This is a genomic window from Bifidobacterium pluvialisilvae (assembly GCF_019331695.1).
In the GTDB taxonomy this organism is placed as follows: Bacteria; Actinomycetota; Actinomycetes; order Actinomycetales; family Bifidobacteriaceae; genus Galliscardovia; species Galliscardovia pluvialisilvae.
On record NZ_JAHBBI010000005.1, the window covers coordinates 1 to 57,303 of the forward strand.

The 57,303-nt window shown below is 60.9% G+C and carries 51 protein-coding genes and 7 tRNA genes (1 of these 58 only partly in view); 38 read left to right on the top strand and 20 right to left on the bottom strand.

Features of this window, described 5'->3' with window-relative positions; all coding sequences use genetic code 11:
* Positions 1–219: 219 nt before the first annotated feature.
* Positions 220–310, bottom strand: a tRNA-Leu gene (locus tag KIH77_RS05025).
* Positions 311–406: 96 nt separating this feature from the next.
* On the opposite strand from KIH77_RS05025, the gene KIH77_RS05030 reads away from it, so the two are divergent.
* From KIH77_RS05030 to KIH77_RS05060, 7 genes are all read left to right on the top strand, one after another.
* Positions 407–1,216 carry a 16S rRNA (uracil(1498)-N(3))-methyltransferase gene (locus KIH77_RS05030; RefSeq protein WP_219100016.1) on the top strand — a complete coding sequence of 270 codons (810 nt, stop codon included), beginning with the start codon at positions 407–409 and terminating at the stop codon, positions 1,214–1,216.
* 115 nt (positions 1,217–1,331) lie between these two features.
* On the top strand, positions 1,332–1,670 hold the full coding sequence (locus KIH77_RS05035) for a histidine triad nucleotide-binding protein (protein ID WP_219100017.1): 339 nt from the start codon (positions 1,332–1,334) through the stop codon (positions 1,668–1,670).
* A gap of 83 nt (positions 1,671–1,753) precedes the next feature.
* Complete coding sequence (locus tag KIH77_RS05040; RefSeq protein ID WP_219100018.1) at positions 1,754–2,884, top strand: PhoH family protein; 1,131 nt, start codon at positions 1,754–1,756, stop codon at positions 2,882–2,884.
* Entirely contained in the window at positions 2,881–3,423 is a 543-nt protein-coding gene (gene ybeY / locus KIH77_RS05045; RefSeq protein WP_219100019.1) for an rRNA maturation RNase YbeY, read from the top strand. The genes KIH77_RS05040 and ybeY overlap by 4 nt, the downstream gene beginning before the upstream one ends.
* Positions 3,420–4,790 carry a hemolysin family protein gene (locus KIH77_RS05050; protein ID WP_219100020.1) on the top strand — a complete coding sequence of 457 codons (1,371 nt, stop codon included), beginning with the start codon at positions 3,420–3,422 and terminating at the stop codon, positions 4,788–4,790. The genes ybeY and KIH77_RS05050 overlap by 4 nt, the downstream gene beginning before the upstream one ends.
* Before the next feature lie 40 nt (positions 4,791–4,830).
* Positions 4,831–5,796, top strand: coding sequence for a GTPase Era (gene era, locus KIH77_RS05055; RefSeq protein ID WP_219100021.1), 966 nt, complete (start codon positions 4,831–4,833; stop codon positions 5,794–5,796).
* 59 nt (positions 5,797–5,855) lie between these two features.
* Entirely contained in the window at positions 5,856–6,887 is a 1,032-nt protein-coding gene (locus tag KIH77_RS05060; RefSeq protein WP_219100022.1) for a Gfo/Idh/MocA family protein, read from the top strand.
* 117 nt (positions 6,888–7,004) lie between these two features.
* Here KIH77_RS05060 and KIH77_RS05065 read toward each other — a convergent pair whose 3' ends face one another.
* On the bottom strand, positions 7,005–8,942 hold the full coding sequence (locus KIH77_RS05065; RefSeq protein WP_372445366.1) for an AMP-dependent synthetase/ligase: 1,938 nt from the start codon (positions 8,940–8,942) through the stop codon (positions 7,005–7,007).
* Positions 8,943–9,254: 312 nt separating this feature from the next.
* Between KIH77_RS05065 and KIH77_RS05070 the strand changes: the two genes are divergently transcribed.
* The 6 genes from KIH77_RS05070 (at position 9,255) to KIH77_RS05095 (ending at position 15,698) form a co-directional block, all read left to right on the top strand.
* Positions 9,255–10,415: an NAD(P) transhydrogenase subunit alpha gene (locus KIH77_RS05070; protein ID WP_219100024.1), complete on the top strand. Its 1,161-nt coding sequence runs from the start codon at positions 9,255–9,257 to the stop codon at positions 10,413–10,415.
* A gap of 2 nt (positions 10,416–10,417) precedes the next feature.
* Positions 10,418–10,732, top strand: a complete 315-nt coding sequence (locus KIH77_RS05075) for an NAD(P) transhydrogenase subunit alpha part 2 (RefSeq protein ID WP_100511285.1) — start codon at positions 10,418–10,420, stop codon at positions 10,730–10,732.
* Positions 10,732–12,144 (top strand): NAD(P)(+) transhydrogenase (Re/Si-specific) subunit beta, encoded by a 1,413-nt coding sequence (locus KIH77_RS05080; protein ID WP_219100025.1) that lies wholly within the window; start codon positions 10,732–10,734, stop codon positions 12,142–12,144. Before KIH77_RS05075 ends, KIH77_RS05080 begins: the two co-directional genes overlap by 1 nt.
* A gap of 375 nt (positions 12,145–12,519) precedes the next feature.
* Positions 12,520–13,503 carry an EamA family transporter gene (locus tag KIH77_RS05085; protein ID WP_219100026.1) on the top strand — a complete coding sequence of 328 codons (984 nt, stop codon included), beginning with the start codon at positions 12,520–12,522 and terminating at the stop codon, positions 13,501–13,503.
* Positions 13,504–13,683: 180 nt separating this feature from the next.
* Positions 13,684–14,313 carry a 50S ribosomal protein L25/general stress protein Ctc gene (locus KIH77_RS05090; RefSeq protein ID WP_236024487.1) on the top strand — a complete coding sequence of 210 codons (630 nt, stop codon included), beginning with the start codon at positions 13,684–13,686 and terminating at the stop codon, positions 14,311–14,313.
* 257 nt (positions 14,314–14,570) lie between these two features.
* The gene (locus KIH77_RS05095) at positions 14,571–15,698 is read left to right on the top strand and encodes a branched-chain amino acid aminotransferase (RefSeq protein WP_219100027.1); all 1,128 of its coding nucleotides are present in this window, start codon (positions 14,571–14,573) and stop codon (positions 15,696–15,698) included.
* 138 nt (positions 15,699–15,836) lie between these two features.
* Here the strand turns inward: KIH77_RS05095 and KIH77_RS05100 are convergent, their stop codons facing one another.
* Positions 15,837–16,628: a fructosamine kinase family protein gene (locus KIH77_RS05100; RefSeq protein WP_219100028.1), complete on the bottom strand. Its 792-nt coding sequence runs from the start codon at positions 16,626–16,628 to the stop codon at positions 15,837–15,839.
* Between the two features lie 175 nt (positions 16,629–16,803).
* Between KIH77_RS05100 and KIH77_RS05105 the strand changes: the two genes are divergently transcribed.
* On the top strand, positions 16,804–17,730 hold the full coding sequence (locus KIH77_RS05105) for an undecaprenyl-diphosphate phosphatase (RefSeq protein WP_219100029.1): 927 nt from the start codon (positions 16,804–16,806) through the stop codon (positions 17,728–17,730).
* A 157-nt stretch (positions 17,731–17,887) separates the two neighbouring features.
* Here KIH77_RS05105 and KIH77_RS05110 read toward each other — a convergent pair whose 3' ends face one another.
* The gene (locus KIH77_RS05110; protein ID WP_236024488.1) at positions 17,888–18,721 is read right to left on the bottom strand and encodes a PAC2 family protein; all 834 of its coding nucleotides are present in this window, start codon (positions 18,719–18,721) and stop codon (positions 17,888–17,890) included.
* A 158-nt stretch (positions 18,722–18,879) separates the two neighbouring features.
* Here KIH77_RS05110 and KIH77_RS05115 point away from each other — a divergent pair.
* The 17 genes from KIH77_RS05115 to KIH77_RS05195 all read left to right on the top strand — a co-directional run bounded on the left by KIH77_RS05115 (position 18,880) and on the right by KIH77_RS05195 (position 31,657).
* Positions 18,880–18,952 (top strand) — tRNA-Gly (locus tag KIH77_RS05115).
* A gap of 22 nt (positions 18,953–18,974) precedes the next feature.
* A tRNA-Cys gene (locus KIH77_RS05120) sits at positions 18,975–19,045 on the top strand.
* Positions 19,046–19,051: 6 nt separating this feature from the next.
* Positions 19,052–19,123: transfer RNA gene (locus KIH77_RS05125), tRNA-Val, on the top strand.
* Positions 19,124–19,161: 38 nt separating this feature from the next.
* Positions 19,162–19,237 (top strand) — tRNA-Val (locus KIH77_RS05130).
* Between the two features lie 25 nt (positions 19,238–19,262).
* Positions 19,263–19,335, top strand: a tRNA-Gly gene (locus KIH77_RS05135).
* A 225-nt stretch (positions 19,336–19,560) separates the two neighbouring features.
* Complete coding sequence (thrS, locus tag KIH77_RS05140) at positions 19,561–21,594, top strand: threonine--tRNA ligase (RefSeq protein ID WP_219100030.1); 2,034 nt, start codon at positions 19,561–19,563, stop codon at positions 21,592–21,594.
* Between the two features lie 114 nt (positions 21,595–21,708).
* Complete coding sequence (locus tag KIH77_RS05145) at positions 21,709–22,467, top strand: YebC/PmpR family DNA-binding transcriptional regulator (protein WP_219100031.1); 759 nt, start codon at positions 21,709–21,711, stop codon at positions 22,465–22,467.
* Between the two features lie 9 nt (positions 22,468–22,476).
* Positions 22,477–23,055 (top strand): crossover junction endodeoxyribonuclease RuvC, encoded by a 579-nt coding sequence (gene ruvC, locus KIH77_RS05150; protein WP_219100032.1) that lies wholly within the window; start codon positions 22,477–22,479, stop codon positions 23,053–23,055.
* A gap of 69 nt (positions 23,056–23,124) precedes the next feature.
* Positions 23,125–23,739, top strand: coding sequence for a Holliday junction branch migration protein RuvA (gene ruvA / locus KIH77_RS05155; protein WP_219100033.1), 615 nt, complete (start codon positions 23,125–23,127; stop codon positions 23,737–23,739).
* 2 nt (positions 23,740–23,741) lie between these two features.
* On the top strand, positions 23,742–24,818 hold the full coding sequence (gene ruvB / locus KIH77_RS05160) for a Holliday junction branch migration DNA helicase RuvB (RefSeq protein ID WP_219100034.1): 1,077 nt from the start codon (positions 23,742–23,744) through the stop codon (positions 24,816–24,818).
* Positions 24,819–24,893: 75 nt separating this feature from the next.
* Positions 24,894–25,394 (top strand): preprotein translocase subunit YajC, encoded by a 501-nt coding sequence (locus tag KIH77_RS05165; RefSeq protein ID WP_219100035.1) that lies wholly within the window; start codon positions 24,894–24,896, stop codon positions 25,392–25,394.
* A gap of 98 nt (positions 25,395–25,492) precedes the next feature.
* Complete coding sequence (locus KIH77_RS05170) at positions 25,493–26,071, top strand: adenine phosphoribosyltransferase (RefSeq protein ID WP_219100036.1); 579 nt, start codon at positions 25,493–25,495, stop codon at positions 26,069–26,071.
* A gap of 81 nt (positions 26,072–26,152) precedes the next feature.
* The gene (sucC, locus tag KIH77_RS05175; RefSeq protein ID WP_219100037.1) at positions 26,153–27,352 is read left to right on the top strand and encodes an ADP-forming succinate--CoA ligase subunit beta; all 1,200 of its coding nucleotides are present in this window, start codon (positions 26,153–26,155) and stop codon (positions 27,350–27,352) included.
* Entirely contained in the window at positions 27,349–28,272 is a 924-nt protein-coding gene (sucD, locus tag KIH77_RS05180; RefSeq protein ID WP_219100038.1) for a succinate--CoA ligase subunit alpha, read from the top strand. The genes sucC and sucD overlap by 4 nt, the downstream gene beginning before the upstream one ends.
* On the top strand, positions 28,269–29,690 hold the full coding sequence (locus KIH77_RS05185) for a cell division protein PerM (RefSeq protein ID WP_219100039.1): 1,422 nt from the start codon (positions 28,269–28,271) through the stop codon (positions 29,688–29,690). Before sucD ends, KIH77_RS05185 begins: the two co-directional genes overlap by 4 nt.
* A complete protein-coding gene (purH, locus tag KIH77_RS05190; protein WP_219100040.1) occupies positions 29,690–31,330 on the top strand; it encodes a bifunctional phosphoribosylaminoimidazolecarboxamide formyltransferase/IMP cyclohydrolase in 1,641 nt (546 codons plus the stop codon). Before KIH77_RS05185 ends, purH begins: the two co-directional genes overlap by 1 nt.
* 15 nt (positions 31,331–31,345) lie before the next feature.
* Positions 31,346–31,657 carry a DUF3017 domain-containing protein gene (locus KIH77_RS05195; RefSeq protein ID WP_219100041.1) on the top strand — a complete coding sequence of 104 codons (312 nt, stop codon included), beginning with the start codon at positions 31,346–31,348 and terminating at the stop codon, positions 31,655–31,657.
* A gap of 97 nt (positions 31,658–31,754) precedes the next feature.
* Here the strand turns inward: KIH77_RS05195 and KIH77_RS05200 are convergent, their stop codons facing one another.
* Positions 31,755–32,840 carry an aquaporin gene (locus KIH77_RS05200; RefSeq protein ID WP_219100042.1) on the bottom strand — a complete coding sequence of 362 codons (1,086 nt, stop codon included), beginning with the start codon at positions 32,838–32,840 and terminating at the stop codon, positions 31,755–31,757.
* Positions 32,841–33,051: 211 nt separating this feature from the next.
* On the opposite strand from KIH77_RS05200, the gene KIH77_RS05205 reads away from it, so the two are divergent.
* The 3 genes from KIH77_RS05205 (at position 33,052) to ybiA (ending at position 37,668) form a co-directional block, all read left to right on the top strand.
* Positions 33,052–33,807 carry a pseudouridine synthase gene (locus KIH77_RS05205; protein ID WP_308283261.1) on the top strand — a complete coding sequence of 252 codons (756 nt, stop codon included), beginning with the start codon at positions 33,052–33,054 and terminating at the stop codon, positions 33,805–33,807.
* On the top strand, positions 33,804–35,933 hold the full coding sequence (gene der / locus KIH77_RS05210) for a bifunctional cytidylate kinase/GTPase Der (protein WP_219100044.1): 2,130 nt from the start codon (positions 33,804–33,806) through the stop codon (positions 35,931–35,933). Before KIH77_RS05205 ends, der begins: the two co-directional genes overlap by 4 nt.
* Before the next feature lie 376 nt (positions 35,934–36,309).
* Positions 36,310–37,668, top strand: a complete 1,359-nt coding sequence (gene ybiA, locus KIH77_RS05215; protein ID WP_219100045.1) for a riboflavin biosynthesis intermediates N-glycosidase — start codon at positions 36,310–36,312, stop codon at positions 37,666–37,668.
* A 540-nt stretch (positions 37,669–38,208) separates the two neighbouring features.
* Here the strand turns inward: ybiA and KIH77_RS05220 are convergent.
* Together KIH77_RS05220 and KIH77_RS05225 are read right to left on the bottom strand one after the other, a co-directional pair.
* On the bottom strand, positions 38,209–38,853 hold the full coding sequence (locus KIH77_RS05220; RefSeq protein WP_219100046.1) for a hypothetical protein: 645 nt from the start codon (positions 38,851–38,853) through the stop codon (positions 38,209–38,211).
* 1,436 nt (positions 38,854–40,289) lie between these two features.
* Positions 40,290–40,904 carry a hypothetical protein gene (locus KIH77_RS05225; protein ID WP_219100047.1) on the bottom strand — a complete coding sequence of 205 codons (615 nt, stop codon included), beginning with the start codon at positions 40,902–40,904 and terminating at the stop codon, positions 40,290–40,292.
* Between the two features lie 1,157 nt (positions 40,905–42,061).
* Between KIH77_RS05225 and KIH77_RS05230 the strand changes: the two genes are divergently transcribed.
* Positions 42,062–42,532 carry a hypothetical protein gene (locus KIH77_RS05230; RefSeq protein ID WP_219100048.1) on the top strand — a complete coding sequence of 157 codons (471 nt, stop codon included), beginning with the start codon at positions 42,062–42,064 and terminating at the stop codon, positions 42,530–42,532.
* Between the two features lie 452 nt (positions 42,533–42,984).
* Here KIH77_RS05230 and KIH77_RS05235 read toward each other — a convergent pair whose 3' ends face one another.
* Together KIH77_RS05235 and KIH77_RS05240 are read right to left on the bottom strand one after the other, a co-directional pair.
* Complete coding sequence (locus KIH77_RS05235; RefSeq protein WP_219100049.1) at positions 42,985–44,103, bottom strand: AbiH family protein; 1,119 nt, start codon at positions 44,101–44,103, stop codon at positions 42,985–42,987.
* Between the two features lie 31 nt (positions 44,104–44,134).
* Positions 44,135–44,602 (bottom strand): hypothetical protein, encoded by a 468-nt coding sequence (locus tag KIH77_RS05240; protein ID WP_219100050.1) that lies wholly within the window; start codon positions 44,600–44,602, stop codon positions 44,135–44,137.
* Positions 44,603–45,002: 400 nt separating this feature from the next.
* Here KIH77_RS05240 and KIH77_RS05245 point away from each other — a divergent pair, with 400 nt between their 5' ends.
* Both KIH77_RS05245 and KIH77_RS05250 read left to right on the top strand, forming a co-directional pair.
* Positions 45,003–47,342, top strand: a complete 2,340-nt coding sequence (locus KIH77_RS05245; RefSeq protein WP_219100051.1) for a Dam family site-specific DNA-(adenine-N6)-methyltransferase — start codon at positions 45,003–45,005, stop codon at positions 47,340–47,342.
* Between the two features lie 71 nt (positions 47,343–47,413).
* Positions 47,414–49,117 (top strand): AlwI family type II restriction endonuclease, encoded by a 1,704-nt coding sequence (locus KIH77_RS05250; protein ID WP_219100052.1) that lies wholly within the window; start codon positions 47,414–47,416, stop codon positions 49,115–49,117.
* Positions 49,118–49,174: 57 nt separating this feature from the next.
* On the opposite strand, the gene KIH77_RS05255 is transcribed toward KIH77_RS05250, so the two are convergent.
* The 5 genes from KIH77_RS05255 to KIH77_RS05275 form a co-directional block, all read right to left on the bottom strand.
* Positions 49,175–49,456: a hypothetical protein gene (locus KIH77_RS05255; protein ID WP_219100053.1), complete on the bottom strand. Its 282-nt coding sequence runs from the start codon at positions 49,454–49,456 to the stop codon at positions 49,175–49,177.
* A gap of 89 nt (positions 49,457–49,545) precedes the next feature.
* The gene (locus tag KIH77_RS05260) at positions 49,546–50,622 is read right to left on the bottom strand and encodes a GH25 family lysozyme (protein WP_219100054.1); all 1,077 of its coding nucleotides are present in this window, start codon (positions 50,620–50,622) and stop codon (positions 49,546–49,548) included.
* Positions 50,623–50,714: 92 nt separating this feature from the next.
* Complete coding sequence (locus KIH77_RS05265) at positions 50,715–51,077, bottom strand: hypothetical protein (protein ID WP_219100055.1); 363 nt, start codon at positions 51,075–51,077, stop codon at positions 50,715–50,717.
* Positions 51,074–52,318 (bottom strand): hypothetical protein, encoded by a 1,245-nt coding sequence (locus tag KIH77_RS05270; RefSeq protein WP_219100056.1) that lies wholly within the window; start codon positions 52,316–52,318, stop codon positions 51,074–51,076. The genes KIH77_RS05265 and KIH77_RS05270 overlap by 4 nt, the downstream gene beginning before the upstream one ends.
* A 9-nt stretch (positions 52,319–52,327) precedes the next feature.
* Complete coding sequence (locus tag KIH77_RS05275) at positions 52,328–53,866, bottom strand: phage tail spike protein (protein WP_236024489.1); 1,539 nt, start codon at positions 53,864–53,866, stop codon at positions 52,328–52,330.
* A 159-nt stretch (positions 53,867–54,025) separates the two neighbouring features.
* On the opposite strand from KIH77_RS05275, the gene KIH77_RS10630 reads away from it, so the two are divergent.
* Positions 54,026–54,226, top strand: a complete 201-nt coding sequence (locus KIH77_RS10630; RefSeq protein ID WP_372445367.1) for a helix-turn-helix domain-containing protein — start codon at positions 54,026–54,028, stop codon at positions 54,224–54,226.
* A gap of 92 nt (positions 54,227–54,318) precedes the next feature.
* Here KIH77_RS10630 and KIH77_RS05285 read toward each other — a convergent pair.
* From KIH77_RS05285 to KIH77_RS05310, 6 genes are all read right to left on the bottom strand, one after another.
* Positions 54,319–54,395: transfer RNA gene (locus tag KIH77_RS05285), tRNA-Pro, on the bottom strand.
* 101 nt (positions 54,396–54,496) lie between these two features.
* Positions 54,497–54,709, bottom strand: coding sequence for a glycine zipper domain-containing protein (locus KIH77_RS05290; RefSeq protein WP_219100059.1), 213 nt, complete (start codon positions 54,707–54,709; stop codon positions 54,497–54,499).
* A 118-nt stretch (positions 54,710–54,827) separates the two neighbouring features.
* Complete coding sequence (locus KIH77_RS10430; RefSeq protein WP_236024490.1) at positions 54,828–55,490, bottom strand: PDDEXK family nuclease; 663 nt, start codon at positions 55,488–55,490, stop codon at positions 54,828–54,830.
* A 393-nt stretch (positions 55,491–55,883) separates the two neighbouring features.
* A complete protein-coding gene (locus KIH77_RS05300) occupies positions 55,884–56,198 on the bottom strand; it encodes a hypothetical protein (RefSeq protein ID WP_219100060.1) in 315 nt (104 codons plus the stop codon).
* A gap of 445 nt (positions 56,199–56,643) precedes the next feature.
* Positions 56,644–56,886 (bottom strand): hypothetical protein, encoded by a 243-nt coding sequence (locus tag KIH77_RS05305; RefSeq protein WP_219100061.1) that lies wholly within the window; start codon positions 56,884–56,886, stop codon positions 56,644–56,646.
* Positions 56,887–57,136: 250 nt separating this feature from the next.
* Positions 57,137–57,303, bottom strand: the 3' portion of a protein-coding gene (locus KIH77_RS05310) for a hypothetical protein (protein ID WP_219100062.1). It continues 97 nt past the right edge of the window; only the last 167 of its 264 coding nucleotides appear in the window; its start codon lies off the right edge, out of view; the stop codon is at positions 57,137–57,139.

The following is a 57,303-nucleotide window of genomic DNA, read 5'->3' on the forward strand; positions in this document are numbered from 1 at the left end:
CGCACGGTTGTATAAAATAACCACTAGCACCTCAAGCTAGCGCGTCTACCATTCCGCCACCCGGACAGGTGCCGTGTTTGGCAACGAGATGGAACTATAGCATCATGGCAGGGGTATATGTCAAATCGGAATGTCATACGGCGTGTCGTCTTTGGTGCCGTGGGATTCGAAAAGATGGTGAGAATACAAGAAAACCCCTTGGAATCCAAGGGGTTTCGTTGGTGTCCGGAGCGGGACTTGAACCCGCACGGTTGTATAAAATAACCACTAGCACCTCAAGCTAGCGCGTCTACCATTCCGCCACCCGGACAGGTGCCGTGTTTGGCAACGAGATGGAACTATAGCATCATGGCAGGGGTATATGTCAAATCAGCACGTTATCCGGCGTGTCGTGTACGTTTGAGCCATGACTTTTCCGCTTTTCCTTATCGACCCCAGCAAGGACGAGACCCCGGTGAACAGCGACGAACGGCTGCATGACGGGTGGGTGATCACCGTGCCGGAGTATGTAGCACGGCATGCATTCAAATCGATGAGACTTGGCAAGGGCGAGAGGCTCTACCTCTCCGACGGCCGGGGTCTGCGCGTTCTCGCCACGGTGAGCGATCCGGGCAACCGTCAGGTCACCGTCGAGGAGGTCGGTCGTGATCCGGCGCCGGTGACGAGGCTCCAGCTGGTGCAGGCGCTTGCCAAGTCCGGTCGCGACGAACAGGCCATCGAGACCGCAACCGAAGTGGGCGTGGACTCAGTGGTCCCGTGGCAGGCCAACCGGTCCATCGTGCAATGGAAGGGCGGCAAAGAGGCCAAGGCCGCGGCCAAATGGAGGCAGATCCTCAACGCCGCCACCGAGCAGTCCCGTCGTACGTGGGCGCCCGAGCTGCAGCCGAAAACGAGCAGCAAGGGCATCGTCGAGATGTGCCTGCGTGCCGGCGTGCATGGCGACCTGGTCATCGTGCTGCATCAGGACGCGACCGATACGTGGGACTCCATCGAGGACAAGGTACGTGAGGTCTCGGAACGCTGCCTTGACGACGGGAAGCCGAGAACGATCAGCGTGGTGGTTGGGCCCGAGGGCGGCATCAGCGAGGAGGAGGTCTCCTCGTTCGTCGGGGCGGGGGCCTGCGCCGTGGTGCTCGGCGGCAACATCATGAGGGCGTCGAGCGCGGGGCCGGTCGCGCTGGCGCTGCTGTCACGGGTTCTCGGACGGTTCGCGTGAGCGCCCATCATGAACGTTGGGTGAACCGTGTTCCCCATGCGCGTGGTGCTCTTCGGATTATCCCAAGCGCGCAATAGCATGAACACCGTAAGCTACGTCATAAAGGAGCGACTTCATGAGCAAGGACAACGACTGCCTGTTCTGCAAGATCATCGCGGGGGACATCCCCAGTGAGAAGGTGTACGAGGACGACACCACCTATGCGTTCAAGGACATCAATCCCAAGGCGAAGGTGCATGTGCTCATCGTGCCGAAGAGCCATTACCCGAACGTCGCCGCCCTCGCCTCGCAGGACGCGGGGCAGCTCGCGCACATGGTCGGGGTGGCCCAGTCCATCGCCGACCGGGAGTTCCACGGTGAATACCGCCTGGTGTTCAACACCGGCAAGGACGCCGGCCAGACCGTCTTCCACGTGCACGCCCATGTGCTCACCGGCGAGGTGCTTGACGAATAGGTGCCGCCCCGGCCGGCGGATTGCCGGCCCCGGCCATTCCGACGTGTCCCAGACAATCGAACGGAAAGAGAAAACGACCTAACGTGGCCACAACAACACGTACCATCACCATCCCCTCGGAACTCAACCCCGTGGCGGTCCTCGGACCGGCCGACCAGGTGATTCGCGAGGTGGAGAGGGCCTTCCCCGAACTGACGATCATCGTCCGAGGCAACCGGGTCGCGATCATGTCGCGCTCAAAGCAGACGGAGTCCCAGGCCAACGACGCCGAGGAGATCATCGACACGATCATCCAGGCCGCGTACACGGCCCCGATGGATGCGGACACCGTGCGCAGGCTGCTGAGCACATCCCACTCCAGGGAGGGGCTGCAGAAGCGGATGCGCGAGCATGCATCCGTCCAGCGTCCGGGCGCCCGTCCGTCCGCCTCCCCGCGGAGGGACCCAGGTCCAGTCAAGGACGAACGCAAGCGCGTGCATATCCCCGGCGTGATCACCTTCGCGCTCGGCGTTCCGGTCCGACCGAAGACCCCGGGCCAGATAGCCTACGTCAACGCCATCGAGAAGCATACGATCACGTTCGCCATCGGCCCCGCCGGCACGGGAAAGACCTATCTGGCCGTGGCGAAGGCGGTACGGGCCTTCGAGGACGGCCGGGTGCGCAAGATCATCCTCACCAGGCCGGCCGTGGAGGCGGGGGAGAACCTCGGGTTCCTTCCCGGAACGCTGAGCGAGAAGGTGGATCCGTACCTGAGGCCGCTGTACGATGCGCTGTCCGACATGCTGGGCGCCGACCAGCTGCACCGTTATCTCGGCGACGGCACCATCGAGGTGGCGCCGCTCGCCTACATGCGAGGCCGTACGCTCAATGACGCCTACGTGATCCTCGACGAGGCCCAGAACACCACCGAGCAGCAGATGAAGATGTTCCTCACACGTCTTGGCTTCAACACCCGCATGATCATCACCGGCGACATCACCCAGGTCGACCTGACCGTGCCGAAGTCGGGCCTCGCCACCATCGAACGCGTGCTCGGGGACATCGACGACATCGCGTTCGTGCATCTCAAATCCGCCGACGTGGTGCGGCACGAGCTCGTCGGCCGCATCGTCGAGGCGTACGGCCGCTATGATGAACTGCGCAAGGAGCACGAGGAACGCCGGCGCCGCAGGCCGGCGGACGGACGTCGCCGTCAGGAGGATGAACACGCATGAGCGTCGAAGTGACCAACGAAACCCCATGGACCATCGAGCCGAAGACCTTCTCCGACCTCGGGGTGTGGGTCCTCGACCAGATGCGGGTCAGCACGCAGTCCGACTTGACAATACTGTTCAACGACCCGGCCTCCATGGCCCGTCTGCATGAGCGTTGGATGAACCTCGAGGGTCCCACGGACGTGATGAGCTTCCCCATGGACGAACTGCGCCCCGGCAACGGCAAGACGGTGCCGGAAGGGGTTCTGGGCGACATTGTCATCTGCCCGTATGTGGCCGCCGAGCAGGCCCGTGCCGCCGGACATTCCACCATCCAGGAGATGATGCTGCTCACCATCCACGGCATCCTGCATCTGTTGGGCTACGATCACACCACGCCCGCGGAGGAGCGTCAGATGTTCGGACTGCAGCGTCAGCTCCTGTTGACCTTCCTTGCGTTGCGTCCAGGCATCCTCGACGACGTGCGGCTGCCGGAGGGCTCGCCGGACCTGCTGGCCCGATATGAGGCCGAGCACCGCGGGGATGGCGACGAGTCATGATCGAGACGCTCATCCCGATGGTCGTTGCATTGGCCGTCGTCGCCCTGCTGCTGGTGTGGTTCTCGCTGGTGATGGCCTCCACCGAGGGCGCGGTCTCCCGCGTCACGCGCTCCAGCCTCAACAACCTGATTCTCGAAGTGCAGACGAACGGCGAAAGCCAGTTCAACAAGATGAAGCAGCTCGACCGCATCCATCGCGTGCAGCGGCTTGTTTCCGACCGCTTCGCCACATCGGGGTCGTGCGCGTTCTTCCGCATCGTGTGCAACATCCTCGACGGCGTTCTTGTCGCATGCATCTCGGATGCGCTCGGCGCCCCCATCTGGGTGACGTTGCTGTGCGGCATCGCGTTCGCGCTCGTCGTCGGCGTGGTGTCGATCCTGGTGCGGCCCCGCAGCGCCGGCGCCTCCATGCCCATACAGATCATGCTCAAGCATTCCCGCGCGGTCTCCATCGTCGTGGCGCTGACCCCGTTCGCACGGGTCAACGGCATCAACGCCTCCCGGCCGGGCAGGACCGAACTCTCCGACGACGAGGAGCTCGAGAAGATCCATCTCGAACAGGGCCGCGCCATGATCGACCGTCTCGTGGAGACCGACGACTTCGATCCGGAGATTTCCGAGATGCTGCGCAACGTGCTGACGTTGTCCGAGACGTTGACGCGCGAAATCATGGTGCCGCGCACCGACATGATCTGCATCGGCAAGGACGAACCGCTCGGCAGCGTGCTGAAGATGTTCTCCCGGTCGGGATTCTCGAGGGTCCCCATCATCGGCGACTCGGTCGACGACCTCGTCGGCATCGCCTATCTCAAGGACGCGGTGAGGGCCGTCGCGTTCAATCCCGCCGCGGGGTCGCGTCCGGTCTCCTCGATCAGCCGTGACCCGCTGCTGGTTCCGGAATCCAAGCCCGTCGACGACCTGTTCCACCAGATGCAGCGCCAGCGCCAGCATGTGGCCGTCGTCGTCGACGAATACGGCGGCATCGCCGGTCTCGTGACCATCGAGGACGCCATCGAGCAGATCGTCGGCGAGCTGGAGGACGAGCACGATCGCACCCAGAAGGCCGAGCCCGCGGAGGTCGCCCCCGGCAAGTGGCGTTTCCCCGCACGCTCGTCCATCGCCGACGTCGAGGAGATCTTCGAGATCAGCCTCGACGAGGACGATGTCGACACCGTCTACGGACTGCTCACCAAGGTGCTGGGCAAGGTGCCCTTGGTCGGCTCCCATGCGGTCACTCACGGACTGCGCCTCACGGCGGTCGATTCAGCCGGTAGGAGGAAGAAGGTGTCCACCATCCTCGTCGAGTTGGCCTCCGCTGCTGAAACGGATCGTGACGACTCCGACGAGGAACGGGATGCCGACGGCTGACCTGAGGATTTCACCAGCCCTCACGGTACAGTAGTGTCTTATGCAAGATGCTCAAGACGCCTACAAATCCGGTTTCATCGCCGTCGTCGGACGGCCCAACGTCGGCAAGTCGACGCTCATCAACGCGTTGATCGGCTCCCACGTCGCCATTACGTCCTCGCGTCCGGAGACGACGCGAAAGGCAATCCGCGGCGTGCTCACCACCGACCATGCGCAGATCGTGTTGGTCGACACCCCCGGCATCCACCGTCCCCGCACATTGCTCGGACAGCGTCTGAACGACATCGTCGATGAATCGCTGTCCGAGGTGGACGCCATCGCGTTCCTTCTGCCCGCCGACCAGGAGATCGGCCCCGGCGACCGGCGCATCCTCAGCAGGCTCCGCAGCCAGTTCGCCACGAAGAGCGACGACGGTTCGTTCTCATGGAAGGTGCCGCTCATCGCCGTGGTCACCAAGATCGACGAACTCAACCGCACCCAGCTTGTCGACAAGCTCATCGAGATCAACGAGTTCGCCGGATTCTCCGATATCGTGCCCGTGTCCGCACTGGAACACGACAACCTCGACGAGGCCCGCAAGCTGTTCATCGACGCCATGCCCGAGGGACCTCAGATGTATCCCGAGGACCAGATCAGCGAGGAGAAGCCGGAGGAGGCCATAGCGGAGCTCATCCGCGGTGCGTTCCTCGAGGAGCTCGACGATGAGCTGCCCCATTCGCTCGCCGTCGTGGTCGATGACATTGTCTACCCGGACGAGGTCGAGACCGAGGAGGAACACGAAGGGCCGAAGCCCAAGGTGCAGGTGCTGGTCTCCGTCTATGTGGAGCGTGACTCGCAGAAGCCCATCATCATCGGGCGCAAGGCCGAGCATTTGGTGCGGGTGAAGAAACGGCTGCGCACTCCCGTCAACCGCATCGTCGGCGCGAAGGCGAAGCTCGACATGCACGTCAAGGTGGCGCGTGAATGGCAGTCCGACCCCAAGAAGCTCGATCGACTCGGTTTCTGACCGGCCGCCCGTTCTATCCGGCGGCTTGTGTCGTCCGGGGCCGAGAGAAAGGATGAATTATGAGCAGACGCAACGGCACGCATGCCGGCACGGTGAACGTCGCGATACTCGGATGCGGCAGGATAGCGCATCATATGGCGCAGACGTTGCGTGGCATGGCCGACGACGAACGGTATTCCGACCTCGTGCGCCCCTATGCCGTGGCGACGAGGGCCGACGCGGACCGTGCGGCGCGGTTTGCGGACCGGTACGGGTTCGACAAGGCGTACGGCAGCTACGAGGCCATGCTCGCCGACCCGGAGATCGATCTGGTGTACATCGCCACACCACACGCATTGCACGCCAACCATGCCATCGCATGCATGATGGCCGGCAAGAACGTGTTGGTGGAGAAATCGTTCACCGCGAACGAGGAGCAGGCGAGGAAGGTGCTGGCCGTAGCCTCGCAGACCCGGCTGCTCTGCACCGAGGCCATCTGGACGCGGTACATGCCCAGCCGCCAGATCATTCTCGACGCGTTGGAATCGGGCGTGATCGGCACACCGAAGCAGGTCTACGCCAACCTCTCATACCCTGTGTCGGGCAAGGCGCGTATGACCGATCCGGCCATGGCCGGAGGCGCGTTGCTCGACGTCGGCGTCTACCCCATCAACTTCGTCGCCATGGCGTTCCCCGATGCACGGCCCGAACGGGTGACCACCAGCTGCGTGTTCACCGATGGGGGAGTGGACGAACAGTTCTCCGCCACCTTCTGGCTGGACAACGACGTGGCGGCCACCATCGACTCGTCCATGGTGACGGTCGGCAGCCGTCAGGGCATCATCCAGGGCGACGAAGGCTACCTCATCGTGGAGAACATCAACAATCCGGAACGCATCGACGTATTTGACGCCGACCACCGACGCACCGGCACGATATCGGTCCCCGAACAGATAACCGGATACGAGTACCAGGTCGTCAGCGCCGCCAGGGCGATTCTCGACGGTGCCGTCCAATGCGAGGAGATGCCGCATGAGGAGACGCTGCGCATCATGCGCATCATGGACTCCCTTCGTGCGCAATGGGGCGAGGTCTATCCGTTCGAACATTGAGAACAGCCATATACATATACAACTGGCTGTCATATGAAAGAAGTCCCCTCCGCCATATAGTGGTGAGGGGACTTCTTCGTGTCGCGTTTACGGAATCAGGACCGCCGGTCTTTGCCGTCAGGACCTCTTGCGCGGCGTATACATCTGCGTATCGAGCAGCGTCGCATACCGGGCGATGACCTTCGGCCTGATCACCTTCATCGATGCGGTCATCAGCCCATTCGCCTGCGTGAACTCCTCGGGCAAAACGATGAACTTGCGCACCGATTCGGCCCGGGAGACGCCTTCGTTCGCCAGATCGACGAACTTCTGGATCTCCGCGCGCACCGCGGCGTTGTTCGCGGCGTCCTCCATCGACATCTCACGGTCGAGGCCCTTGGACTCCAGCCACGGACGCAGCGACTCCTCATCCAGGGTGATGAGCGCGGAGATGAACGGTCGCTTGTCGCCAAGCACCAGCGCCTGCGAGACGATCTCGCAACGCTGGATGACCTCCTCGATCGGACCGGGGGAGACGTTCTTGCCGCCTGCGGTGATGATGAGGTCCTTCTTGCGGCCGGTGATGTAGAGGAAGCCGTTGGCGTCGAGACGTCCCAGATCGCCTGTGGCGAACCAACCGTCCTCGGTGAACGACGTTCTCGTGGCCTCCTCGTTCTTGTGGTAGCGGTGGAACACCGAAACACCCTTGATCTGAATCTCGCCGTCCTCGGCGATACGCAGCGTGAAACCGGGGAACGGAATGCCGACGGAACCCTGACGGAACGGCACGCCCAGCGGGTTGAACGCGCAGGGGGCGGTCGTCTCCGTGGCGCCGTACCCCTCGTACACCGGCACCTTGGCGCCGCGGAAGAACGCGAGCAGCTCAGGGTCGAGCGGGGCGCCGCCGGAGACGATCCACTGGGCACGGCCACCCAGCACGTCACGCAGCGACTTGTACACGATGGGGTCGAAGGAGGCGCGGCGAGCGCTGACCAACGCCCCCGCCTTGCCCTTCTCGGCCACCTCCTTCATGTAGTCCTGCGCCGCGGTGACGGCGGCGGCGAACACGAGGCCCTTGGCGCCATGACCGGCTTTCTGGGAGGCGGCGTTATACACCTTCTCCAACACACGAGGCACCACGATCATCACCGATGGCCTGGCGACCTGCAGATCGCCGATCAGCGTCTTGATGCCCTGGGCGATGTAGACGTGCAGGGAGCTTGCCACCACGATGTAGTTGATGGCGCGGGCGAAGGAGTGCGCCTGCGGCAGGAACAGCAGGATGGTGTTCTGTTCGTCATGCAGCAGGTCGGGCATGTAGTCGCGCAGGTTGAACGCGTCCGCGCAGTAATGCTCATGCGTCATCTCCACGCCCTTCGGGGCCGCCGTGGAGCCGGACGTGTACACGATGGAACACAGGTCGGTCTTCTTCACGGAGTCGATGCGCTCATCAAGCGTGGCGTCCGAGACCGACGCCCCGTATGCCTGGATCTCGTCGAGGCCGCCCGTCTCGAGACAGACGATGTGCTCGACGGTAGGGCATTGGGACAGCACGTTCTCGGCCTCGGCTCGCATGGCCGTGGTCTCCACAATCAACAGGCGTGCGTCGGAATTGTTGGCGATGTTGCGGATCTGCTCGCCCGAATCGGTGTCGTAGATGGTGGCGAGCACACCGCCGCAGGCCATGATCGCCGCATCCACAATGTTCCATTCGTAGCTGGTGCGGCACATGAACGCCACCGCGTCGCCCTTTTTCAGACCGTAATGCAGCAGACCCTTGGCGGTGATGCGGATGTCGGCGAGCGTTTCGTCCGCCGTCTTTGTCATCCATTCGCCGTCCCTTTTGAACGTGTACAGGGGCTTGTCGCCCATGCGCTGTGCACGGTCCGCGTAGATGTCGTAGATGCTGGTGCCCTCGTCAAGCGGGGGATTGCCATCGGTGCGCGACGTCAGCAGACCGTCGTCCATATACGTCGTGGTGGGGTAGTCGGGGCCCCAGTAGTCCACGTGGGGAAGATCGTCCGGCGAGACGGGGTCGTGCGCCGGAGGGTTGTCGGGAAGACCGTCGTCGTTCAGATCGTCGCTGCCGGGGTAGTCCAGATAGTTTCGTCCAAGATTGGAGGCGCGATGCGCCGCCGTGGCCACTGCGTTTTTTACGGAACCGATAAGACCCACGAGTTCTCCTTCATTCAATAGTCCTATCGCACTCTAGTAGCAGGGCCTCCCGTTACGCTACCGTAGGCGCGGACGGCGATGTCGATGCCGCCCTCTCGTCGGATGCGTATCGCGCCGTGACTGATTGTTGCCATTTGTTGACTTTGATATAGACTTGACGGGGCGCCGTGATCGTTGCGACGTCTTTACAAAAAAATTACGAGGGAGGACCAGGTGGCGGAAGATACGCAATCGACCATCACTTATGGAATTTTCAATGAGACCGCCGAGCATGAGTCTCGCGTGGCGCTCACCCCGGATATCGTCAAACGACTCAAGCGTTCCGCCGTTGATTGCGTCATCGAGCGCAACGCAGGGCATGCCGCCGGATTCAGCGACGAAGACTACATCAAGGCAGGAGCCAAGGTCGTATCCAAGGACGAGGTCATTGCGCAGTCGCAGGCCTTCGGATTCGTAGAACGCCCGGACGACGACCTCGTCGCCCGTCTGCCCAAGGGATCCTGGGTCATCGGTATGCTCGGGTCGTTCACCGACCAGGAGTATGTGGACCGTCTTGACAAGGCCGGACTGGTCGGCGTCGGCATCGAGAAGCTGCCCCGCCAGCTCAGCTCCGCACAGTCCATGGACGAGATGACCAGCCAGAACTCCGTCATGGGCTACAAGGCCGTGCTCAAGGCCGCCGACGCCTACGGCTCGTTCTTCCCCATGATGACCACCGCCGCCGGCACCATCCGCCCGGCGAAGGTGCTCATCCTGGGCGCCGGCATCGCCGGACTCCAGGCCATCGGCACCGCACGCCGACTCGGCGCCGTCGTCACCGCGTATGACGTGCGTCCCGCCGCCAAGGGCGAGGTCGAATCCCTTGGTGCCAAGTTCCTCGAGCTCGGCCTCGACTTCTCCAAGGGGCAGGGCGAAGGCGGCTACGCCCGCCAGCTCACCGCCGAGGAGCAGGCTGCACAGCAGGTCGCCGTCGACAAGAAGGCCGCCGAATTCGACATCGTCATCACCACCGCCAAGGTCCCCGGACGCAAGCCCCCGATGCTGCTCACTCAGGCCGGCGTCGACGGCCTGCACCGAGGCGCCGTGATCGTCGACTGCGCCGCCAGCGACCTCGGCGGCAACGTGGCCGGCTCCAAGCCCAACCAGACCATCGTCACCGACAACGGCGTCCAGCTCATCGGAGCCCCCGATCTCGCCAGCGGCGTCGCCACCACCGCATCCAACCTGCTCGCCCGCAACGTCGCCGACGTGCTCGCCCACTTCGTCAACGACGGCAAGCTCGCCATGGACCTCACCGAGGAACTCGACAACGCGCTCATCGTCGCCGGCCGTGTCGAAACGCCGGCCACGGCCATAGAAGAAGAGGAGAAGTGATCATGCCCGATCTCGTCGTTTCGATCACCCTGTTCGTCCTCGCCCTGCTCATCGGCATCGAGGTCATCGGCAAAGTGCCGGCGACCCTCCACACGCCGCTGATGTCGGGCGCCAACTCCATCCACGGCATCGTCATCGTCGGCGTCGTCATCGTCGCCGCCGAGGCGCAGACCCCGCTCGCCTACGTGTTCATCTTCCTCGCCGCCGTGCTGGGAACCATGAACGTCGTCGGCGGCTACGTGGTCACCGACCGCATGCTGGAGATGTTCAAGAGCTCAAAGCCCTCCAAGAAGGACCAGAAGGAAGGCGATAAGTAATGACCGCAACCCCCATCGATATCGTCGCATGGTTCGTGTACCTGCTGGCCGCCGTCATGTTCGTCATGGGCCTGCACTTCATGAACTCTCCGAAGACCGCGCGTAAGGGCAACCAGATCTCGGCCACCGGCATGGTGTTCGCCGTCATCATGGCGTTCGTCCACCTCTTCGTCAAGGGCTTCATCTCCACCACCGCGGTCATCGTGCTCGTCGTCGGCATCCTCATCGGCGCCGTCGCCGGCGTCGTCTCCGCCAAGAAGGTCAAGATGACCGACATGCCGCAGCTCGTCTCCGTGTTCAACACGGTCGGCGGCGGCGCGGCGGCGCTCGTCGCGCTCAACGACATCCTCACCAACGAGGAGCTCCCCACCCTCGTCGTGCTCATCACCGCCGGCCTCGGCATCATGATCGGCTCCGTCACCTTCACCGGCTCGCTCATCGCCGCCGGCAAGCTCCAGGGCATCAAATTCGTCAAGAACCTGAAACTGCCCGGCAAGAGCTTCTGGAATGTGGTCTTCATCATCCTCACCATCGCCGCGTTCGTCATGCTGTGCGTCCAGCCCGAACAACGCCTCCTGTGGTCCGTCCTGACCACCGTGTTCGCCCTGTGCTACGGCCTCGTGTTCGTCATCCCGATCGGCGGTGCCGACATGCCCGTCGTCATCTCCGTGCTCAACGCCTGCACCGGCACCGCCGTCGCCATGTCCGGCCTTGCCATCGACAACGTGGCCCTCATCGTCGCCGGCGCCCTCGTCGGCGCGGCCGGCGTCACCCTGTCCATCCTCATGGCCCAGGCCATGAACCGCCCGCTGCTCTCCGTCCTCGCCGGCGGATTCGGCGGCGACAACGCCGCAGGCGGCGACGACGGCGTGACCGGCACCATGAAGGAGACCTCCGCCGACGACGTGGCCGTCCAGCTCGTCTACGCGCAGAAGGTCATCTTCGTCCCCGGCTTCGGCCTCGCCATGGCCCAGGCCCAGCGCGAACTCGCCGACCTCGGCGAACTGCTCAAGAGCCGCGGCGTCGAAGTCGCCTACGCCATCCACCCCGTCGCCGGCCGCATGCCCGGACACATGAACGTGCTCCTCGCCGAAGCCAACGTCCCCTACGAGGAACTCGTCGACCTCGACGACATCAACCCGCAGTTCCCCACCGCCACCATCTCCCTCGTCGTCGGCGCCAACGACGTCACCAACCCCGCCGCCCGCCGCCCCGGCACCCCCGTCTCCGGCATGCCCATCCTCGACGTCGACAAATCCCAGAACGTCGTCGTCATCAAGCGCGGCCGCGGCAAAGGCTACGCCGGCATCGAAAACGAACTCTACTTCAACGACAACACGCAGATGCTGTTCGGCGACGCGAAGAAGGAGTTGCAGGCCATCATCGCCTCCGTCAAGGAATTGATTGCGTGACGGAGCGTCTTCGTCGTTGCAGAAGGCTCGACGTACCGTCGTACGCCTTCGCCTTCTGCGCCTAAAAGCCGCACGCGTCACGTGACCAATTCGAGCTCATCGCATAACGGAGTGTTTTCCGCGTTGCGGAGCACTCGACGTACCTTGGTACGCCTTCGCGCTCCGCGCCTTGAAACCACACGCGTTATGTGATTTGCTCGGATAAACTCGGATAAAGAGGGGCGATTCGTCCGATTCGATCGCGCCGTGGAATCCCCATGCATGGATTCCACGGCGCGATCGTATATGCAAATGTGACCGCATTGCATACAAATCATGGAACATCGGCGTTCCCCGGTTTACATGCCGGAAACATGACGATACGCTTACGTCCTTGTGAGGAAGATAGTGTATAAAACGTTGGAGAAGACGCCGGCCGTCGTGATCGTCGCCATCGAGGGCATGCTCATGTATCTCGCCACCGGCGTGGCCAAAAGCGTCTTCACCCAGATCAACCCGCTGTGTGCGGCCTGGTACCGGTTCGGATTCCTCGCCGTCATGATGCTGGCATGGCGCAGGCCGTGGCGCAGAAGCGTACGGCATACGCTTCCCCATACCCGAAGGGATTGGCTCATCACCGCGGGCTGTGGCCTCGCCATCGTGGCCATGAACACCATGTTCTACCTGGCCATCAGCGAAATGAACATGGGTATGGCCGTCGCCATCGAATTCATCGGCCCGCTTGGCGTCGCCGTCATCAGCGGCCGTGACTGGCGCGAGCGCGTCGGCGTCGCCATCGCCGCGCTGGGCGTCGTCCTGCTCGCCGGCGTATCCATCTCCTCGCCCGACGGCGGACACTTTCTGATTGGGCTTGCGGCCATCCTCATCGGCGGGACGATGTGGGGCGTCTATATCATCTTGGGACGCAGGGTGGCCCATGCCGGCAACCCCCTCAACCGGCTTTCCGCGGCCATGTGCATCGGATTCGCCGTCCAATCGCTGTTCCTCGCCGTCCCCGCCGTACGGGGCCTGTTCATGCCGCCCGCCACCGCCACATGGCTGGCCGCAGATGGCACGTGGGGCATCGTCCGCCTGTTGCTGCTCATGTTCGTGGTGTCGGTATGCAGTTCGTTCTTCCCCTACGTCATCGACCAGGTGGTCATGCGCAAGACCACGCCCGGCACGTTCTCGGTCATGCAGTCCATGTATCCGGCCGTGGCTGTGGCCGTGGGGCTGATGTTCGGCGAGCTTCCCGGCGTATGGGAGCTGATCGGCGTCGGTTGCGTCATGCTCGCCGTCGTCGTCACGTTCTCCAGCGACGAACACGCCTCCAATCGCAGCCATCTCGACCTGCAGTCCTCCATGGACACGGCGGCGTGACAAACCACGTTTTCCGTGCTATATTTATCGACTGTTGTCTTGGCGAGGGAAGGCGAATGCGTTTCGCGCTTCCGTAATCGACTCGACGTATGGTTCTCCGTTCACGGTGTTCTCTACGGCGCGTCGATGCGCCAAGACGAAAAGACGAATTACCGATTGTTCTGATTCAAGGAGAACATCATGGCAGATATCACTCTCGAAGGCGCCGTCCGCACCGAGTTCGGCAAGGGCGCTGCCCGCCGTATGCGCGTCGCCAAGCTGGTTCCCGCCACCGTGTACGCCGGCGGCGAGCAGCCCACCTTCCTGCAGCTCCCGATGAAGGAGACCACCAACGCCCTGCGTCGCACCAACGCCCTGTTCGAGCTGAAGTTCGGCGAGGACTCCAAGCTCGCCGTCGTCAAGGACGTGCAGCGCAACCCCGTCAAGCAGCAGATTGAGCACGTCGACTTCTACGAGGTGCGCGCCGGCGAGAAGATCGAGGTCGAGGTCCCGGTCTTCGTCGAAGGCACCCCGAAGGGCGCCGCCGTCGCGTTCGTCGACGTCCAGGAGCTCAAGGTTCGCGCCGACGTCGCCAACCTGCCCGAGCGTATCACCATCAGCGTGGAAGGCCTCGTGGACGGCACCAAGGTGCTGGCCAAGGACGTCGTCCTGCCCGAGGGCGTCGAGCTCATCCACGATGATCCGGAAGAGTCCGTCGTCACCGTCGAGGTTCCTGAGGACGCCTCCGAGACCACTGCTCCGGCTGCTCCGGCCGCCGACGCCGCTGCTCCGGCCGCCGACGCCGCAGCCGCCGATGCCGACGCCAAGTGAGTGACGCCTCCTTTCCGATAGGACGCTGAACCCCGGCCGCAAGGCCGCTCAGGCAAAGAGCCCACCTCGTGTGGGCTCTTTGCATTGCCGATGGCGCGGCATAGGGTTTCCCGTCGAGGCGCTTTCATAATGTGAACTTTCTCCATGGTGAGTAATCCCCATGTGAGAAAGTGTTATTCAGTCCGGTGCCAGAAGCACCGACCCCATACCCGCAGCCGGCCGGATTCCGACCGGCAATGGAATAAAAGAAGCTGAGAATGACAGAAAATACTCATCACGATCCGGCGGCCCTGTCCAAGCTGGCAGACGCCTTCACCGTACTGCCCAACGAGAACCCGGCCTCCGACGCCAAGCGTCAGGAGCTCATCGACAAGCCGGCGTTCGGTCAGGTCTTCTCCGACAACATGACCCACATGACCTGGACCAAGGGAGAGGGATGGTCGGATCGTCGCGTCGAGCCGTACGCCCCGCTCAAGATGGATCCGGGTGCTTCCGTGCTGCATTACGCGCAGGAGTGCTTCGAGGGTCTTAAGGCATACCATCACGCCGACGGTTCCGTCTGGCTGTTCCGCCCGGACGCCAACGCCGAGCGCTTCCAGAACTCCGCCAAGCGCCTGTACCTGCCGGAGCTGTCCATCGACGACTTCCTTGGATCTGTGGCCGCGCTCGTCAAGCGTGATTCCGCATGGGTGCCGACCCGTCGCGAGTACACGCTGTACATGCGTCCGTTCATGTTCGCCTCCGAGCCGTTCCTCGGCGTGCGCGCCCCGCACGAGGTCGACTACTGCGTGATCGCATCCCCGTCCGGCCCGTACTTCCCGGGCGGCGTCAAGCCCGTGAACATCTGGGTGGAGGACAAGTGGTTCCGCACCGGCCCTGGCGGCACCGGCTTCGCCAAGTGCGGTGGCAACTACGCCGCCTCCCTGCTCGGCGAATACACCGGCATCGAGAACGGCTGCCAGCAGGTGTGCTTCGTCGACGCCGCCACCAAGACCTACCTCGAGGAGCTCGGCGGCATGAACATGATGGCCGTGCACAAGGACGGCCACGTGGAGACCCCGTCCCTGACCGGCAACATCCTGCCCGGTGTCACCCGTCGTTCGCTCATCCAGCTGCTGCAGGACAAGGGCCACGACGTCGTCGAGACCATGATCGCCCTCGACCAGCTGCTTGAGGATATCAAGTCCGGCGAGGTCACCGAGGTGTTCGCCTGCGGTACCGCCGCCATCATCACCCCGATCGGCCGCTTCAAGTCCGAAAAGTTCGACGTGACCGTCGCGGACGGCAACTCCGGCAAGCTCACCGTTGACCTGCGCAACGAACTGCTCGGCATCCAGCTCGGCGAGATCGAGGACCCGCACAACTGGATGTGGAAGGTCTGCTGAGACCGGAATCCGGGTCGGTTCCTCCGATACAGTGCGATAGGAAGGCCGTACGAATCCTTGAAAAACGAGGACTCGTACGGCCTTTTCCTTTTCGTCCAACACTGTATTCATAAGACATCATGTTGAACGGTGATGGTGTCAGCGCAGCAGGGAGCGGCACATGGCGCGGAACTGGCTGACGTAGCCTCCGCCGAAGAACACGCAGTGTCCGGCGATGGGGTAGAGCTGCCAGAGGGTGTATCGCGCCTCGAAGCCCTTCTTCAACGGGTGGGCCGACTGGTAGCCCTCCATGATTCGGTCAAGATACGACATGCCGAACAGATGCAGCATCGCCAGATCCTCTTCACGGTGTCCGCCATGCGCGGCGGGGTCGATGAGCACGGCCTGGGTCTGGCCTTCGTCACCGGTCCACATCACGTTGCCGCCCCACAGGTCACCATGGATGCGCGCTGGCTTGTCGGCCGCCGCCGGTCCCATGAGTTCGGGCAGCGCGTCTACGACCTCCTGCGTCATGTCGAGATCGCGCTGATCGAGTTCGCGCCGCTGCACGCCGAGACGGACCATAGGCAGAAGACGTCCCTGACCGTAGTATGTGGCGGCGTCGGTCCATTCCCCTGTGTCCATCGGCGCCGGATCCTGCAGGGGGCCGAAGTAACAGGTGCCCGTGTATCCGGCGGGAGGCGCCCCGAAGCAGGGCGCGCCCATGTCGTGCATATGGGCCAGTGCGGCGCCGAACTCATAGGCCGCCTTGGGGGTGGGGGAGGAGGCGTCCACGCGTTCGATGTCGAGGTAGTCGTCGCCCCAGTCATACACGTCCACCACGCGCGGTCCGCCATGCTCCATGGCCTCGCCAAGCCACCGCAGGCCCCGTCCCTCGCATTCGAAGAAACCCGCGGGGGCCCACCGTCGACTTTTCCGATATGTGGCCATCTTGTGCTCCTTTCCGTAAGCCAAGCCCATCGTAATGTGACCATTGAACGAAATATGATATGTCCTTGATGATTTCTTAGAGGGATGGGGCTAAGGTGTTGCATCGTACTGATACAGAACGACGGCCATTCCTCGTGCCGTTATCAACAACGTATTTAAGGGACAACAGGGAATTATGAATTTCTTCCAGGCGATTTTCCTTGGTCTGGTGCAGGCTTTGACCGAATACCTGCCCGTGTCTTCCAGCGCCCACATCCGCATCATCGGCGACCTGACCATCGGTTCGGACCCCGGTGCCGCGTTCACCGCCATCATCCAGATCGGCACCGAGCTCGCGGTTCTGCTGTATTTCAGGCGGGACATCGTACGCATCCTCGGCGCCTGGTTCGGCTCGCTGTTCGGCAAGGAGGGCAAGGATGTGAAAAGCCGGCTGGGTGCGCACAACAAGGACACCCAGATGGGCTGGTACATCATCATCGGAACCCTGCCGATCATGATTGTGGGACTGCTGCTCAAGGACACCATCGAGACCACGTTCCGCAACCTGTGGATCACCGTGACCGTGCTCGCCCTGTTCGGCGTGCTGCTGTGGGTGTTCGATGCGCGTTCGCGTCAGGTCAAGACCATGGGTCGCATGACGGTGAAGGACGCCATTATCTTCGGCATCGGCCAGATGCTCGCCCTGATTCCCGGCGTATCGCGTTCCGGCGGCACCATCACCTTCGGCCGCGCCATGGGCTATACGCGTGAGGCCGCGGTCCGTGTGGCGTTCCTCATGGCCATCCCCGCGGTGTTCGGAGCGGGAATCCTCGAGGCCGTCTCCGCGGTCAAGGATGTGAGCGCATGCAACGCTGGCGGGAGCGGAGCCGCCGAGGCGTGCAAGGCCATCGGCATGTTCCCCGGCTGGGGCCCCACCATCGCCGCCACGGTGGTGTCGTTCCTTGTGGGATACATCGTCATCATCGGCTTCCTGAAGTTCGTCTCGACGTTCTCCTACAAGGCGTTCGCCATCTACCGCATCGGGTTGGCCGTTGTCGTGGCGATCCTGCTCATCACCGGCGTGCTTCCCGCCATCGATCCCTCCGTGGCGGCCGCCGCGTAGCGCGGCCTCCGCGCGGACGAATAAACGCGTCGGACCTCCCGCATGTGCGAGGAGGTCCGACGCGTTTATGGTATTCGTGTGGAGCCGGCATGCGTGAATCGGACGTCATGGGAGACGGCAGCCGTCACCCGATTTCCGATTCGATACGACGACGAGCCTATTCCGCGGCCGGATGGTCGAACGACCGCAGGAATTCCTCGGTCTCCTCCACGAGCTGACGGGCATGGGGAGTGGAGACGTCGTGGCCGGGGGAGTGCTCATCCATATGGCGTTCCAGATGGTGGACGTAATCCGAAAGATCGTCGTTGCAGCGCATGAGCATATCGGCCTTGGCCCGCCATTTCTCCGCCTGGGTGGGCAGGTCGCCCTCCTCCAGAGACATGTCGAGTATGGAGCTGATCTCATCCAGCAGACGCATCGTGGCGCTGGGGCATTCATCGCCACCCAGATACTGGGGGACGGACACCCAGAGCGAACGCGCCTCGAACCCGTCCTCCGCCGCCGCGTAATGCAGCACGGTCGGGATGCCGACCGGCCCTGAATAGGCGTCCTCGCCGGCGTCGTCGTCATCCCCGTCGGAATGGCTGACCGGCAGTGCGCGCGTATGCGCGCATTCGGCGAACATGGAGCCGAGCGTGATGATGTCGGTCACCTCGCATTCATCCGCGAAGCGCAGCGAACGCTGGCAGAAATCCGACCAGTGGAAGTTCGGCTCCGGCCCCATCTCCACGTACAGCTTCGTATGCTCGTCGATTTCGATCTCATAGAACGTGGTTTCGGGCCATACGATCCGTCTGCGGCCTTGGATGGTGCACATCATGGGCCGGGAGGACTGGTAGTCGTAATACGAATCGCAGCAGATGTGTCCGATCTCGCGGGATTCATATACGTTCAGCAGGTGGCGGATGACGTCGGTCGCCGCCTGGCAGGCATCGTTCCAACCTCCGAATGCGGCGATCATGAAACGCCGCTTGCTCATGCTCTCACTCATGTCTTCCACCCTAACGGATATTCGGGGGAGGAGGACATGAGTAAGCCATGAGAGTAGGGATGAAGCCGTCGGAGAAACGTCGACACGCCGATTTGCGAGATGAGGTAGTGCTCGTTATAGTAGTTACTCGTGCTTGCGGCTCAGGCCGTAGGATACATGCGGACATAGCTTAGTTGGTAAAGCGCGACCTTGCCAAGGTCGAGACCGCGGGTTCGAGTCCCGTTGTCCGCTCGAGTCCACACAAGGACCGTATGGTGGGTTAGCCAAGCGGTTAGGCAGCGGCCTGCAAAGCCGTATAGACGAGTTCGACTCTCGTACCCACCTCTTTTTGGGCGGTTGGCGCAGAGGTAGCGCACTTCCCTGACACGGAAGGGGTCACAAGTTCGAATCTTGTATCGCCCACTCGATTTCCCTCCGGGAAAACAGTGATAACTCAATCTGGGTGATTGGCGCAGCGGCTAGCGCACTTCCTTCACACGGAAGGGGTCGCAGGTTCGATTCCTGCATCACCCACCATGCCGGTTCTCACGCCGGCAGTTGTGCGGACATAGCTTAGTTGGTAAAGCGCGACCTTGCCAAGGTCGAGACCGCGGGTTCGAGTCCCGTTGTCCGCTCCGGTGCCACTCTTCGGAGTGGCTTTTTGTTATTCTCATCACGTTTTCGACGTCCGGCGGCGGCCTCCGATGCCGCATGGGGGCGTCTTTCGCCGGAAAATGGCCGTCCAAAGCCGTCGCCGCCGGTATTTGACCTTGTCGTCGTTAGCGCTTACGCTTGCATCGTCAAGTTCAGTCCAGGCCTGCACATTAGTAACGCGGACCCCCGATAGCAAAGGACATACCATGGCGCAAGCTACCATCTCCATTACGGTCAACGATGAGGCGAAGGAGGTGGAAGCAACCACCACCGGCGTCGAACTGTTCGCCGACGACAAGAACATCATCGCCGTACGTCTCAACGGCGAGCCTCGCGACCTGTACACGCCGCTGCACGACGGCGACAAGGTCGAGCCCATCGCCCTCGACAGCGAGGACGGTCTGGCCATCATGCGCCATTCCGCCACCCATGTGATGGCGCAGGCCGTGCAGCAGATTCGCCCCGACGCCAAGCTCGGCATCGGCCCGGTGATCAAGAACGGCTTCTACTACGATTTCGACGTGGACGAGCCCTTCACCCCCGCGGACCTCAAGGACATCGAGAAGCGCATGCAGCGCATCATCAAGTCCTCGCAGACCTTCCGCCGTCGTGTGGTCACCGAGGAGGAGGCCCTCGAGGAGGAGAAGGACCAGCCCTACAAGATCGAGCTGATCAAGGACAAGGAGGCGCACCTCGACCCGGAGGCCGCCACCGAGGTGGGCGAGTCCGAGCTGAGCTTCTACGACAACGTGGACCGCGACGGCAACGTGGTGTGGAAGGACCTGTGCCGCGGCCCGCACCTGCCCAACACCCGTTTCATCAAGGCGTTCAAGCTCGAGCGCAGTGCTGCAGCCTACTGGAGGGGCAGCGAGAAGAACCCGATGCTGCAGCGCATCTACGGCGTGGCGTTCTTTACCAAGGAGGACCTCAAGGAATACCAGGCCAGGCTGGAGGAGGCCGCCAAGCGCGACCACCGCAAGCTCGGCCAGGAGATGGACCTGTTCTCCTTCCCGGATGAGATCGGTCCGGGTCTGGCGGTGTTCCATCCCAAGGGCGCGGCCATCATCAACGCGATGGAGGACTACTCCCGCGAACAGCACCGCAAGCACCACTACAGCTTCGTGCAGACCCCGCACATCACCAAGGGCGGCCTGTACGAGACCTCCGGCCACCTGCAGTGGTACAAGGACGGCATGTACCCGCCGATGCGCCTCGACGAGGAACGCGACGAGAACGGCAACATCACCAAGCAGGGCTTCGACTACTACCTCAAGCCGATGAACTGCCCGATGCACAACCTCATCTTCAAGTCCCGCCAGCGCAGCTACAAGGAGCTGCCGCTGCGGCTCTTCGAGTTCGGTACCGTGTACCGCTACGAGAAGTCCGGCGAGGTCCATGGCCTCACCCGAGTCCGCGGCCTGACGCAGGACGACTCCCACATCTACTGCACCCGCGAGCAGATGAAGCCCGAGCTCAAGCGTCTGCTGAACTTCGTGCTGGGTCTGCTCAAGGACTTCGGCCTCAACGACTTCTACCTGGAGCTGTCCACCAAGGACGAGCACAAGTTCGTCGGCTCCGACGAGATCTGGGAGGAGGCCACCACCACACTGGCCGAGGTCGCCAAGGAATCCGGACTCGAGCTCGTGGCCGATCCGGGCGGCGCCGCGTTCTACGGCCCGAAGATCTCCGTGCAGGCCCGCGACGCCATCGGCCGCACCTGGCAGGTCTCCACGATCCAGCTGGACTTCAACCTTCCCGAGCGCTTCAAGCTCGAGTACATCGCAAAGGACGGCACGCACCAGCGTCCGGTGATGATTCACCGCGCGCTGTTCGGTTCCATCGAACGCTTCTTCGCCATCCTGCTCGAGCACTACGCCGGGGCCTTCCCGGCATGGCTCGCCCCCGTGCAGGTGACCGGCATCCCGGTGGCCGACGAGTTCGCCCCCCATCTGGAGCAGTTCATCCACGAGCTCGAAGACAACATGGTGCGCTGCGAGATCGACTCCTCCGACGACCGCTTCGGCAAGAAGATCCGCAACGCCTCCAAGTCCAAGGTGCCGTTCACGCTCATCGTGGGTGAGGACGACATGAACAAGAACGCGGTGAGCTTCCGCTTCCGCGACGGCAGCCAGCTCAACGGCGTGCCCGTGGACGAGGCCAAGGCGAAGATCCTCAAGGTCATCGCCAAGCGCGTGCAGGTCAACAGCGTCGACGACTTCAACGCCGCCACCGAGGCCTGAGACCTATCCCACGCGGCCGCATCGCGGCCACGGTCCCATGGAGGTCACACCGCAAATGTCGGTGTGACCTCATAAAATCACACTGTTTACCGTAATCCAATACTTAGGAGAGTCATGTCAGGACATTCCAAGTGGGCCACCACCAAGCACAAGAAGGCGGCCATTGACGCCAAGCGTGGCAAGCTCTTCGCCAAGCTCGGCAAGAACATCGAAATCGCGGCCCGTCTCGGCGGTGGCGACCCCGATGGCAACCCGGCCCTGTACGATGCCATCACCAAGGCCCGCAAGAACTCGATGCCGGCCGACAACATCAAGCGCGCCATCAACCGTGGCTCCGGAGCCGAAGCCGGCGGCGCCAACTACGAGGACATCGTATACGAAGGCTACGCCCCCGGCGGCGTCGGCCTCATCATCGAATGCCTGACCGACAACCGCAACCGCGCCGCGGCCGACGTGCGCTCCACCCTGACCAAGGGCGGCGGCTCCCTCGCCGAGAACGGTTCCGTGAGCTTCAACTTCGAGCGCAAGGGCATCATCGAAGTCCCCGCCGAAGGCGTCGACTACGACAAGGTCTTCGAAGTGGCCGCCGAGGCCGGTGCCGAGGACGTGACCGAGGACGGCGACACCTACACCGTCACCACGAGCCCGAGTGATCTGGTCGCCGTGCGCACCGCCCTGCAGGATGCCGGCATCGATTACGATTCCGCCGAGAACGCCATGGTCGCCATGAACGAGATCGAACTCGACCTTGACGGTGCCCGCAAGGTGTCCAAGCTCATCGACAACCTCGACGACCTCGACGACGTGCAGAACGTCTACAGCACGTGGAAGGCCACCGATGAAATCATGGCCCAGCTGGAAGCCGAGGACTGACAGCGGTTCATGATCATTCTTGGAGTCGACCCCGGACTGACGCGGTGCGGAGTCGGCGTAGTGGAAGCCGGCGCATACCGCCGGCTTTCCTTTATCCACGTCGATGTCGTACGCTCCGATCCGCATGAGTCGCAGGACCTGCGTCTGCTGAGAATATACAACGGGCTCTGCGCGAAACTCGACGAGTTCTCGCCGGACGCCGTCTCCATCGAACGCGTGTTCGCCCAGTCCAACCGCAATACCGTATTGGGCACGGCGCAGGCGGCCGGCGTCGCCATGCTCGCCGCGGCGCAACGCACCATCCCCGTGGCGTTGCATACGCCTACGGAGGCCAAATTGGCCATTACCGGTAACGGGCAGGCGCAGAAGATACAGGTGGAGCGTATGGTCACCCGTATTCTCAATCTGAATACAATGCCGACGCCCGCCGACGCCGCCGACGCCTTGGCCTTGGCCATCTGCCACGCCCTGCGGCCCTCCGGTGCATTGCAGGGCGGTGAACGGGAGCAGCATCTCACCAAGGCGCAACGGCAATGGGCCCAGGCTGCCCACAGAGCGCATGGGCGCGGGCTGCGGCGTGGCATGTAAGGCATGTAGTAGCCCCTGTATACAATATCGAACAGATGTTCGATATTTGCGTGATAATGGAGGTTCCGCATGATCGCGAGCCTGAACGGCACGGTCGCCGCCGTCATGAAGGATGCGGCCATCATCGAAGTGGCGGGCGTAGGCTATGAGGTACGGATGCCGTCTTCGGATCTCGCTGCCATGCACATTGGCCAGCAGACCACGGTGTTCACCAAGATGAACGTGTCGCAGGATGCCATCGCCCTGTACGGGTTCCTGTCGTCGGCCGCCAAGGACCTGTTTCTCAGTCTGCAGAAGGTGAGCGGCATCGGGCCGAAGGTCGCCCTTTCCATCGTGTCGACGCTGGGACCGAAACAGCTGCTTTCGGCGGTGGCCAACGGTGACGTCACGGCGCTTGCCAAATCGCCCGGACTAGGCAAGAAAGGCGCCCAGAAGATCATCCTCGAGCTCAAGGGCAGTATCAATCTCGATGACATCGATGCCGCGGAGGCCCCGATGGAGCAGCAGGACTCCGGCGTCGAGCAGGTCGTCGCCGCACTCGTGTCCCTCGGCTGGCAGCAGCGCGATGCGTTGCAGGCCGTGAGAAGGGAACTGAAGAACGAACGGCACGAAGGACCGGTCGCGGACTCCGATGTTCCGCGGTTGCTGAAGGCCACACTTGCGTCCATGGATAGGGGAAGGTGACGATGACAGTACAGGACACCGACGATACCGCGTCGTTCCAGCCGAATGAAGGCGCGAAGGAGGAGTCCCTTCGCATGGTCTCCGCCTCGCCCATCGGGTCGGAGCCGGTCAGCGACGAGGAGCTGCGACCCTCCGGGCTCGATGAGTTCATCGGCCAGCCGCGGCTCAAGGCCCAGATGAAGCTGTTCCTCAACGCGGCGCAGAAGCGTGGGGTCCCGCCGGACCACATCCTTCTCGCCGGCCCTCCGGGACTGGGCAAGACCACGTTGGCCATGATCGTGGCCAACGAACTCGAATCGCCGATCCGCATCACCTCCGGCCCGGCGATTCAGCATGCCGGCGATCTCGCCTCCATCCTCAGCTCCCTTGAGGAGGGCGAGGTGCTGTTCATCGACGAGATTCATCGTCTGCCGCGTGCAGCCGAGGAGCTGCTGTACATCGCCATGGAGGATTTCCGCGTCGATGTCGTGGTAGGCAAAGGGCCCGGTGCCTCATCCATTCCGCTGACCCTTCCGCGGTTCACCGTGGTCGGCGCGACCACGCGCGAAGGCATGCTGCCCTCGCCGTTGCGCGCCCGGTTCGGCTTCACCGCGCACCTTGACTTCTATCCCCGGGACGAGATGCGCAAGCTGATTCTGCGCTCCGCGGCGGTCCTCAACGTGCGTATCGACGAAGACGCCGCCGACCAGCTGGCGCGGCGGTCCCGCGGCACGCCGCGAATCGCGAACCGCCTCCTGCGTCGCGTAAGAGATTGGGCGATCGTGCATAACCTCGACCATGTGGACGTCGAGGCCGTCCAGCAGGCCCTTGACCTCTATCAGATCGACGTCGAGGGCCTCGATCGCCTCGACATCGCTGTGCTCCGCGCCATATGCGGCAGCTTCAACGGCGGCCCCGTGGGGCTGAACAACCTCGCGGCCATGGTGGGGGAGGAGTCCGAGACCGTCGAGACCGTATGCGAGCCGTATCTCGTCCGCGAGGGCTTCCTCGTACGCACGCCCAAGGGACGTGTGGCGACCTCCCGCGCATGGGAGCATCTGGGCATGCGTCCCCCGGATGATGTCAATGTGCTGTTTTAGCCTGAATAGGTTGGTTCCGCAGCGATTCGTACCGTGGGGAACATCAAGACTAACCTGCAAAGGAGATCAAACATTATGGGTGGTAACAGCAACACCATGATGCTCATCGCCATCATCGTCGTCATCGGCGGCATGATGTGGTATCAGTCTCGCCAGTCCAAGAAGCAGAAGGGCAAGGTCGAGGACTTCCGATCCAATCTGAAGAAGGGCGATAGCGTGGCCACCTACTCCGGTCTGATCGGCACCATCGAGGAGGTCGATCTCGACATCGATCAGGTGGTCGTCAATTCCGAGGGGTCGCTGAGCCGCTGGCGCATCCAGGCCATCACCGAGCCTCCCGTCGTCCCGAACTACGTCTCCGACGAGGAGTTCGAGCAGGAGAAGGCCGCCGGAACCGAATCCGACGAAAAGCCGTCCTCCGACGAGGGCACCGCCGACGAGGCCCCGAAGCAGGCCTCCGAGAACGACGTCGAGGCCACGGAATCCAAGGCCGAGGAGGCATCGGACGATGCCAAGGCCCCGGCGGAGACCGAAGAGGACAACAACGAGAACAAGGCCGGCGAAACGACCAAGTGACCATGCGGCCCCGCGCCATATGATCATGACTCGACACTGATACACGGCGTCCGGCATCGTCAATGATGCCGGACGCATAACCATCAGAGGTGGGACACATGACATCGGATATCACCGTCGCCCAGCTGTCCGTCGTAGGACAGGACAATGCGGATTACCTGCTTTCCCTGATTCGCACCATTCCGGGCTTCCCCAAGGAGGGAATCAATTTCAGGGATTTCATGCCGGTGCTTGCGGACGCCAAGGGTCTTTCCATCCTTATCGATGCATTGGCCAAGGCGCTGCCGGTATCCGTGGATGACTTCGACGCGATCGCCGGACTGGAATCCAGGGGCTTTCTCATCGGCGCGCCGCTCGCGGTGCGCCTGAACAAGGGCTTCGTCGCCATTCGCAAGGCAGGGAAGCTGCCGCCGCCGACCAAGCGCGTCGACTACGCGCTCGAATACGGCACGGCGGCGATCGAGGTCGAAGACCAGGCCATCCGCCAGGGGGAGCGTGTGCTGGTCGTCGACGACCTCATCGCCACGGGGGGAACGGCCGCAGCAGCCGAAAAACTTATCGAGGAACATGGGGCCACCGTCGCGGGGTTCAGCTTCGTCATGGAGCTCACCGGCATTCCCACCCCGACGGCGATCGGGCGTCACAAGCGCTCCTCATTGCTGACCATGCCGGCCTGAATGGGGCCGCATAATCACATCGACGCATATCACGTCGCGACCATACAGTCGTTTTGAAAGGAAACAAGGGGAACAGTTCTGATGGATCTGTATGAACATCAAGCGCGCGAACTGCTCGAAGAGGCCGGCATCCCGACCCCTCGCGCAATCTACGCACAGAATTCGCATGACGTGGCCGAGGCCACAAAGCAGATCGGATTCCCCTGCGTCATCAAGGCGCAGGTGAAGATCGGTCATCGTGGCCAGGCGGGCGGCGTCAAGCTGGCGCATGATCTCGACGAGGCGATTCTCGCCTCCGAGCAGCTGTTCCCCATGACCATCCACGGTCATAAGGTCAACGGCGTATTGGTGGCCGAGGCCAAGAACATCATCCACGAATACTATGTCTCCATCTCCGTCGACCGTACGTCACGCGATTACGACGTGCTGGCGACCGCCAACGGCGGCACCGAGGTCGAGGAAATCGCCAAGGCGCATCCCGAGTCCGTCAAGCGCCTGCATATCGATCCCCTTGAGGATTTCGACTTCGCGGCGGCCAAGCATATGGCCGAGCAGATCGGCTTCTACCATGCCGACGGCGACCAGGCGGCCGATATCCTCCTGAAGATGTGGCAGGCGTTCCACAACACCGACGCCACCCTGGTGGAGATCAACCCGCTTGCCAAGGTGGGCGATCCCGACGACGAGTCCTCGAAGTCGCTGTGCGCCCTCGACGCCAAGATCTCCCTCGACGACAACGCCGCATACCGGCATGACGGATGGAAGCGCTTCGTCGACCCCACCGAGGGCGATCCGCTGGAGAACAAGGCCCGCGCGCTCGGACTGCACTACGTGCATCTTGACGGCCAGGTCGGCATCATCGGCAACGGGGCGGGGCTCGTCATGAGCTCCCTGGATGCGGTCGCCGGAGCCGGGGAGACGCAGGGGACCGATGTGAAGCCCGCGAACTTCCTCGACATCGGCGGCGGCGCATCGGCCGCGGTGATGGCCGAAAGCCTCGAAATCGTACTCTCCGACACCAAGGTCCGTTCGGTGTTCATCAACGTGTACGGCGGCATCACCTCCTGCGAGGAGGTGGCCAACGGCATCCTCGAGGCCATCGGATCGATGGACAACATCCGGCCCATCGTCGTGCGTTTCGACGGCAACAAGGCGAAGGAGGGCCTGCGGATCCTCGCCGATGCGAACAATCCGCACATCCAGGTCGCGCAGACCATGGAGGAAGCTGCGGCGACGGCTGCCGAGCTGGCGGCCAATGCCATGAAGGGAGACGCACGATGACGCTATTCATCGAAGACGGTGCCCCGGTCATCGTCCAGGGTATGACCGGCCATCAGGGCATGACCCACACGGCGCGCATGCTCAACGCCGGAACGAACATCGTGGGTGGCGTGAACCCCCGCAAGGCCGGAACCACCGTGCCTTTTGACCTCGCGGACGGCACCACCGCCGACATCACCGTATACGGCACCTGCCAGGAAGCCAGGGAGGCCACCGGCGCCAAGGCCAGCGTGGTGTTCGTTCCCCCGCGCTTCGCCAAATCGGCCGTCGTCGAGGCGATAGAGGCAGGCATCAAGCTTATCGTCGTCATCACCGAAGGGATTCCCGTCGCCGACTCCGCCTACTTCGTGGCTCTGGCCCGCGAGCACGGTGCGCGCATCATCGGCCCCAACTGCCCGGGACTGGTCACCTTCGGCTCCGAACCCGATGCCAAGGGCGTCAACCTCGGCATCATCCCCGACGGCATCGTGCCTCGCGGACCGTTGGGACTGGTCTCCAAGTCCGGCACCCTGACCTATCAGCTTATGGGTGAACTCTCGGACTTCGGCTTCACCGCCGCACTTGGTGCCGGTGGCGACCCCATCGTCGGCACCACGCTGCTGGAGGCCGTGCAGGCGTTCAACGAGGACGACAACACCAAGGCCGTGGTCATGATCGGCGAAATCGGCGGCGGTGCCGAGCAGGAGGTCGCCGAATGGGCCAAGGACCATATGACGAAACCCCTTGTGGCCTATATCGCGGGCTTTACCGCGCCCGAAGGCAAGCAGATGGGACATGCCGGAGCCATCGTCTCCGGTGGTAAGGGCACCGCAAAGGAGAAGAAGGAGGCTTTGGAGGCCGTCGGCATCCGCGTGGGACGCACCCCGGGACAGACCGCGGAGATCATGCGCGAGATCATGGCGGCACACGGCATCCGATGAATCCCTATCTGAGGAGTCTCTGCCGGGGACTGGGCTCATCGGCCCTGTCCCTGGCGCTATACACCATCGCGTTGATGTGCTTCAACGCCTTGATGCTCCTGATCGTCTCCATGGAGGAGGGCGGTCAGGGCCTCACCGACTACACGATGGAATTCACCAAGTCGGTCATACTGCTTTCGCAAGGCACCGGCGTCGATTTCCAAACGATTCATCTCACCCTCACCCCGCTGGGCCTCACCCTGTTGCTCATCATCCTCATCAGGTCGGTGTCGTTCCGTTTCGGCTGCTCACTAATCGGATATTGCTCAGGAGCCGCGCTATGGGCGGCGCTGCATGCGTGGATGCTGGCCACACTGTCCGTCACCGTGGTCGGCGTTCCGGCCGTCGCCATCCTCAAATCGGTATTGGTATTCAGCATCGGCTATCTGTTCGCATGGCTTCCCGGCACTGACGCGGCCGAACGTTTCGGTCCGCGGAACTGGGCGTTCATCGGCCCCGAGTGGCGTAGGGCCATCGGAACGGGCCTGTTCATCGGCGGGGTCATGCTTCTCGGGCTTCTGCTTGCGGGAACGGTCGTCACCGTGGTCTGGATCGTGCTCAATGCCGGAACGGTAGGCGACATGTACACCATCGTCGGCATGGACACCGGATCGGCCGTCATGACCACGATCGCATGCCTCATATGGCTGCCGAACTGCGTGGTATGGGCGCTTTCCTGGGTGTGCGGTGGCGGGTTCTCCGTCGGGGAGACGGCCACGTTCTCACTGTGGGCGGACAGCAGCCAGGCGATGCCGGCGGTGCCCGTGTTCGGCGTGTTCCCCCAAGCGGTCGGCGACGACGCCGTGCGCATCGCCCTCATGCTGCTCCCGTGTCTGATCGCGATGATCGTCTCCATATGGCCGTTGATGTCCCCCACATGGTTCGACATGCTCGCCGTCAATCCCTCCGGAAAACTCCTGTCGTGGGACACCGCACGCAGGTTCGGATTCCCCGCGGTGTCGCTGTGTCTTTCCTGCATCATCATCAGTCTGGCGACGCCGCTGATGTTCCTGCTGTCCAACGGGTCGTTGGGCCGTGAGCGACTCGCCCATGTGGGTGTGAGCGTGGCCTCGTCCACGCAGGTCGTCGTGCGTCCGGCCGCCATCGGGCTTCTGGCGGCATGGCTGCTGACGGTCGTTATCGCATGCCTGCGTTACGCCGTGCTGCAACTGCGCGGGAACAGGGTTGCCGGCGTCGTCAACGTCCGGCACGACGGCGAGGATTCGGACGACATCCGGCCGCGCCGCATGGTATCGGGCGGATTCCCGCACACGTCGGCTTCGGAACCGGAATCCGGCGGTTCCTCTACAGTAAAACCAAGAACTTCCCGTAGCATCGCTTCGGAAAACCATCATCCGACAACCAAGGAGGACAGGTAATGTCAAGCACCACGCGACCCATCAAGCGTGCACTGGTGTCAGTGTTCCATAAGGAGGGCATCGAGGTCCTGGCCAAGGCGTTCGTCACCGCGGGGACCGAGGTCGTGTCCACCGGTTCCACCGCCAGGAAGCTTGCCGAGCTGGGAGTGAACGTCACCCCCGTGGAGAAGGTCACCGGATTCCCCGAAAGCCTTGACGGACGCGTGAAGACGCTTGACCCGCACATCCACGCCGGAATCCTCGCCGATATGACGAACCCGGAGCATGAGGCTCAGCTCAAGGAGCTGGGCATCAAGCCGTTCGACCTCGTCGTCGTCAACCTCTACCCGTTCGCAGACACCGTCCGTTCCGGCGCGAACGAGGCCGACACCATCGAGAAGATCGACATCGGCGGCCCGTCCATGGTCCGCGGTGCCGCCAAGAACAGCGCCACGGTGGCCATCGTCACCGACCCCGCCGACTACGCCCTCGTGGCGCAGCGCATTGAGAACGGCAACGGCTTCACGCTGGAGGAGCGCCGCTATCTTGCCGCCAAGGCATTCGCCCACACCGCCGCCTACGACGCCACCATCATCGAATGGGCCCGCCACCAGTGGCCGAAGCCGCAGACCTTCACCCTTGACGCCGCGGACGGACAGGATTCCGCGGATGCGGTCGTCGACGAAAAGCTCTTCCCCCCGACGTTCACCGAGACCTGGGACCGCACCCACGTGCTCCGCTACGGCGAGAACCCGCACCAGCAGGCCGCCCTGTATCTCGATCCGCTGAACCAGCATGGCTTCGCCCACGCCGAACAGCTTGGTGGCAAGCCGATGAGCTACAACAACTATGTCGACGCGGACGCCGCGTGGCGCGCCGTCTGGGACTTCGCCCCCAGCATCGCCGTCGCCGTGGTCAAGCACAACAACCCGTGTGGTCTCGCGCTCGGCGCCACCGTGGCCGAAGCACACAAGAAGGCCCATGCCTGCGATCCGATGAGCGCCTATGGCGGCGTCATCGCCGCGAACTCCACCGTGACGCTGGAGATGGCGCAGAACGTCCGCCCCATCTTCACCGAGGTCATCGTCGCCCCCGATTATGAGCCGGAGGCGCTAGAACTGCTGCAGACCAAGAAGAAGAACCTGCGCATCCTCAAAGTGAGCGAGCCGCCGCGGAGCAAGCGCCAGATCCGCCAGATCGACGGCGGACTGCTCGTCCAGTCCACCGACCTCATCAACGCGGTGGGCGACGACCCGAATGCATGGAAGCTGGTCTCCGGAGAACCGGCCGACGAAGCCACGCTCAAGGACCTCGTGTTCGCATGGCGCGCCATCCGCTGCGTGAAGTCCAACGCCATCCTGGTCGCCCATGACCAGGCCACCGTCGGCATCGGCATGGGGCAGGTCAATCGAGTCGACTCCTGCCATCTCGCCGTGGATCGCGCGAACACGCTCGCCGACGGCGCGAACCGAACCGAAGGCTCCGTGGCCGCGTCCGATGCGTTCTTCCCGTTCGCCGACGGCGCCGAGATTCTCATCAACGCCGGCGTCAAAGCCATCGTGCAGCCCGGCGGATCCATTCGCGACGAGGAAGTGTTCGAGGCGGCCCGCAAGGCCAACGTGACCATGTACGTCACCGGCACCCGCCACTTCTTCCACTGATCGGACGCCATGTCGATGCGTATACGAAAACGCAACGAACCGAAGGCGCCGGAACCGCCACACGTCTCCGAAGCGCATGAGGGCAAGCCCGCATATGAGTGGGGCGTCGCCGCATGCGTGGCGTTGTCGGCGATTCTGGCCGTCTGCGGCCAGATATTCTGGGCGACGATTGTGATTGCCGTGGCCTCCATCGTCTCCGCGACGGTCAGGCTGCTGCTACATGAGAGAAGTCCCTGGAAGATTCGTTCGATCGGATTCGACTGTTTCTTCGGCTTCGCGCTCGGAATAGGCCTGCTGGCCACCTACGCCAGCATCATGCTGTTGTAGTCCGTATCATCGGCGGGCCGGTATTATTTGGCATGAAAAATGGGGGAACGGATTTATTCCGTTCCCCCAAAATCGTTGTTACGCGGATTCCGGAGAATTATCGCTTGTCCGTCGCCGGTTCGGCGGCATCCGCATCACCGTCTTTAGACGGAGTATCGGATTCCAGGTTTTTTCCGGGCTCCTTATGGGATTCCTCATGATTGGTCTGTGCGGCGGACTCGTCGGAGGGCTCCGCGGCGGGGGCCTCCTCCTCGGAGGAATCCGGGGAATCCTCGTCGGCGTCTGTCGTGGCCTCACTGTCGGCAGAGGCAGAGTCGTCGAGATCCACCGTCTGCAGCCCGCCGGCGGTGATTTCCGTATCGGAATCCTCGGCGCCGGCGACCTTGGTCTTGTTCAACGTGGAGAACACCAGAGCGACCAGTGCCACGATGGCACCGGCCAGCAGCGGGCAGGCCCAGAACACCCACAGCTGGCTGAGCGGATCGACCGTCAGGTTCTGACCGTGGGCGAACAGTGCGATGCCGGTGGAGCGAACGGGGTTGAGACCCGCACCCGTGATCGGATAGGCGACGGCCGTGGCCGCACCATAGGCGATCGCCACGGCGGACGTGTGCGAATGCATGGGGGAGCCGTCACGACGGAGCGTGACGAACGTGGCAGCCACCACCAGCAATCCCATGGCAATCTCCACGACCATGGCGGCGTTGAAGCCGAAGGTGACGCCGGCCTGGCTCAGCACGCTGTTGGAGGGGGAACCCTCGCCGTATCCGTTGACCGCCGAACCCAGCCACACCGACAGTGTGACGTTCTTGGCGGTGGGCAGTATCTTCACCGCGAGGAAACCTGCGGCGACGGCGCCCACAAGCTGGGCCAGGAGATAGAAGATGCCGTCAAGCCAGGAGGTCTTCGACGTGAGTACGGCGGCCAGCGTGACCGCGGGGTTGAAGTGCCCGCCGGAGAACCTGGCGAACACCACGGTGGCGGCGGCGTACGACAGGCCGACGACGAAGGCGAAGAACAACGCGTTGGCGCCGTAGATGATCATTCCGTACGAACCGGCCGCGTAGATCGCGAAGCAGACGAGGAAGGTGCCCGCGAGCTCGGCGAGCGCGCGGATGACCGGGGACGGGCTCAGCGTGCGCGGATGGCAGGTCTGGGCCGGAATCGTTTGTGTCTGTGACATTATCGTCCTTCAATTAGTCCTTGCAAACGTCTCACATAGTACCAGTCGTTCAGACGTCCGGTTAGAATAAAAGCACTATGATTCGCTGGGAATCCTCTGAGAGGACGGCGACCATATTTCAAGTGAACATCAATCGATACAGTCAACGATCAGTTGAGTACTAGTTATGAAAGGCCACGTTGGGAGAACGATGCCAGAGCAGCATTCAACCATGAACACATCCGAAGACAACAACGCTTCCGAGGGCATTCGCCTGCAGAAGGTGCTGGCGCAGGCCGGCTATGGTTCGCGACGCAAGTGCGAGCAGATCATCACCGAGGGCCGTGTGGAGATCGACGGCGAACTGGTGACCACGCTGGGAACCCGCGTCGATCCGAAGAGGCAGAAGATCCTGGTGGACGGTTCGCGCGTCCACATCAACGACCACCACGTGACGCTTGCGCTGAACAAGCCCAAGCGCGTGCTGTCCACCATGAGCGATCCGAAGGGCCGTTGGACGCTTCGCGACATCATCGGCGACAAATACGAGCGCGTGTTCCATATGGGACGCCTCGACTACGATTCCGAGGGCCTTATCCTCATGACCGACGACGGCGAGCTGTCGCAGCATGTCATGCACCCCAAGTACGAGGTCGCGAAGACGTACATCGCCACCGTGGAGGGCAAGCTCGGCGGCAACGTGTGCCGTCGTCTGGTCCGCACCGGCGTCAAGCTCGATGACGGCTGGGTCAAGCTCGACAGGTGCTCGATCCTCGACCAGAACCGTGAGTACACGATGGTGCGTGTGGTGCTGCATTCCGGACGCAACCGCATCGTCCGCCGCATCTTCGGCTCCATCGGGTTCCCGGTGAAGCGTCTGGTGCGTACGCAGATCGGCCCCATCAAGCTGGGCGAGCTCAAGCCGGGCTCGTACCGTGTGCTGTCGCCGGTCGAGGTGAAGTCGCTGGAGAAGGAGGTCGGGCTGTGATCCGAGTCGCCATCGACGGTCCCGCAGGCGTCGGCAAGTCGTCGACGTCGAAGGCCCTGGCCACGTATTTCGGCTTCGCCTACCTCGACACCGGCGCCATGTACCGCGCCGCCACGTGGTGGTGCCTCAACCAGGGTCTCGACCTGGATGCGGAGCAGCCCGACGCCGATCGCATCGTCGACACCGTGGGCCGGTTCTTCACCGAAGACCATTTCGACATCTCCGTCGACCCGGAGCATCCCGATGTGACGTCGGACGGCGTGAGCATAGCCGAGGCGATTCGTTCCCGCGAGGTGTCGTCGCATGTGTCCGTCGTATCGTCCATCATGCCGGTGCGCAGCCTGCTGATCGCCGCCCAGCGCGCATACATCGCCCGTGAGGCGGGCGAGGACTCGTTCTCGCATGGCGCCGGCGTCGTCGCGGAAGGCCGTGACATCACCACCGTGGTGGAGCCCGATGCCGAGGTCCGTGTGCTGCTCACCGCCCGTGAGGAGGTGCGTCAGGCGCGTCGTACCGGCCAGAGCAACGCCTCGCAGGTGGGTGCCGACAACGTGGCCGCCCGCGACAAGGCCGATTCGAAGGTGACGAGCTTCATGTCGGCCGCCGAGGGCGTGACCACGGTCGACAACTCCGACATGGATTTCTCCGAGACCCTTGATGTGCTGATTCATATGGTCGAGGACGCCATGGAGACGCAGGCCTACGAACAGTACGCCTCGAACCTCACCGAATACGAGCTCGACGCGGAGGACCGGCGTCTTGTCGACGGCGCGTTCACCACGCCGGAGGATGAGTCCCGGGCCAAGGCCGTGGGCGTGCTCGCCGTGGTGGGACGGCCGAACGTGGGCAAGTCCACGCTGGTGAACCGCATCCTCGGCCGTCGCGCCGCCGTCGTGGAGAACACACCGGGCGTGACGCGCGACCGTGTGAGCTATGACGCCGAATGGGCCGGCACCGATTTCAAGCTCGTCGACACCGGCGGCTGGGAGGCCGACGTGGAGGGCATCGAGTCGTCCATCGCCAGCCAGGCCGAGATTGCCGTGCAGCTTGCCGACGCCGTGGTCCTTGTGGTGGACGGCACCGTGGGTCTGACCGCCAGCGACGAACGCATCGTGAAGATGCTGCGTCAGTCCGGCAAGCCGGTCACGCTCGCCGTGAACAAGATCGATTCGCAGGCGGAGGAGTATCAGGCCGCCGAATTCTGGAAGCTCGGTCTGGGCGAGCCGTTCTCCATCTCCGCCATGCACGGCCGAGGCATCGGCGACCTGCTGGACGAGTCGCTGGAGAAGCTGCGGAAGGCGGAGAAGACGTCCGGTCTGCTCACGCCAACCGACCTGCGTCGCATCGCGCTCGTGGGACGTCCGAACGTGGGCAAGTCGTCGCTGCTGAACCAGATGGCGGGGGAGACCCGTGCCGTGGTCAACGACCTGGCCGGCACCACGCGCGACCCCGTGGACGAGGTCGTGACCATCGACGGCGAGGACTGGCTGTTCATCGACACGGCCGGCATCAAGCGTCGTCTGCACAAGCTGTCCGGCGCCGAATACTATTCGTCGCTGCGCACGCAGGCCGCGTTGGAACGTTCGGAACTCGCCTTGGTGCTCTTCGACGTGTCCCAGCCGATCGCCGACCAGGACCTCAAGGTCATGAGCCAGGCGGTGGACGCCGGGCGTGCCATCGTGCTCGTGTTCAACAAATGGGACCTGCTCGACGATTTCGGCCGCCAACGCATCGAACGCCTGTGGGCCACGGAGTTCAACCGGGTCACATGGGCGCAGCGTGTGAACCTGTCCGCGAAGACCGGCTGGCACACCAACCGTCTTGCGAGCGCCATGCGTTCCGCTTTGGCCTCCTGGGACAAGCGCATACCCACCGGCAAGCTCAACGCCTTCCTCGGCCAGATCCAGGCCGCGCATCCGCATCCGCTGCGTGGCGGCAAGCAGCCGCGCATCCTGTTCGCCACGCAGGCGTCGAACCGTCCTCCGCGGTTCGTGATCTTCGCGACCGGGTTCCTTGAGCATGGCTACCGTCGTTTCATCGAACGCAGTCTGCGCGAGGAGTTCGGTTTCGAGGGCACGCCGATCCAGATCTCGGTGAACATCCGCGAGAAGAAGCGCCGTAAGTAGAACGTGGTCTTACGAAATAACGATTATTCATATTGATGTTCATGTTGATATGAATAATCGTTGCGTTCGCGGCGTTTGATTGGAATGATGGTCGGTATCATATCGAGATAATCGCTATGATACCGACCATCATTGTCTATATCGCAGCACCTCCTTGTACTGCACGGCATCCATACGACCTGTGTGACACCGATGCCAGGTCGCGTAACGTCGCATCCAAGTCGAACGTGCTCATTCCAGCCGCTTCGACATGCGGCGAGCTGTCCTGTTCACCGGCGTTCGGGGCGTTATTGTCTTCGGCCATGCGGCCTCCTTCCGCCCGAATCCGGACATAAGAAAAGCCACCTACAATCGGTGGCCTACACTTGAGATAGAGATGCTGGTATTCAAAGAATTGCGGTCAATGATGAAACCGATTTGGACTGTGGATGATGTTGACGCATGGCGCGATGCGGCGATGGGCCGAAACGATGCCGACAGGCTTGATCACGAGGAATGGGATGGCCCGAAGCGTCATTATTTCGGTTTTTGGAACGGTGAGGACTGGGCCTCTAACTTCCATCCGGCACCGTTCATCGTCGATTGGAAGGAACCTGACGGGTCGGTGAAGGAACTGCGGTTCGAGTGCAGCGAACAGTGGTTCATGTTCCGCAAGGCATGGCGTTTCCATGACCGTTCCGCTATGGATGCCGTGCTCCAGTCTGGATTGAAGCCGTACCAGTACAAGGTGATAGGCCGCAACGTGCAGAACTTCGACGAAACCGTGTGGACTGAGGAATCACGTGGCTACATGTTCGAAGCTCTGATGTTCAAATTCTCCCAGAACCCCGATCTAGCTCGGCAATTGGTGGACACCGGGAATCAGGTGTTGGTCGAGTGTTCCCCGTTCGATGCCATCTGGGGCGTTGGCCTCGGCAAGCAGACGAAGGACGGTCAGGCGGACGATCGATGGAGGGATTCACATAACTGGCGCGGAAAGAATCATCTCGGATTTCTGCTCATGGATGTGCGCGACGTACTTCAATCCGATAAGACGCCGTTCGACTTCAAATATGGCCCCTTCATCGAACTGATCCCGCAACTGGACAGGCCGGCGAACGAGCTGTACAAGTGGGTGTACCCCGAATCGCATGAGGAAGGCGTGACCCCCATGGGATGGTGTGCTTACGGCCCTGCGGTAGATCATTGGTGGCATCTCATCTACTCGACCCCCGGATGCACGGACTGCTATCCGGTGTTGGAGAGGTCCGGCATCAACCCATGGAAGACCCTGCAATCGGGCAACTATTCCAATCTCAATGCCGAACAGGTGCAGGCGCTGATGACATGGCTGACACGACGTGAACGTTTCGGCGAGGGCACGATATGCGAATCGCTGGATAAAGGCTGGCTCCTCAACCTGCTGAAACGGCTCCGCGACATCGGCAGGAAGCTGGAACAGGATCGCAGGAACCATGAAATCACCTATGAACGGGCATATAACATGGCGCAAAGGCTCTATAACAGCAGGAACGCGATAATCGTATCCGCCAGACGTCTACGCAACGGATGGATATTCTGTTTTCTCCAACCTAAGGATGATAACGGCTGGGTCATTCCTCAAGGTGGCCCCATGCCGATCGCCGTATTCGAAGACGGCCGAGTACAAAGTCTCCAGATGCCTTCCGACGAGGCGTTCAGACTATTCGACGAGGTCATCGACGAGTCAATCCCATTGCCACAGAGCGATTCCTAAAGAGTCGTCTCCAAGTCACGAACCGTTTCCATGTCACGATGGTGCATGTTGCCGGGGCCGTCAAGCATAATTGGCGAGCTGTAGAGGCGTTCGGCCTTGCCGGTTTTCTTGTTCACGTACCAGTCACAGTCGTCGAGCACCGCGAAGTCTGGGTCCGCGGACACGTGGTAGTACTCGGCATCCTCACGGCCTTCCGGGCTGGTGGGGATGCCGCCGTTAACCTGTTCGACAATCAGCCCCGCCTGATGTATCGGTCATCTTGTCCTCCTTGACTCGGTGGCGTGGATTCCGTCCAGTTGTCGTACTCGTCGGAGTGCTTGCGTCATGCGGCGTCGTCACGGTGGGCCCGTTGGAGCTTCCACTCGCTCCAGCTTCTCACGGTGCCGGAATCCGTGACCCATGGTTTCGCATAGGTTGGCGCGTCCTCAAAGTTCGGTCGGCCACCTTCTTCTAGAAGCGCGTCGGTGGGTTCCATGTCGTCCACGCGCAGGAACCTGAGCTCGCCGTCCTTGATGTCGGCGAACTGGTTACTTGTTCGAGCTAGGCCGTAATGGGTGTTCCTCCGTTGACCACGCACCACAGGCCGTAGCTCATGATTGTCTGGGCAAGCAGTTCCATGCGGTCGCGTAGCATCATGCCGGCTGGGGTGGAACGGAATTCGACGTCCATGCGGTCACGGATCACCGCCATGTCGTAGTGGTCGGTCATGGTGTGCGTGAGATTCCATAGGGCTCCCGGAATATCAAGGATGTCGTCCACATCATCCGTGTTGATGACCAGTACGTTCCTGTCTCCGGTCGGATGAATCGGGGTCGGATACGTGACGAGAGGGTTTACGCCGAAATCATATAGAAGGGAGGAATGCCGGAGGACCGCTTCATTCAACGCGCCGGCAAGCAGAACCAGACCATCATGCTCGTCCGAATCGTACTCCTTGCCGATACGTGGTTGGACGAGCGACAGAGCCGCGGCCGCATCATCGAACATGCCCGTCTCCTCGTATGAAATCCACGGTGGCCCAGATGTCTTGGCGATATCACGAAGCGTCAGCATCGTCCGGTCAATTTGCCTTGCCGTAAACGCGATGGCATGAGCGTGCCCATCGGCATCGGCCGGGATCATTACCCGCCATTGCGGCATATTGGCATTATTCATGGTCTCCCGGCCCCTCCCGTACGGGAACACGTTGTTTTGACGATTATATATGAGTATCGCAGTTGATGCCTGCGCTTCCGAGCGTATGGAGCAATCGCGGCATTGAAGGTACTGCAGAAGATGAGGCCTTCCGGAATGGAACTCTCGACGGAATCCTGTAAAGAAGAAGCCGATTGGAGCCGTGAATGATGTTGCCGCTGGTCGCACACGTGGCGCGACGGTTCTAGGATGGGCTCCCGCCTGTGGCGTTCCTGTGGCGGTTTTGGGGGCTTCGTATCGGATAGACCGTCTCCCAGCAGGAGAAACGAAAAGCCCGGAATCGCTGAGATTCTGGGCTTATTGGTCAAGCCGGCGAGAGTTGAATCCGCGGCCCAATCGAGTGGTTCGCGCCAGTGTCTGCCATAGCTGTCAGATGACGTTTGTGTTTTTCGAGGGGACGGCTATGGGCATGGACTGCTGCGCTGCTTATCTAACATGCAACGTCCGAGACCGTCCTGCCAGTCGTCATACTCGATGCCGCACAGTCGGGCCTGAGCCTTCACTCGCGGCTAGCCGGTAGAAACTATGCCCTTCGGCAACACCACGTGCCGGGCTACGCCAGACAGCCTCCTCGTCGAGCTAGGCATCCTCGACCTCCATAGCAACCGACGGCTTGCCCTCGCCGTCCCGGCCCCCCCCAGCCGCTTGATCTCCCGACTCACTTCAAGCAGACGACGCGACAGCGCCGCCAAGTCACGCGGCGGCGTATCTAAATCGAACACCGCCTGTTCCAGACGCTTCAACGTACGGCGCAGCAACGTCAGGTACTCGTCCATGAGGTACCTCCGATAGACATGGGAAAAGCGGGGATACCACTCGACTTATATACCAGTCTTGAAAGCTGGTCGCGCAAGGTCCCCGCCATTACTTCTCACGCCAAGCTCCTATAGGGGCGAGTAGAGAAGCGAGCGGCCCAGACACCAGTGAGCTAACCCAGGTAGGAATCCGCTCTGTTGATTTCTCACTCTTTGAACCAAGAAGGGCTCGCATAGAGAAATCAAGACGTCCTGAGTATATCAGATAGTCTGTTTAAATAATTCGGGGAGGGCGCGGCGCTATGACACTGGGGTGCGCCCAGAACCGGCCGGCAGGATACCCATACCCGCCCCGCGGTGCCGGGAACGCTATGATGAGAAAAAGAAGACGATCTCAGGGCTCTGCTAATAGGGACTTGGGTTGTCTTCTTTGCGTCACCACGTCGAGGTGCGGAACGACACCGAAGTCGCTCTAATGTAGGCTGCGCCTCGCACGGCTTGCCTTGCCCATTCGATGCTCTTGTTGCTCCTCAGCTCGTTGCACGCACGATGCGCCAGCTTGCGGTTCCTGAACCCGTACGAACTTCCGCCCTTCGGCACCGGCAGCGACTCGTCCACTTCGGCGCTCCAGTAATCTCGCGCGGGCAGCGTCTTGTCCACGGGCTTGCAGTGTCAGTTATATCTGACGAGCATCAATGTGAGTTGTCTTATGACCGACAGCGGATGGTCCAGGAAGGAATCGTCGAATCGGCTGTCCTCGGAAAGATTCATAAGAATGCCGTGCCGGTAGTTGGCGTCGTAGGGGTCGCGAGACCATCCTTGACCTTGGTCGTCAATCCATCCATGTCGTCGTGCGAACTCGTAGACCTGCGCCTCGCGAATCCCGGTCGCGCCAGCTTCATTCGCGAACCCCTGAACCTGCAACACGAAACCAGAACAATCGAGATGCAAGGTCAGGCCGTATTGCACTCCTTCGGTCTGCGAGACCGTCTTGACGATACTCCGCATGACGTTTCGCCTGGCACGGGTAGTACCGCTGACGACCTCGATCAGTCCTTGGTCGTCGCCCAGCGACTGATGTATCCCATCTTTCACGGCCTGCTCATTGCCGAATGGCATGGCCTGATCGGACGGTACCGGCTGCAGGAACATCATGCACGTCGATTGTTCCGTTTGAGTGGCGTACGCCGTCATCTCCGGCGGATCGTCCGGCATGCGATTCAGCCTGCTGAACGCCTGAGGAATAGCGACATCAACATCGCCGACAGTGACCATCTGCATATCCATATCCACTCCTACTGTCGTAGTAGTTGTCTGCATGCATGATAAACCAAAAGGGCTCTGGTACAGAGTCCAAGCACAGGCGAATCCTCCCATGTCTGCGATGAGACCTATCACGAACGCCGGAGCGGCGCTCTGCCGAAGCCGCCGTCGCTGAGCCGGCATGAAGGATTGCCGACAATGACATCGAACTGCATGTTCTTGAGGATCGTTAGTTACCCGGGGATGACTGATCGTGTTCCGATGGGGTCGTGTGTAGTGATGAGAAGGGAGGCGCTCGCTGCAAGAGTGGTGCATTCGGCTGGCGCGTCGGGTAGGGTCCCCTCATAAAGGGTGATCCGCACTGTGGTGGTGTCTTCGTCGACGGCCGCCCGCACGCCGTAGCACTGTGGGTTGCCCATGTAGAAGAACACACGTACCGAATGATCCGAGGCCACTTCGTATCGGCTCCATGCGGATGTGTGCTCGTTATGGAGGTCGGTGCGCTGCTGTATATCGTTCGTGGATTGTGTTGGTGGCTTCGCTGTGGGATTGTACCCGGCATTTGTGGTAGCGGAGCTGGGAGGGGATTCGCCCCCGCCAGCGGCGCAGCCTGTCATGGCAGTGACAGCCAGGACGGATGACACCAGCACTGCCAGAAGCCGGCGGAGACGGAGCCAAGTTCGAAGTCTCTTCATGTTGCTTCCTCTTGGGACGTAGCTTTTTGGTGCGATGGGGGCTGTGCTGGCGAGACCGGCTCGACGGGCGTATGCTGTGAGGCATTCGAGCCATATGGCTGAGGACGGTGGCCACTCACACCACAGTAAAAAATAAAGTTCCTATGACCTGTATTTGGAAGAGGACTGTGTAAACCATGCTTTCGTCGGTGTTGGCCCAGAAACAATCCTTCCCGTGTGGAAGGTGTGGATGAATTCGTACGTATAGCTTTCCAAGGTGCCGCTGCGGGCACACTGCTGCTTACCGGCACTGCGGGAGACGCAGTTTTTGTCCCGTGATGTTCGATGGCAGGTCTCGACCATCCGCGCATGAATCCACCAGAAACGCCTCACGTGCGACAAGCACGGGTACGCCATGCCCGGCGGGCTACGCCAGAAAAGCCGGCTGAAAACGACGAAAACGGCCCCGTTCTCCACAATGGGGGAGCAGGACCGTAGCATGGGTGTATGGATGAAGCGAAGCAGCGTCAGCGTGGCGAACTATTCTCATGGTGCTTGGTCGCGAACGTCGTGGACGAGCACGAGGTCGGCCAGGATCACCACATCGAGCACGGGACAAAGATCTTCAGTCCCGGCACGAAGGTGTACGTGTCATCGTGGTGGGACAACAGTGCGAAGGACGATGGTGGCGTGCTGTATGTCATCGGCAAGGCGCGCAAGCAATGGCGGCTCGTCGCCTCGTACATCGCCCGCGACCGGTTGACGAACTTCCGTGCCAAGCAGGTGTTCGACCCGAAGGCGTTGCGGCGTATGGCGCAGGACGAAGGCCAGTCCCGTCCCCGTCCGGCCCAGTTCTACCGATGGTGGGGCAAGGACGAGGAAGCCCGCAAACGAGTCGAGGAGCAGGCGGCCTACTACAATCAGGACATCTATTCGGTCAGGCAACGCGAGCGGCACCCTTCGACAAAAACCGTGTGAAGAAAGTGTGGGGCAGGCTTCGCGCCGGACAGACTCGGTTCGCACGGTCATTGGGCGACATGCCCGTGATTCGAGGCGTGTCGGGGTAGGGGTGTGTCCGGTTGTGTCCCGAATTGTGTCCGTATTTGTGTCCAAGAGGGCGTGAACACGGCGTGTCGCAGGAAACAAAAAAGCCCGGAATCGTTGAAATTCCGGGCTTTCTGGTCGGACCAGCGGGATTTGAACCCGCGACCCCTTGTTAGTTCGAGGGGTTGATTCGTTGGTCTTCGTGGTCTTCGTTAGTTGCGTTTCCGTTGCAATGACGCCGTTTTCGTGACATTCGCAGGATTCGTTGATTGCTGCCGATTTCGTTGCTCCCGGGGGTCATCGTGTCTAAATCGTGTCTGAGCCACAGACACGAAGATGAGCCATAGAAACTAAGCCAAGTTGGCGGATGACTGAGGAGCATCTGCCTAATACACACGCTTGATTGATAGTCGATTCTCCAGAATGAGCTTATGCAGGAGGTTCTTACCGTGATCCTTGTTGTCGAGCGTATCGCCGTACTTGTTAATCAGTTTTGTGACCTTAAGATACAAGTCGGATCCGTCATACCGTCCATCGGGACGGTACAGGAACATGAGCGCGGTCACTCCTCCATATAGATCCACATGGTCGAAGATGGATTGGAAGTACGAGTAGTCCGCCTCGGACAAGGAGTGCCCGAAGAACTTGATGCAATCCGGCGGCTCGCTATCAAACACATCGCTGAACGTATCATAGTTAGACGTGGACTGCAGAGTGCGGAACGTCTTGGTGAAAGGGATCACGTCCTCGTTGTTAATGAGTTCACGTTGCCCTTGCACCCCCTGATTCAGGGCATCGATACCGATGATGATGTCGCCTTGGGCCAAGGACCCATGAATGAATCGCACGGAATCAAGACCGGGGAAATAACCCTCATCCCGCCTTTGAAACGGTGACGTGTAATTGAAGGTCAGAATGGTGTTGTGTTGCTTCTCTAGGACACTCTTACCGCTGATTGCCGGCATCCCGGCAATGCTCTCATACAAGTCGTCGGAGGAAACCGTGTACTGCCACGGGTCATCGTTTTCGGATTGGCCGACGATCTTCTTCAAATACGTGTACAACGAATGCTCGAAGAGAGTCAGTTCACGGCGCATGAAACTCAGATAAACCGTATCCTTATGGTTGATTGACGATTGAAGAAAACCAACCGTGTGGATTTCATCAATCATCGAGGCCATGCGTCTGGCGATATAGGATCCGAGCAGGTTGCTGGTATCCAAGACGTTGGGGTTGTCTAGCCCATTCCTCACCCGAGCTATCGACTCATACCCTGTAACCTGTTCCCGAATGGCCTGCTCTACATTCGCCCACTCGCTATGGTTATGCAGCTTGCGGTCAAACAGCACCATGTCCCAAGCATTATCCATCAATTCCATGGACGGGTTGTCACCATACTTGTCTTTAAAATAGTCTGCATACCCGGTTCTCAACCCCTGCGCAAGGTCGAAGCCGTTACCCAGTACGATGAGCTGATGCTTATACTTTTCTAAAGTTGTTTTCATGTGCTCACTTTCTTGATCGCCTTATCCTGGTTTATGCATTTTCGATCTTGCATCGGAAAGCGTCTTGGGCATCCAAGCTCCGTAATTCAGAACGTACAAGATTAGCGACGCGCATAAGTTGGAACAAGTACGAGATGATTGCCGGCTTGATGCCGAATCCTAGATCTTCTTGGAACTGCTTAAACTTCTTACGTTCTGGCAGCTCAGATTTAACGGATTTGCCGTAAATCCAAGATTCCGCAATTTGCCAAGCCTCGGCAGATCGGACATTAGAACCATCAGCATCCCACCGATATACAGTCATCAATTGAGGACGGTAATTATGCACGTAGTCAAGCCACTTTTCTACCCGTTGTACGAGTCGGTCTGCATCATCGCGGAACTCAGGAGAGACCAGAAACTGTATCTGGCGTGCCACCCGTGGAAGAAAGACCTCGCTGCTGCTCAGGAGGAATGGGCGTAGTCCCGTGATGGTGGCAAGTAGCTGCTGATTCGTCATGTTTGGATACTTAATAGTGATAGTCGGCGTAACAGTAATAGTCGACCGTAGTCCGCTGTACCCATCTCCCTTCAACGATATATATGCCGGTAGGCCGTCTTCTGGAGCTCCGCTTGCGCCAGATTGATAGATGGGGCCCGTCAGAGAGTCATCTGCCCGTTCAAGGAAGGCGCGAAGCTCTTCAGCACGATCTTGGTCAGACAGTGAGGCGCTACTAACTCGCGGTAAGACCATGTGTCAATCCTCCTCCTCATCAAGCTATTCGAATAATATAGAACATATGTTCGATGTTTGCAATTCTTCGGCGTTCAACTTATTGAGGATCTGTCCAGCAGGAATGTCACTATTCCTAATAGACATTACGTACAATGAGATCCATAAGACAACGATGGAGGGACGAATGACCAGTCTACTTGAAGAGGCAAGCATCCAGTTCTTCAACGAGGCCAAGGGCTTGTTTGACATGATGCCTCTGTTTGGCATCGAGCCGCAGGATCTTCTAGTGCAGCTCGGGACCCCGAGCGCTTCCCTCTCCCGGTTGCGCGACACTCCGGAATGGCAGCGTGTTTGCACTCTGCTGATCAGGAGAGGAACGGATGAGCCGACTTGGTGGCGCACGCCGTTGGGCAACTATGCTGCTCGAAACGTTCCTATTGAAGCCAAGACAATTACCAAGGCTGAGGCGGCGAAGATTCTTGGCGTTTCCAATGCGACTGTGGCGACGCTCGTCCGCCGCGGAACGCTGCGATCCGACGAGGGGAAGCCGTACCTTTCCGACACGCTCGAACGCATGCTTGAGCCGAAGAAGGCTGGTCGTCCCCGCAAAAGCAAGACCCCACTGACTCAAAAAGACGACGTGTCTAAGGAAGCCTCGAACCGTGTGAAGCCTATCCTCAAGTGGGCCGGCGGCAAGTCACAGATGCTTGACGTGCTGCTGCCCAAGGTGCCGGAACATTACGGCAAGTACATAGAGCCGTTCTTCGGAGGCGGAGCCTTGTTCTTCGCGCTTCAGCCCAAGGATGCCGTGATCGCGGACAGCAACCCTGAACTGGTGAACCTGTACACGCAGGTCAGGGATAACGTCGAGGACGTGATCTCCAGCCTTGCCGGGTACAAGAACGAGAAAGAGCAGTTCCTTGAGGTCCGCGCGCTGGACTGGACGGCCCTTCCCCCGGTCGAGGCCGCCGCCCGCACCTTGTACTTGAACAAGACATGCTTCAATGGCCTATACCGAGTCAACCGCAAGGGACAATTCAACACGCCCTTCGCCAACTACAAGAATCCCACCATCTGCGATGCCGACGGTCTTCGTCATGCCTCCCATGCGCTCGCCAACGCGACGATTGTGTGTGGCGACTATGCAACGGTGCTTGCCGAGTATGCCGAGCCGGGCGACTTCGTGTTCCTCGACCCTCCGTATATTCCGGTATCCGAGTATTCGGATTTCAAGCGATATACGAAAAAACAGTTCGGCATTGAGGACCATTCACGGCTGGCGATCGAGTTCACGCGCCTGCATGCGATGGGTTGTCATTTGCTGCTGACCAACTCGAATCATCCGTTGGTGCATGAGCTGTATGGACAGTATGAGATTCAGGTCATTCCGACGAAACGTTCCGTCGCATGCCGTGCAAGCAGCCGCACCGGAGAGGATACGCTGGTCATCGCGGAGCCGGAGCCTAGGGCTCTTGTCGCGGTATCTTCCAATCCTCGTGGACTGTCGAAGCAGGTCGGTTTGTATCCCTCGACCCGGTTCATGGGTTCCAAGCAGAAGCTGCTGACTGAGCTGTGGGACGTGGCGTCCCGGTTCGAGTTCAATTCGGTGGTTGACTTGTTCTCCGGCTCGGGCATCGTCAGCTACATGTTCAAAGCACAGGGCAAGCAGGTTATCAGCAATGACTACATGGCCATGAGCGCGACCTTCACCAAGGCGATGGTCGAGAACCAAACCGTTACCCTGCCGCTCGATGTTGCATGGGGGCTCCTTGAGGACTGCCAGACGGATGGCTTCGTGTCCTCCACTTTTAAAGACCTGTACTACACGGACGAGGAGAACCACCTGATCGACGTGCTTCGTACTCGTATCAAGGCCATTGACGACCCATACCAGCGGGCCATCGCGATGACCGCCCTGATTCGAGCATGCACGAAGAAGCGACCTCGCGGCATCTTCACCTACACTGGCCATCGGTATGATGACGGCCGTAAGGATCTCAAGAAGTCTCTGTCCGAACAGTTCTTGGACGCTGTCGAAGCGGTGAATAACGCCGTCTTCGACAACCACCAGCGGAACGAATCCATTCGAGGTGACGCACTCCAGCTCTCGGTGGATCATCCCGATCTCGTGTATATGGATCCGCCCTACTACTCGCCGTTGTCAGACAACGAGTATGTACGCCGATACCATTTCGTCGAAGGTCTGGCCTGTGACTGGCAAGGCGTCGAGATGCAGGAGCACACCAAGACCAAGAAATTCAAGTCATATCCGACCCCCTTCTCGTCCCGTACCGGTGCCGCCGACGCGTTCGACCGGCTGATCTGTCGTTTCAAGGACAGCATTCTGATCATCTCCTACTCGTCCAACAGTCAGCCAACCAAGGAGGAAATGCTGGAAATCCTCGGTCGTTACAAGAAGAACGTCGAGGTCGTGCCGGTTGACTACCGGTACTCGATCGGCACCCAGCACAAGGGCGACGCCAACCGCAACAAGGTCGAGGAGTACTTCTTCCTTGGCTGGTAGCGAAAAGACACAGGCGGGGAGAATTGCGCTATTAAACGGCATGATCCCCTCCCCGCCTGTAAGCTGGGGTCATGGGCAAGCAAATATCAATCTGGAACATCGGCAACACGGGACTGCGTAACCCACTGCGCATCTGGGAAGGGCTCCAGCTGTTCGCCGAATCCCCGTTCAATGGCAATCTGCGAGGCGACAATGAAGACCGCTTCCAGACACTGCTCAACAACGCCGGACTCGTCCACTCAACGGGTAAAGCCGAAGACACCAGCAGCTATGCCAGAAAATGGCGTCTCATGTTCGGCCGGTTCGGCTTCATCTATCCCCAAGTCAAAAAGAAGGAGGGTAAACAGGAGGATCTAGGACCAATGGACCAAGTGACGCCATTCGGCGAGATCTTCCTCAACGCCAAAACCTATCCAGCACAACAGGAGTGCTTCCTGCGCTCGCTTAGCCTGGAACAATTCGAGGTTCCCGGCGATCTTGGATTCTTCTCGCCACTGCGTTGGATACTGGCTGTGATGCTCGAACTGGAGAAACGAACCGGCACCAGTGAAATCAGCCGTATCGAGTTCTCCCTCTGGGGACACACCACCGACCCCAGCTACGACATCAACGACGTTGTCGAGCACATCATCGATCTCCGCAACCGGCGCAGACAAGCATCCGCCAAGAAGAGGTTCGATGCCGCGGAGATCAAGAAACGCGGTGAGGACTACGACAAAAAGAGCGACAATTTCACTGACTACAGCGACATGAACATGCGCTATCTACGTATCAGCGGAGTCGTGCAACGAAAAGGCCGCGGTCTCATCATCGTTCCCGCCAAACACCTGCTCGCGGAAAAACTCGCCAAGACCACGGCGAGCCGCCGTCCCATTATGGACGTGTACCGGGAACTCTGCAGGGGCGCCGCGTTGCCCACAGATGATCTCAACACTGCAAAGGCTCTGTTGTCCAATACGGAAGCACAGCTGAAGAATAACAATATCCTTTACGATCTGAGCGGCCGTTCTCTGAAGACCGTCGCTGAAATCAACAACGTGCGCCTGGAGCTGGAACAGCTTTGGCAGCAAACCGACGAGATCAAGTATGCGAAAGATCAGCCGGCACAATGGCGGGAGATCGCCGACTACATGACATTGCTTATCAAAGGCGGCGGCAAGAAGATCGACGCCACAGACGAGGACAACGGCATCGAAGTTCCCAAGGATGAAACTCCGGTCTACCTTGAATGGACGCTATGGCGCGCTGCACTCGCGCTCGGGAACCTGACCAACCATCCCAGCGATGTTCGAGGATTCCGTCTTGATTCCGATTTCCTTCCCGTTTCTACGGCAGGCGGCGGCCAAGGTGATTTGTACTGGGAGTACGGTGACTTCACCATCCTGACCGAAGTCACCATGTCCACATCTTCCAGACAGGAAGCGATGGAAGGCGAACCGGTCCGTCGTCATGTATCCGACGCGGTGCTGAAGTACGGTGAGAGTAACAAACCTGTGTATGGCCTGTTCGTTGCGGTGAGGATTGACACCAACACAGCCGAAACCTTCCGACACGGCGTATGGTATGCCAAAGGCGATGTTAAGCAGCGGCTCAACATCCTTCCGCTGCCGCTTGAACAGTTCCAGACATATTTCATCTCCCTGTTCCAATCTAAGGAATCGGCAAAGCATGAGAAAGTGAGGGAACTGATCGAAACCTGCGAAGCTCAGCGTGACTCCATGGAAGCCCCTGAATGGAAGGAATACATCAAGCAAGTAGCCTCTGCTGGTGTATGACAATAAGTGTCGGGCAATGAGGCAATGAGATAGCACATTGCCCAACACTCATTCCTTCTAGGACAGTACGTCCTTGCTGAGCTTGCCGCTGAACGCTTGGTTCACGAGCGTGTAGACGGCTTGTGCGACGCCGATGACGCCGGTGAGGACGATGCCCCACCCGTAGCCGTGGAACCCATTGGTGGCGGCGATGGCGACTACGCCGAGCAGAACGCTCACGCCGAGGCTGGTCAGGCCCACGTAGTCGGCGGGGATGTACTTCTTGAACGCCTGTACGAGTGCGGGTGCGACGAGGGCGACGATGCCGGCGGCGAGGGTGGTTGCTGCGGAAATATCCATGAGTGTTCTCCTCAGGTTTGGTTGGTCGTAGGTATGGGAATTGCGGCCTCCGGCATGGTGCCGAAGGCCGCAAACGGACGGCGGCATGCTCAGTAGCGCAGCTGCTGTCCGGGATAGATGAGGTTCGGGTTCCTCAGGTTGTTGAGCTGGGCGACGCGCTGCCAGCCGGATGCGCCGAAGATGCCGCTCAGTGTCTCGCCGCTCTTCACGACGTGGATCCGCGTGCCGGTCGCACCTGTGCTCACGGTCGGCGTGCTGTTACCTCGGTAGACTACGGTCTGGCCGGGCCAGATGCGGTTGATGTTGCCGGAGGGCACGCTCCACGCGGTCACAGGCCATAGTCCGGTGCGCGCGGCGATTCCACTGATTGTGTCGCCGGAACGCACCACCACGCTGTAGCCGGCACCCGCGCTCGGCTTGTTCGGCTGAGGTGCGGGCTGCGGCTGGGGCTGCGGTGCCGGCGTGGGCGTGACGGTGGTGTTGCCGGGGTTGGCGTACTTGTTCCACTGCGTGGTGTTGCCGCGGAAGTAGTTGAGGTCCAGCGGGCCCGCGTATCCGTTGATGCGTCCGTTGCTGGTGTACTGGCGCATTGCCTCGCCGTATTTGCCGTAGTTCCATGGGCGCGCCTGGTATCCGGTCGCCGCGTTGTTGGCGTACTGCGCCACCCACAGGCCGCATCGGCTGCGCACGTCGCTCGGGATCTGATGCAGGTAGGCGGCGCTCGTGTAGACGAGCGGCCACACTCCGGTCCTCGCGTGCACCCTGTTGACGAACACACGGATCCAACTGGAGTTGCCCCATGCCGCGTTCTGATAGGACTCCCAATCGAGTACGAGAATCACGCGCCCCAAGTACGGGCGGACGGTGTTCACGAAGTAGTCGGCCTCGGCGGTCGCGTTGCCTCCGCCGGCGTAGTGGTAGAAGCCGAGGCTCTTGCCTCGCTGCTGGACGCACTGGGCCTGGCGGGTCATGTACCCGTTGGTGAAGCCGGTGCCCTGCGTGGCTTTGACGATGGCGAAGTCGTAGTCGGCGGTGCAGGTGACGGTCGGAGACTGCCAGCCGGATACGTCGATGCCTCGCATGTCGGCCATCGCGCTGGGCGTGACGGTGAACATGGCGAGCAGCAATGCCATGGTCGCGAGTAGTCGGTGTCTGATCTTGGACATGCCTTTGTCCCTCTCTTATGAGGAAAGCCCCATTGCGATTGGCGTCGCATGGGGCTTTCCGGGTTTGACTGATCGGTCTGTTCTGTTGTTCTTCAGTTATGCGGATGGTGCTGGTAGTTCCAGTCGTCGGTGTCGAGCCGGTGCCGGTAGTCGTCTTCGAGTTGCTGGCAGCGCACGTGGCCGGGTCCGTTGCCGCCGCGCTCGGTGTAGGCTTTGCCTGCGTCGAGCTGGTGTTCGTGCTGCATGCGGCTTGTGGTCGGCAGAAACAGGCTCTGCCGGTAGATCTCCAGCTCCAATCGGCGGATGGTCGGCGAGTCGGCTATGGCCTGTTCGAGGTTCCTGCGCTGGTCGATGCGGCGTAGCAGCCATGAGACGATCGAGGTTATGGCGCCGCTGCCGATGACCGCGCAGGCGATGAGAATCAGCGGATGCGTGGTGGTGAGGTTCATGGTCATCCTGTTGCATGGACGATATAGGTGCCGATTGGGATAGTCGCTTCTTCTCTTGCGGTCCAGATGATTTCGGTGTCGCCGGCTGCCACCGCGGCGCGTGTGGCGCTGATTCGGATCTCCTTCTGGTAGTCGGCAGCTGCGATGGGTATGTACGCGATGCTGCAAATGTGGTGTTCGTTTGCGGACAGCGCGGGCACGTTCCCCTCCACCGTGATTGAGAATGTTTCTCCTGCGGGGATCGTGTAGTTGCTGCGCATCTGTGCGAGTCCGAGTTCGAGTGCGGTGTTCTTGGTGTCGGCGGCCATCATATTGACCGCTTTTCGGGAGATGCTTCCACACAGTACGAAGTATGTGCGGAATCCCGTCGTCCATAGGATTTTCAATGGGCCGTTCGCGTCCGTGGTCGAGAGCGTACCATCTTCGCTGACGGTAAGTCCATTACCCGGCTTCACGATGCCGGCCTTATCGGCCGTCGCTATGCCGCCCGAGTCACCGGGGTCGCCCTTGTCCCCCTTCTCTCCCTGCTTGCCGCGTGGCAGTCCCAGCTCGATGACGGTGTCGCCGTTCGCATCCGTACTGGTGTTCACGGTCGGCGTCGCCGTATCCAGCGAGGTGGCGGTCACGCTGCTGATCTTGCTGCCTCGCGGGATGCCGAGATTGAGCTTGCGTTTCAGCCCGGTGCCGGTCAATGCGCCCGTGGCCTTCTTCGCCGGGGTGAGCGTGGAGACGGTGCCGATGTCAATGCTCGCGTCGGCGATCATCTGCTTGGCCTCGTCGATGGTGTCATGCAGATCCTTCAACGGATCCGCGATCTCCGGGGCCTTCGGGTTCACTCGCGCGGGCTCGATGATGACGGGTATGTTCCGGCTGGAGACGATGCCGCCGTCAGCGTCCTCGATGTCGATGCCGACCACGGTGCGCTCGCCGGCGTTCTGCAGCAGGGCGCGGGGCACGGGCGTGGTGAAGCTGACCTGGTACACGCCGGTGGGGTTGTCGGTGCCGGCGGTTTTGGTCATGTCGATGAATCCGCCGCCGCTGTTCGGGTCGGTGGGGTCTCGGTTCCATGTCAGTCGTGCGGACAGTCCGTTGAGGTCGTTCACGTCGTTGCCGCCGTCGGTGATGTTGAATTTGAGGATGCGTCCGTCCATGTCTCCGGCGTTGAGCCGTACGGGTGGCGCGTAGTCGTTGGCGAGGTCGAGCGTGGCCTCGATGGTGCGGTACTTCTCGATTTCAAAGCGTGCCACGATGGTTCCTTACTCGGTGGTTTCCTGTTTGACGAACGTGCCGTCCGTGAATGTCCATGTGCCTGTCTTGTCGGTGAGGGTGATGGCGTCGCCGAGGGTGATGGCGGTTGCGTCGAAGTGGAGGGTGACGCCGCCGCTGGTCGATTGGCGGATGGCCTGGGCGTGGTTGGCGGCGATGATGGCCGCGTCGTCCCACGTCTTGGCCTTGGTGGTCACGGTCGCCGTGGTCTCGTCCCATGCGGGTTGCTTCGCGGCGAGGGTCGTGCCGGTCTTGTCCCATTCTGTTGATTTCGCGTCGAGCGTGTCGGCCGTGGTGTTCCATCGGCCGCTGTTGTCCACGACGGTCTGGGCGACCTGATCCCATTTCGAGGCGTTCTGCGTGACTTGTTGGCTGGTGCTCTGCCATGTGGCGGTGCCGGCGATCACCCGGTCGAGGCGTTGCTCGGCCGTGCGGCTGCTTGCGGTGAACCGTTCGATGATGTTGCCGATGGTGATGACCGACAGCTTGGGGTCGAGCAGATCCTCCTCCAGTTGGAGCACGCGGCCCGACAGGCGCAGGTCCGGGGTGAAGGTGGTGTCCACGAGCAGCACGCGGTCGCCAAGGGCGACGTTCGCGGTATCCATGCCGGCTCGGGTGAAGGTGAGCACGTCGGCCTCATAGCTGACAGTGGGCGTGCTGCGCCGTTTCAGTTCGGCCTTGGTCTCGGCTAGCAGCTGGGCCTTGTCCTCGCAGTCGCCGTTCTCGTAGATGCCTTCGGCGGGATGGATGGCCGTGGTGGTGACTTCGGTGATGCCCACGTCGTCCACGTAGATCACCGTCGTGGGGTTCTCGATCCACAGGCGTACGGCGCTGCACAGCTTGTGGGTGGTGAACCGACGTGTGGTTTTCGTCCATTGGCCGGTGTTCTTCACGGGGTCGAGGGTGATGTTGGAGGTCGGGTATATGTTCACGTTCTGCGACACCTTCAACGTGAGCGTCGAACCGGCCGGGCCGTAGGTCCACAAGGTGAGCTGGTGTTCCTTGCCGCCTTTCACGGTGATGAGGTCGCAGGTCGCGGATGTGGCGCACGTGCTGGTGTCGGTGCCCATCCTGAGCATGACCTTGCCCTCGTGCGGGGCGACTGCACCGTCTTTCTTCACGAGTGCGTCGAGGAACGCGGCGGTCGGGCTGAATAGCCATCCGTCGCCGTACTGTTTCTCGAATCCGCCGCCTTTGACGAGGTTCTTGCCCATGGTGCTCACGTCCGGGCCGGGCAGCCCCCAAAGCGCGGTGGCTTCAGGGTCTTCGACGTAGGGCTTGCCATTGTTGATGTCCGCGAAGTCGATGCGACGCCCATAGCCGCCGGTCTCGTTGCCGTCCTCGTCGGTGGTGGGCAGTCCCTTGCCGTATCCGTAGAGTCTGGTTTTGACGCCGGTGGCGTCCACGGTTCTTGTGATGCCTTTGAGGTCGTGCCCGTACTCGAACCGGCGCGGCGCCGTATTGGTCTGGTCATCTTGCGCTTTGACGAGGCTGATGGCCCGGTCGGGGTGTGTCATGTTTTGTGCCAAGGAGCGCTTCATTTGCGGGGAAGGCTCGACACGCGTCTTCGACCCATCATCCAACGTCATTTGCGTCGAGGTGAGCCACCGGTCATTTATCCATGCTCGTGCCATACCGACCTCTATGCGTCCTGAAGTGGCTGGTTGGCCCGCATAGCCGGAGGCATGATGCTAAAAGATAACAGCCCGGAGAATCTGCTTACCCCGTCGCAGGTGGCGAGAATCCTTGGCGTACCGGTAAGCACATTGTCCCGATGGAGAAGTGAAAGAAGAGAGCTGCCGTATGTCAAAATCGGCCGGGTCGTAAGATATCGGCCACACGACTTGGCGGAATGGCTGGAGACCAAGGTCGTTTCTCCACGACCGTAGGAAGGACTTCCGCTATTCATGTACCCGATAGGTACCCGATTGAAAAAACAGCGGAACTCCAACACTGAAAAAACGTTGAAATTCCGCCCTTTTGGTCGGACCAGCGGGATTTGAACCCGCGACCCCTTGACCCCCAGTCAAGTGCGCTACCAAGCTGCGCTATGGTCCGATGTCGCTTGCGCAACGAGTAGATAATATACCCGTCGATGCCGCCGCTGTCAAAACAATGCATCATACGGCGTGTCTCATTGGGAATAATGGGATGTGAAATCAGGCGTCGTGACTGTCCCCATCATCATCGTGGGGCTTGTTTCGGGAATCGTAGACAACGCCCAGGCAGACGCCAAGCGTCACGCCGACCGGAAGCCATACGGCGATATTATCGGTGGACATGCCGACGGCGACGCCAAACAATATGCCCAGGCAGATGCCGAATGGCAGCCTTGTATGCGGGCCGTCGTCTCGTTCGTTGCGTTTCGTCATCCGTGCCTCCCTATCGTTTTCGGAACTTCCTTACGAAGATACATCGAAACGCCGTGACCTGAAACTGACCATCATGAGCAAACAGCGACCGCGCTTCTATCCGAAGCGGTCATGTGTGTCATTGGGCGGATCCTCGGGCCGCACGCCGCACATCCAAGAGAAACGATCGCAGGCGCTTCTCCCGCCTGCGGTTGTCGCAGAACCGGCATTCCCAATATGACAGCACGATCCATCCTTCGTCGGTCAGCCGTTGACGATCCTCCTGCATCTTCTTCCATTGGCCGGCATGTTCATCCTGCCATATGCGCAATGCCTCGGGAGGGAATGCCTTTCTTTTGCATGCCGAACGGTCATGCCACAGGCATGGGTCGACGAACACCATGATCCGGTATTTCGGCAGCATGATGTCCGGTGGCCCCGGATAGCGCATGTCGTATTTGCGGAACCGGAATCCGTTCCTGAACAGGTGCGATCTCAGGCGGGACAGCAATGGTTCCATATATGAGGATTTCTCAATGGTCACGGTGTTCTGGGACCCGGCGACCTGTTGCGCGTAAAGCGCACCCAGATCCTGCTCGTCCGAACTGTATTTGAAGGATATTCCGACGTCCGGAACGACGATGCTCACGATTGCCCGCACGGCATTCTTCGCATCCTCGCGGGATTCGGACATGCCGCGGGCGTCCAGTTCAGGAATCGTATACATCCATTCGCCGCTGATGTTTTCAATGAACGCCGTGACTCCTTTGAGTTCGGTCGGTTCGGGAGCGGCCTTTGCCATGGGCCTTCGTTTCCGAATCTCCCGACTGCTTCCATTCCCTTTCGACGTCAGATGATACCCGTGGCACTGCGAGCACAGATAATAACGACGCTCCTCCTTGAAACGGGCGGATCCACGGCGTGCACGACGCGTCGAGGCCAACGCGATCTTGTGGCGTCCAGTTCGGTGCGGTAGCGGATCTTGCCGCATGATCGGGTTGTCTCCTGACGGTCCATATGCGTCCGTAGCTGCTGTCGCATTTGGAATCTGCGGACCTTTTGCTTCGGTGTTTTCAGTCCCATGGCATCTCCCGTCGACAGCGACTACGGATATCCCCGATTGTCTCACGGCTGACATGCGCACTCAAAGACCGCCTTAAAAAAGCGGATCAGCGCAGCGTGTAGTCGTGAACGTCTAGCTCTGCCACAAATCGAACTCCCGATAACAGTCGCGGATTGATTTCGTTCTTCCGTCGAAGATTTTCTCATCGGCGAGTTTCTCCAGCGAATCGTATTTGTCGCTGACCGGTACGAGGGACAGGTCCTTCTTGAACGGGAGGAAATCACAAACGAACCATGTGAAATCGTCGCCGCCCTGGAAACTGGTCACGAAATACTCCCGGCCCTTGTAATCGAAATACATTTCAATGTTCGCTTCGCACAGCTCCTTGAACAGATTCCAATCATCGGTGCGGTACGGGTAGGGCGACTCCTCATTGATGTCTGCCATGAGAAAAGCTCCCTCTTCTCCTCGAGAATCCGATTGACGCCATCATATGCCACACGTTATGTGGCGTTCAATTCACGTGGATTCCTCTTGACATGTCACAACCTCCCATGTCTAGTGTTTCCTCGGTTCGGCGGCGGGCATCAGTAGTCCCGTCCCGAGCCGTTCCGCTTTGCCGGTCCTCTTGCCGACGGCCCTGTTGTCCTTCGCGTGACTCTTCCACTCACGCGAATGGCGAATCGCGTCCTAGTTATCCGATTTGCCGGTCCACGTTCCATCCGGTGTCGCCGGCGCCAGAGTCCATAAGACACAGGTGCTTCGGCATACGGTGCCAAGGTGGATTGCATCCAAACATGTGATGGTCTTTTTTGACTTGGTTGTCGGAACTCGTTCGGGGCATAAAAAACCACCCCGTGTAAAGTGGCTGCAACAATTCGAGTTCAGACGGCTAACGAATCAGTTGCCGGTACTGCTCCTTGTCCTCGTCGTCCACGAGGTCCAGTGCCTGCAGCAGCAGTTCACGCGGAGCATGGTTCTCCGCCGCTGCCCACAGCAGATCCAGAAGGGCCTCATACGGTTCACCGGCTCTGATGCAGGCTTCTGCACTATCCTGCTGCTTCTCGGTCATGGTGGGGTAGGCAAGGGGGCGCAAGCTCGCGCACATGTTTTCGTATTCGGGCTGCATGTTCATATCAGGTGCTCACCCCTCTCTTGTCCTCGAGATCAGGGAAGACTGTATTAACCCGCATCTACTCTTCCTCCGGTTCATCCTAACGCTGATCAGGACGCATTCCTTCGCATTCCCCGTCCGGCGAGACAATGATTTCCATATCGCTTATTCTTCCGTCTCAGCCGTCGGATGGGGGTTTCTCCCGTCCTACGGGCATACGAAAGCTATCATGAAGTTCATGGCGGCTTGGTTGAGGGGGAAATGGATGGGGCTAGTTCTCCCGGTATTTCTCCAGCAGGTCAAGATAGCGGTGAATTGGCGTGTAGTCGGGGTTCTTGGCCAGCTCATACACCTCGTCGGGGAATTGGCTGAATAGCTCGGGAAACTCGTATGCTAACGACAGGGCATCGGCAATGGCGTATTCAGGCTCTCCCGCAT

Excerpts from the sequence above, each read along its gene's own strand:
- KIH77_RS05265 (WP_219100055.1), bottom strand. The coding sequence starts at position 51,077 with ATGACCATGAACCTCACCACCACGCATCCGCTGATTCTCATCGCCTGC.
- KIH77_RS05035 (WP_219100017.1), top strand. The coding sequence starts at position 1,332 with ATGAGCAAGGACAACGACTGCCTGTTCTGCAAGATCATCGCGGGGGAC.
- KIH77_RS05200 (WP_219100042.1), bottom strand. The coding sequence starts at position 32,840 with ATGTCACAGACACAAACGATTCCGGCCCAGACCTGCCATCCGCGCACG.
- KIH77_RS05300 (WP_219100060.1), bottom strand. The coding sequence starts at position 56,198 with ATGGCAGACATCAATGAGGAGTCGCCCTACCCGTACCGCACCGATGAT.
- ybeY (WP_219100019.1), top strand. The coding sequence starts at position 2,881 with ATGAGCGTCGAAGTGACCAACGAAACCCCATGGACCATCGAGCCGAAG.
- KIH77_RS05250 (WP_219100052.1), top strand. The coding sequence starts at position 47,414 with ATGGGCAAGCAAATATCAATCTGGAACATCGGCAACACGGGACTGCGT.
- KIH77_RS05195 (WP_219100041.1), top strand. The coding sequence starts at position 31,346 with ATGCGTATACGAAAACGCAACGAACCGAAGGCGCCGGAACCGCCACAC.
- KIH77_RS05050 (WP_219100020.1), top strand. The coding sequence starts at position 3,420 with ATGATCGAGACGCTCATCCCGATGGTCGTTGCATTGGCCGTCGTCGCC.
- KIH77_RS05255 (WP_219100053.1), bottom strand. The coding sequence starts at position 49,456 with ATGGATATTTCCGCAGCAACCACCCTCGCCGCCGGCATCGTCGCCCTC.
- KIH77_RS05060 (WP_219100022.1), top strand. The coding sequence starts at position 5,856 with ATGAGCAGACGCAACGGCACGCATGCCGGCACGGTGAACGTCGCGATA.
- KIH77_RS05260 (WP_219100054.1), bottom strand. The coding sequence starts at position 50,622 with ATGTCCAAGATCAGACACCGACTACTCGCGACCATGGCATTGCTGCTC.
- KIH77_RS05110 (WP_236024488.1), bottom strand. The coding sequence starts at position 18,721 with ATGAGTGAGAGCATGAGCAAGCGGCGTTTCATGATCGCCGCATTCGGA.
- KIH77_RS05240 (WP_219100050.1), bottom strand. The coding sequence starts at position 44,602 with ATGACGAATCAGCAGCTACTTGCCACCATCACGGGACTACGCCCATTC.
- KIH77_RS05235 (WP_219100049.1), bottom strand. The coding sequence starts at position 44,103 with ATGAAAACAACTTTAGAAAAGTATAAGCATCAGCTCATCGTACTGGGT.
- era (WP_219100021.1), top strand. The coding sequence starts at position 4,831 with ATGCAAGATGCTCAAGACGCCTACAAATCCGGTTTCATCGCCGTCGTC.
- KIH77_RS05170 (WP_219100036.1), top strand. The coding sequence starts at position 25,493 with ATGACATCGGATATCACCGTCGCCCAGCTGTCCGTCGTAGGACAGGAC.
- ruvC (WP_219100032.1), top strand. The coding sequence starts at position 22,477 with ATGATCATTCTTGGAGTCGACCCCGGACTGACGCGGTGCGGAGTCGGC.
- KIH77_RS05105 (WP_219100029.1), top strand. The coding sequence starts at position 16,804 with ATGAATTTCTTCCAGGCGATTTTCCTTGGTCTGGTGCAGGCTTTGACC.
- ybiA (WP_219100045.1), top strand. The coding sequence starts at position 36,310 with ATGCTGGTATTCAAAGAATTGCGGTCAATGATGAAACCGATTTGGACT.
- KIH77_RS05030 (WP_219100016.1), top strand. The coding sequence starts at position 407 with ATGACTTTTCCGCTTTTCCTTATCGACCCCAGCAAGGACGAGACCCCG.
- KIH77_RS05090 (WP_236024487.1), top strand. The coding sequence starts at position 13,684 with ATGGCAGATATCACTCTCGAAGGCGCCGTCCGCACCGAGTTCGGCAAG.
- KIH77_RS05075 (WP_100511285.1), top strand. The coding sequence starts at position 10,418 with ATGCCCGATCTCGTCGTTTCGATCACCCTGTTCGTCCTCGCCCTGCTC.
- KIH77_RS05225 (WP_219100047.1), bottom strand. The coding sequence starts at position 40,904 with ATGGATATGCAGATGGTCACTGTCGGCGATGTTGATGTCGCTATTCCT.
- KIH77_RS05245 (WP_219100051.1), top strand. The coding sequence starts at position 45,003 with ATGACCAGTCTACTTGAAGAGGCAAGCATCCAGTTCTTCAACGAGGCC.
- KIH77_RS05165 (WP_219100035.1), top strand. The coding sequence starts at position 24,894 with ATGGGTGGTAACAGCAACACCATGATGCTCATCGCCATCATCGTCGTC.
- KIH77_RS05205 (WP_308283261.1), top strand. The coding sequence starts at position 33,052 with ATGAACACATCCGAAGACAACAACGCTTCCGAGGGCATTCGCCTGCAG.
- ruvB (WP_219100034.1), top strand. The coding sequence starts at position 23,742 with ATGACAGTACAGGACACCGACGATACCGCGTCGTTCCAGCCGAATGAA.
- KIH77_RS10430 (WP_236024490.1), bottom strand. The coding sequence starts at position 55,490 with ATGGCAAAGGCCGCTCCCGAACCGACCGAACTCAAAGGAGTCACGGCG.
- ruvA (WP_219100033.1), top strand. The coding sequence starts at position 23,125 with ATGATCGCGAGCCTGAACGGCACGGTCGCCGCCGTCATGAAGGATGCG.
- KIH77_RS05095 (WP_219100027.1), top strand. The coding sequence starts at position 14,571 with ATGACAGAAAATACTCATCACGATCCGGCGGCCCTGTCCAAGCTGGCA.
- KIH77_RS10630 (WP_372445367.1), top strand. The coding sequence starts at position 54,026 with ATGCTAAAAGATAACAGCCCGGAGAATCTGCTTACCCCGTCGCAGGTG.
- KIH77_RS05230 (WP_219100048.1), top strand. The coding sequence starts at position 42,062 with ATGGATGAAGCGAAGCAGCGTCAGCGTGGCGAACTATTCTCATGGTGC.
- KIH77_RS05185 (WP_219100039.1), top strand. The coding sequence starts at position 28,269 with ATGAATCCCTATCTGAGGAGTCTCTGCCGGGGACTGGGCTCATCGGCC.
- KIH77_RS05080 (WP_219100025.1), top strand. The coding sequence starts at position 10,732 with ATGACCGCAACCCCCATCGATATCGTCGCATGGTTCGTGTACCTGCTG.
- thrS (WP_219100030.1), top strand. The coding sequence starts at position 19,561 with ATGGCGCAAGCTACCATCTCCATTACGGTCAACGATGAGGCGAAGGAG.
- KIH77_RS05145 (WP_219100031.1), top strand. The coding sequence starts at position 21,709 with ATGTCAGGACATTCCAAGTGGGCCACCACCAAGCACAAGAAGGCGGCC.
- sucC (WP_219100037.1), top strand. The coding sequence starts at position 26,153 with ATGGATCTGTATGAACATCAAGCGCGCGAACTGCTCGAAGAGGCCGGC.
- KIH77_RS05290 (WP_219100059.1), bottom strand. The coding sequence starts at position 54,709 with ATGACGAAACGCAACGAACGAGACGACGGCCCGCATACAAGGCTGCCA.
- sucD (WP_219100038.1), top strand. The coding sequence starts at position 27,349 with ATGACGCTATTCATCGAAGACGGTGCCCCGGTCATCGTCCAGGGTATG.
- KIH77_RS05305 (WP_219100061.1), bottom strand. The coding sequence starts at position 56,886 with ATGAACATGCAGCCCGAATACGAAAACATGTGCGCGAGCTTGCGCCCC.
- KIH77_RS05100 (WP_219100028.1), bottom strand. The coding sequence starts at position 16,628 with ATGGCCACATATCGGAAAAGTCGACGGTGGGCCCCCGCGGGTTTCTTC.
- purH (WP_219100040.1), top strand. The coding sequence starts at position 29,690 with ATGTCAAGCACCACGCGACCCATCAAGCGTGCACTGGTGTCAGTGTTC.